Here is a 57,671-nt window from a genome sequence, read left to right as displayed (position 1 = left end):
TCTGGTTTAGGAGACAAATTAGAACAGATTGAAGGAGAAATACAAGGTTTACCTACTACAGAAGTAATTGGGGAAATTCAAAGTGATGTTCAAACAAACACTAAGAATATTACAGTTGTTGATAAAAAAGTGACTTCGTTTGAAAAAACAATCGAAACAATTAGTAAAACAATTGAGACGGTACAATCAAATCTAAAAGCAATAGATAAACGTGTAACTGTATTAGAAGAGACAGGAGGTGTATGATGTGGCTAATATAATCAGCTATGTAAATGAAATTAAAACAGCTTTGTACGGGAAAGATGTCCGTGGATCATTGGCAGATGGGTTACATGCTGTGAATAAGGAAACGGAATCAACAACTGCAGTATCAAATGAGACAAAACAAAGGCAAAATATTTTAGAAACAAGATGGGACAACGTGCTTGCAGGAACTACAAATGGGTCGGAAGTAATTGATTCTCGATATAGTTCCTTGTTAGCACTTAAATTCCCGTTATTAGGCGCACGTTTAGAGTTTATTGAAAAAGATTTAAAAGAAAGAAGTGTAAATGTATCGTGGTTCGGGTTAAAAGGTGATGGAAGTGATGAAACGGTAAGACTTCAAGAAGCAGCAGACTTCGCAAAAAGAAATAAACTAGGAATATTTATTCCTAAAAATATGTTGATTGCTGTTTACGATACGGTGGACTTTAGTGATATTCTCGATGTTTCTTTAGAAGGAACAATTAAGTCTTTTGTAGATCATAAACCAGCAATTCTCATTGGTGGACATAGTTCGAAAACAGAAGCAATTCAGGCGTATATTGCGAGGGTAATAAAAGGAAACACGCTTAATTCTGATGATGTTGGTGTTAAGATTATCGGAGTTAAAAATGCAAAAATAACCATCATGTACGATTTCAATACTCAGTTGTATGCGAATGCAAAAATAGAAGGAATCACTTCTATTTCCTATAGTGATTTCACATTCGGGAAAGTAGATGTACTTGATTTATATGGTGAAGATCAAGATTCTTGGATTACCGATTGCAATTTTTACGGTGGGCGATATAAAGAAATTAAAATTGGAAACCCTTCAGGAACCGGATATGCACATAACAATAATATCTTTTACAAACCTTGTGTGGAACACGGTGTTATTCGTATTTACTCAGGTAATCGAAATATCTTTAATGATGTGAGAACAGAGGGCGAAACAAAATTTTATTTTCACAAAAAAACTCGTGGAAATGTTATTTATGACAACTACGTTCCGAATCCACAATTTGCAAAAGGTGCGGGTGTAGTAGAAAAAGATGATGGTTTCGAAAATTTTGTAATGAGTAGAATCGAACAAAGTTACTATCGTATTCCTATTTTCACTTTAGATGAAGATACATTTTTTCGGCATGGCCAATGTGAACAAAAAATACCAGACAATGAATCACTAACAAAACAAAAGAACGGATACCAAATGCTTTCATGGCGTGAATTTTTCAATCAGACACTTGAAACTCAATATGTTCATAGGATTGGTTATATCACAGATGGAAGTTATTTCAGACCGGAAGTCGCAGCGTATGACAAGTCGGGAAATCTTTTGAATGAATCAGATTCCATATATGCTTCCGGATCTATTTGGGATAGCGAAGATAAGAAACAAAAATTCTTGAATAATATAGGGAGTACGGAATTTGCAGTTACTTCAGCGAACGCATCAACATTTAGATTGATTTTAAAACCAGGAACAGTGTTAGATAGCGATCGATTCAAACGTATTACGATATATATTGAAGTTCGCCGTGAACATATTCACTATGCAACCACGATTAAAAATAAGTTACGTAATTTACAATTTTTAAAGCGAGATAGACCGCCTACTTTGGGTACATGGGAGGCAGGGGATAAAATAGAAAAATTCCCTCCTGTAGCCGGAAAAGAAGAAGGTTGGAAATGTATTGTGGACGGAACGCCAGGTGTATGGAAATCTTATGGTCAAATATCAATTTAAAAAATGAGGAGTGTTTTTATGGGTGTAAAATTAAATAAGACATTAGATATTGGATTAGATGTTGAAGGCGCTTATGGACGAATTGATAGTATTTATGGTTCAAAGCTAGGTTTAAACTTCACACTAAATTATTATGTTTCACGAGAAGCGTTTCTAGCAGGAAAACCGTATTTGGAACAAGATACACATCATTTCGTACCAAGTGTGCTTATCGGTTCTCAAAACTTTATCAAGCAAGCGTATTTATATACCAATACATTAGATGAATTTAAAGGGGCAATCGCTGTATTTGAAGAAGGACAAGCGTAGAATATAAACAAAATTACCCTATATATTTTTTAGAACTTCACTTTTAGGACACCGTTAATACACAATAGCGAGATATTATATGGTAACTAACTTATAAAAAAATAATAGGAGAGTCATTATGGAAAAAGACGTTAATTTCTTTGTAGGGTTATTATGGGGTGGCTTGTTTTCAATTGTTTTATGGATAGCATTTTTTCAATTAGTAGTTTTATTATAAAAAGAAATTAAAAATGAACAAAATACGGCTTTTACAACAAAACGGAGCGTGCTTATAGCAGGCTTTTTTATTTTTAGAAAAGGAGTGAAAAGATGGATCGTATTGATGTATTAATGAAAACATTTGTATTCGCATTCGGAGGCTTTTGCGGATATTTTTTGGGAGGATGGGATATGACGTTGCAGGTCTTAGTCACAATGGCAATTATCGATTACGCTACAGGAATGATTGCCGCCGCTATACTTGGAGAATTAAAAAGTAAAGTTGGTTTCAAAGGCATCGCCAAAAAGGTGGTGCTTTTTCTTTTGGTTGGAGTGGCAACTCAGTTAGATACAGCACTTGGAAGTAATAGTGCCATTCGTGAAGCGACAATCTTTTTCTTTATTGGAAATGAGTTGCTATCACTGTTAGAAAACGCTGGTCGTATGGGAATCCCTTTACCTTCAGCATTAACGAATGCAGTTGAAATTTTAGGTGGTAAACAAAAACAAGAAGATAAAAAGGGAGATGTTCAATAATGGAAATCAGAAAAAAATTAGTTGCCCCAAGTAAATATGGTACAAAGTGTCCGTATACAATGAATCCAGAATTTATCACAGTTCATAATACGTATAATGATGCTACAGCAGAAAATGAAGTATCTTATATGATTCGCAATGATAACCAAGTATCGTTTCATATTGCGGTAGATGATAAAGAAGCTGTACAAGGAATTCCTTTAGAGCGTAATGCTTGGCATTGCGGTGATGGTGGTGGTAACGGAAATCGTAAATCTATTGGAGTTGAAATCTGTTACTCTTTAAGTGGTGGAGATCGATATTATAAAGCGGAAGATAATGCAGCTATCATCGTAGCTCAACTAATGAAACAGTACAATATTCCAATTAGTAAAGTTCGCACACATCAATCATGGAGTGGAAAGTATTGTCCTCATCGTATGTTAGCAGAAGGACGTTGGGATAGCTTTATTGAAAGAGTTCAAAATGCACATAACGGTGGAGGTAATAATGTACCTCCAACACCTATTCCACCTTCAGCTAGTGGGACAGGTGTTGCATATATTGAGGGGAATAATGTTAACCTTCGTAAAGGACCTGGTACTGGATACGGGGTGATTCGTCAATTAGGGAAAGGAGAATGCTACCAAGTATGGGGTGAGTCAAATGGGTGGCTAAACTTAGGTGGCGATCAGTGGGTATATAATGATTCATCATATATTCGTTATACAGGAGAAAATGCACCAGCACCTTCTAAACCTTCAATTGATGGCATTGGTGTAGTGACTATTACAGCTGATGTATTACGCGTTCGTATTGGTCCAGGAACTAACTATGGTGTCGTAAAAAATGTGTACCAAAGTGAAAGATATCAGTCTTGGGGATATAGAGACGGTTGGTATAATGTTGGCGGTGACCAATGGGTTTCTGGTGAATATGTGAAGTTTGAAAAATAAAACATATTACTATACAAAAGAATAGTTTGATTAAAAATTAAAGCCGTCCTATTGGGCGGCTTTTTTTCGTTTATAGTTCGTAAGTACCATTTCTAATTGAAAGAGATAATTCTATATGCTCATCTTCAGAAAGATTATGATATTTTTTCAATCCCTCCTGAACATCATTCAGCTCTTCTTGTGTTCTAATTTCATTTGGATCAAACCCCTTATTAGGGATAATATATTTTTCAAGTACGTATTTTAACTGCCGGTCTTGCAATTTATTTTCTTGTTCTTTATACATTACAATCTTCTCCTTTTATTAAAAATCAGATATCTTTCTAACTTGTTTTTCCTTCTTCCTAAAATTCCTCTTATATTGTTTGAATTCCTGTTTATCCACATAAAACTTCTCACCTGTAGCTACATTCTTTACTAATCGTGTTTTCATGAAAAAGAATTTTGTATAATAGTAAACTAAAAATGCCAATAAAGAAAAAGTAAAGGTGGGAATGAATAGGATAACCGCAACAACAATTAACGCTGTATCCAGAGAAGAATATATTGGCTTTAACACTAAACGTTTCCCAGCTGCAGCTTGAGCTTGTTCTAATTGTTGCATACGTTGTAGCGATGCTACAGTATCATAACTCATGAAATAACCTCCTTGAAGTAATAAGTAAATCATACCAATTTTACGTAATAACTGTAAATGTTACATGTCCGTTAATTCATTGTTAAAATAAAAAAGTGAATCCACTCAAATATGAGAAGACCCACTTTTCATTTTGACCACTGACCACAAAAACGACCACACACTTAAAATAAAATAAATACATTCCACACGCATAAATGACAATTTCTTTCGTTTCTCTTGCGATAGAATGCAAAAGGATAATATAAACAACACTAAGTGATATGATATACTTTATACTACTCATGTGGAGTGTGTGGCTTGGCTTAAGTTGGTATAATAGAAAAGCAGTTGATATAGAAAAAATCTATACCACCTGCTTTTTGGTTTATAAAAATACCATTCAGCAATGATTTTAGTTAAAATAAATATTGCTGATTTTCACAAATTATAAATTGAGAGTTTGAAGTTGTATTCATAGTGAGAGGATTTGAATTTGAAATGATAGATAATTTTTGGCGTGATTTACCACGACCATTTTTCGTACTTGCACCAATGGAAGATGTGACAGACGTTGTTTTCCGTCACGTAGTAAGTGAAGCTGGTCGTCCAGACGTATTCTTCACAGAGTTTACAAACTCGGATAGCTATTGCCATCCAGAAGGTATGAAAAGTGTACGTGGCCGTTTAATTTTTACAGAAGATGAACAGCCAATAGTGGCACATATTTGGGGAGATAATCCTGAATATTTCCGCCAAATGAGTATTGGTATGGCAGAGCTAGGATTTAAAGGTATCGATATTAATATGGGCTGCCCTGTACCGAATGTAGCATCAAGAGGAAAAGGTAGTGGCCTTATTCTACGTCCAGACGTTGCGGCAGAACTTATCCAAGCAGCAAAAGCGGGCGGGCTACCTGTCAGCGTAAAAACACGACTTGGCTTTAAAGAGTTAAGTGAGTGGGAAGATTGGTTAACGCACATTTTAAAACAAGATATTGCGAACCTTTCTATTCACTTACGTACAAGAGAAGAAATGAGCCAAGTAGACGCGCACTGGGAACTAATTCCGGAAATTAAAAAATTACGTGACCGCATTGCACCAAATACGCTAATAACAATCAACGGAGACATTCCTGATCGTCAAACCGGAATGGAACTTGCTGAAAAATACGGTATTGATGGAGTTATGATCGGACGAGGTATCTTCAAAAATCCGTTTGCTTTTGAAAAAGAGCCAAGAGAGCATAGCAGTAAAGAACACCTTGATCTTTTAAGACTGCAGCTTGATCTTCAAGATCAATATGCAGAAGTACTGCCACGTTCAATCACGGGGCTTCATCGCTTTTTCAAAATTTATGTAAAAGGCTTCCCTGGAGCTGCTGAACTAAGAAATCAATTGATGAGTACGAAATCGACGGATGAAGTGCGTGCTTTGTTGGATAAGTTTGAGGATAGTGTTGATAAGGATGGAGATAGTGAAACATTGTAACTTTTGAAAGTTAGAGGGATGGGGTATAGCGATTTAATTAGTGTTTGTTTCATTTTAATTAAGGTGAACCGTATCATAAGTAAGTGATGTATTCTATGTAAAACAAGGGTAAGAAAAGAATACAGGAGAAAATGGCTGGTCTTGATTTTCACTGATATTATCATGTTTATTTTATCCCGCTATTTGCCGGGTAGTAAAACTCCCACCTCAAAATTCAGCTAGTGCAAAGAAGTTAGGTGGGAGTCGTGCTGCCCGTAAAAGCCCGATTGGTGCGGGCTGATTAAAGTTTCACTTTATTATGCCTATAATTGGAGGCCATGTGAATGTTAAGTGATCAGGCGAGATATTCTAGGCTCGCGAATATAACAAAAATAATAAATACAAAATTAGAACTACGTGAAGTATTGCAACGTGTAACAATGGCGATATCGGAGGAGATTGTTAAGTGCAACGCTGTTGGAATTTATTTACCAAAGGAAGATGGAACATTTAGAGGGTTTGCAGGAAAACCAGAGACAATAAATGGCGTAATGCTCGATACTCAGGTAATTGATCCTGAAATAGACTTACTGGCAAAAGAAGTTATTGAAACAAAAAAAACCATTTATATCCCTGATACATCAAAGGATCATCGGCCGGATCCGAGACCAGTTGCTGCGTTCAAAATTAAGTCCTTATTAGCTCTGCCTATCTCATTTGGGCAAGAGTTATTTGGGCTGGTTTTTTTATTTGATTATGGAGTTCCAATGAACTTAACAAATTCAGAAATTCAAAGTGTTGAAGCTTATGTAAATATGGCTGCGGTCGCAATTCAAAACGCAAATAATTTAACACAAAAGGAAAACCTTATTGCCGAGAAGCAGCTGTTACTAAATGTTACCCGTGATTTATCAATGTGTTCCTCGGTACAGGAAAGTTTTGATAAATGTTTTCTTTACTTAGGACAGATTTTAGAGAGTAAAAACATGGCTGCCCACCTTTTAGACCCGCTAGACAAAACAATGATTAAAACAACGAAGTTAAGCAAGGACTGTGATTGGACAGAAGCAGATTGGATGGAGAAAAGCTATGAAGCCAAGATCCAAGAGGTTATTCAAACGAAAAATATAGATAGTAAGGGTCAACTGATGATTCCATTGGTTTCAATGGGAGAAGTATTAGGGGTAATCGTCGTTGGCAAAGAGGGAAAAGCTCACAATTATGATAATTCCCAAATGCAACTGGCAAAATCTATCGTTGATGCCACAGCTCCTACGTTTTCAAACTTGTTATATATGGATCGACTTGAAAGCATGGTGGAAGAGCGAACGAGAGAACTAGCTGTTGCTAATGAAAAAGTTACAAGTGTGATTGAAAGTATTACGGATGGATTCTTTACTTTGAATAATACATGGGAATTTACGTACGTAAATAAGCATCAATATTTTCCACAAAGAAAAACAGCAAAAGATGTATTAGGCAAGAATATATGGGTGATTTTCCCGAGTAGCGTTGACGAAGTTATGTATAAGGAACTTCATCGTGCAATGTCAGAGCGAACTACAGTTTGTTTCGAATTTTTTTCTACCTCTGATGAATATTGGCACGAAGTTATTGCATACCCGTATGATGATGGTATTTGTTGTATTTTTAAAAACATAACGGAAAAAAAGCAATATGAGCAGGAATTGAAAAGGTTATCGAACATAGATTTAATAGGGCAAATGGCAGCAGGCATCAGCCATGAGATTAGAAATCCAATGACAACAGTACGAGGTTTTTTGCAGTTATTAAAAGAAGAGCCTACCTATGAGAAACATAATAAGCACTTTAATTTAATGATTGAAGAACTTGACCGTGCCAATTCTATTATTACTGAATTTCTCTCAATGGGTAATACAAGGAAATCGGATTTGCAGATGTTAGATTTAAATGCAATTATCCACGATATTATTCCATTAATAAAGATTGATACGTATAATCAAAATAAATATATTCAAGTCGGTACAAATGACATTCCGGAATTACTTTTAAATCGTAATGAGATACGGCAATTATTAATAAACCTATACCGTAATGGCTTAGAAGCGATGGACACAGGGAAAGTTCTAACCATTAGCACTTACAAGGAAGGTCAAAATTGTGTGGTGCTTGCAGTGCGGGATCAAGGAAAAGGTATCAGGCCTGAAGTATTACAGAAACTGGGTACTCCATTTTACACGACCAAAGATAATGGAACTGGATTGGGGTTAGGTGTATGTTATGCCATTGCTGCCCGTCATAATGCAAAAATAGAAATTCAAACAGGATCGGAAGGCACTACCTTTTTTGTTAAATTTAATTATGCAAATAATGAATAATAACTTCATTTAGATTAGTTACGGTGAACCGTACCGCAAATAAAAAGTAAAACCTAAGTAAACATAATCAATATATTTCACCTGAATTTTGCGTAACATTCATGTTTGAGTTGCCCACTAAATTAGAGTTGCATAAAAAGAAATGGACTAACCTATATCAGGTTAGTCCATTTTCAAGTGTGTAATTAATAGTAAATCCCCATCCGTAATTTCGTACGATTATCCCATCGCCAACTAAAATACCTTTTACCGTATTTGATTTTAATTCTTCTTTATATAGTTTGATATCTTTTATAAGCGCGAATTCTTCGACCACATAATATGCGGTTATATAGAGCTTGTTATGTATTGTTTTATGAAAGGATAGAAAATCTCCCTTTTGTACTTTTAAGTATCAGATCCTGACTTTCCATATGTATATTCTGTTAGCATTGGGTCCTCATGTCCGAAGTTTCGTTCAGCATCCTTATAACCAATTAGATAATTCAATATTGATTCCCTCCCATATTAACTCTAGTAGCATTATAATTCGATTGGGTTTAAATGGATAATTCAAAGTGCCTAAACAACATATGTTGGTGTTTTAAAATCATCCCCAAAAGTATTAATCCACCCATGACTACAAAACCTCCCCCTAAAATGTTAAAGTAGTAACTTAACGACATTCATTTACACATGCTAAAAGCATTACTATAATCAACATTTCAGGAGGCAAAACAATGGCAATGAGCAACAACGATATATTAAAAAGAGTAAGATATGCTTTAGATATAAAAGATATAGATATGGTGGAAATCTTTAAACTTGGCGGGATGGAAGTAACGAAAGAAGACGTAGTTGATATGCTTACAAAAATAAAGAGAGCGCCGCAACATGAAGCTGAAAATGACGATGTAATCGAAGATGAGTACGTACTAACATGCGATATGATGATGTTAGAGGCATTTTTAAATGGATTTATTACTTTAAAAAGAGGAAAGCAAGATCCGACACCAGGGCAACCGGCTCCTGCACAGAGCAAGGAGAGTGCCAATAACCTTCTTTTAAAGAAAATGAAAATTGCACTTTCATTAACGAGTGAAGATGTACTTGATATATTAGATAGCGTAGGCGTTACGGTAACAAAAGGAGAGTTAGGCGCTCTGTTAAGAAAAAAAGGCCATAAAAATTACAAAGAGTGCGGCGATAGATACGCAAGGAATTTCATTAAGGGATTAGGCGTAAAGTATAGAGGATAATAAGTTCGTTAAAACGGTAAATGATATAATAGGTAGAGTAGGAAGTTTGTATCCTACTCTTTTTTATTTGTAAAAATAATACACTAGGTGATGAAATGGTACATACATATTTAGGTGAGACAATTAATTTTCATATAACTTATAAGAAGAAAAAGTCCGTGCGTCTTTTTGTAGATTCTTACGGAAATGTTGAGGTGCAAGCTCCAAAAGGTACGCCTGTTGAATACTTAGTCCAGTTGTTAGAGGAGAAATGGGATTGGATTCAGAAAACACGTAAGGAAATGCAGGAGCGAGCGCTTGGGCCACAAGAAAAGGATTATGATCAAGGGGAGGGCTTTCTGTATTTAGGCAACACGTATCCGATACAGATTTCCCAAGATGCAAGTATTATGCAAGACAATGCGATTTTTGAAGGGGATAAGTTACATATTTATGTGAAAGAGCTTAAGGACGAGAAAATCCAACAAGCTTTAAAACGATTTTACTATAAGCAGTGCAAGGCGTTAGTAGAGAAGAGTATTAAAGCACATCAAAATAACTTTAAAACAAAACCGCGTTCTATTCGTATTACAGATAGTAGCCGTACGTGGGGAACTTGTGATTCGAACTTGCAGTTAACGTTTAATTGGAAGCTAGCAATGGCACCACAGCAGGTAATTGACTATGTAGTTGTTCATGAAATGTGTCATATGGTCCATTTAAATCATGATCGATCTTTTTGGCGTCTTGTCGGGAAGATAATGCCTGATTATAAGGAAATGGAAAACTGGTTAGCGTTATCGAGTTGGAAGATGACGGTTTAGTAATGGGGATTATATAGGTTGCGATTATTGTCAATCTTTGTCGGTAAGTCGATATATTTCAAAAATCGCTGATATATTTGAAGTTGTGGTCGATCTATTCAAAAAATCGCTCGTATAATTTCATTTACCAAGGTACAGTTCATCAAAAGAGAAGAGGATGTCGCCATTCAAATTTTTGAATAGGTGACATCCTTTTCTTTTTGTATATAAATTATCGTCCAAACTTCACAACGAAATCTCCATCCACTTTCTCCATCTCATATCCACGATACCCCTCCGAAAGTAACGCTTGCTTTTCACTAACATCACTCATCGGAATATCTTTAATATCCGTCCAATTTCTTTCTTTATCCTCACGCAATTCCTTCACAAAAACATACCGCATACTACCGCCATACTTCTCCTTCAGCGCAGCAATTTCCATCCCTTGCGCAAATTTATCCTTTAAACTAGGAATGTTAAAAGGTGCAACGGTGCAGCAAACGTAATCGTATTTGCCATCTTCTTTTTGTAACTTGTCCATGATGACGTTTGCTAATATTTTTTGCATCCCATTTCCTCGGCAGTTCGGATGAACGTTTGAGATTTCTTGATAGATGACGCGGTGTAGTTCACTTTCTGATAGGCCAATATCAAGTCCTAAATGTTCGTCGTCGATAGGAGGGACGAGTAGGGCACGAAATGCGATGAGTTCGTTTTCGATAAAAGCACCGATCATCATGCCGTTTCCTTCTAGAATGTATTGAAATTCTTCTTGTGAAAGTGGTTGTAAACGACCTTTATCTTCTAATGCTTCAACTATAACGTTTTGTAATGATAAAATTTGTTCCATATGTTCTAAAGATAGTAATGTAACGTGAAATGGATCGTTATTTTGTTTTAATGTTCCTTCGTATAGAACTGTCATGTGTTAGTCCTCCTTTAGCGTACAACGTCTTGAAAGACGGTTAGTTCTTGTAATGTATCTTCATTTATTTCAATGCCTAGTCCCGGCTTTTCGTTTAAGCGAATGAATGGTACGTCGTAATGTAAGTTTCCGATATCCTTCGTGAATTTTAACGGACCTGTAAGTTCAACACTTGTAATGATTTTTTTTGAGAAAGCGACGTGGAAACCAGCGGAAGAGGCAACGGATGATTCGACCATTGATCCAACTTGGCATTCAATTCCTGCCATTTCTGCTTGATGAGCGAGTTTTACTGCTGGATATATGCCGCCGCATTTCATCAGTTTTATATTTACTTTATCAGCTGCGTCTAATTTAATAATTTGGCGCATTTCACGAGAACCTTTTAATCCTTCATCAATCATAAGTGGAAGGTCTGCTTTAGAACGAATATGAGCCATTGCGTCAATATCGTCTGCGACCACAGGTTGTTCAATCCAATCGATGTTTAAATGTCCTAATGAACGAAGTGCTGTTAATGTGTTTGCGCTATTTTTCCAGCCTTGGTTTACATCGACGCGAATCGCGATATCATCCCCTACACGTTCACGTACAGCTTCAATTCGTTTTACATCTTCTTTTACATTTGTACCGACTTTCATTTTGAAAGATTGGTAACCTTTCTGAATCATAGAGGCAGCTTCCTCAGCCATGTCTTCAGGATTGGCGATACTTAAAACGTGAGTGACAGGGAACTCTTCATGATAGCGCCCGCCAATTAATTGATATACAGGTTGATTTAATTTTTTGCCCATTATATCAAAACAAGCGATATCAATTGCAGCTTTCGCTGTTGGAACACCGTAAATTGTATTGTCCATCATATCGTGTATTTTTTCGATATTCATTGGATTTTGTCCGATAAGAGTAGGAGCTAGCGTATGTTTTAAAGTATGGAAAGTACTTTCCCATGATTCGCCTGTAACGTGATCATCAGCAACACCTTCACCGTAACCGATAATGCCTTCGTCTGTTTCCATTTTGACGATAATAGAAGGCATATCAGAATAAGAACCATAACTAATAACAAACGGATTGCGAAGTGGTAAACGAATTGCGTAAAGATGAATAGCTGTAATTTTCATTGAATAAAGACCCCTTCCTGTTTACAATAGTTTTGTACATTTGATATAGTTGACGTTAAATAGTCGTTAATTAATAATAAGGAGTTAGAGAAAATGATGATAAAAATTGCAGTTGTCGGTTCAAAAGAGTTTATAAAGAATCTTTTACCTATTGCGCATAAACTAGAAGAAATAGAAATTGATCCATATATTTACCTTCATCCGGCAGAATCTTCTGAACTATTAAAGCGTTTAAAGCCTTGCGATGTCATCTTTTTCTCAGGTGCTTTACCTTATTATATGGCAAAAGAAATAAGAGAACAATTACGAATTCCAAGTACGTACTTGCAGCAAGACGAGACAACTGTCGCATCTTCACTTCTTTCTGTCATGTACCATCAAAGTATTCAGCCACATAAAATTTCAATCGATTTAGTAGACCGCTCGTTTATTACGAATGTGTTCCATGATATCGGTATAAAAGAAAGTCCACAAGTGTTGGATTATGAAAATATGCTGTGGAGTAAAGATGAAATAAATAGAGTCATTGATTTTCATGTAGCTAAATATCAATCTGGAGCAGCTCATTTAGCTTTAACTAGTATTCACGCTGTCTACGACGAACTTCAAAAAATAGGTGTTCCTTCAGAGCGTATGATAGATCCGACACAATCAATTATACAAGGGTTAAAAGGTGCAAAAATAAAAGCTGAGTTAGCAAAAAGCCATTCAGCTACTGTTGGTGCTTGTATTATATCCTTTATAGAGTTACAAGAAAGCTCGCTTGAACAATTAAATGTGATTTCGAAAGAATTACGTGGTTCATTTAAACAAGTTGACGAAATGACATTTATTTTGTATACAACTCGTGGTGATATTGAATCGAGTATAAAAACAAATATGATAGCTCGTTTATTTACGAATATAGAAGGAGCGGTATCTATTGGATTTGGTTACGGAAAAACAGTAAATGAAGCGGAACAAAATGCAAAAATCGCTAAAGGTTTCGCAAAGAATAATCCGATAGAACGCTGTTTTTATATACTAACAAGTGATAAAAAATTATTTGGTCCGTTCCCGAAAGAGCAGAGAGTACAAAGTTTGAAAAATGATAACCCTGAATTAATGAAAATAGCGAAGGAAACGAAGCTTAGTCCTGCAAACTTGTCAAAAATTATTCAATTTAGTCAATCACATCCGTCATTGAAGTTTACAGCGGCAGATCTTTCTGAATACTTACAAGTGACTCGGCGATCAACAGAAAGGTTATTAAAGAAACTAGTTGATTATGGGTATGCTCATATTTGCGGCGAGGAAATGCCCTATCAACAAGGACGTCCTCGCGCAATATATGAGCTGAATTTACCGATGTATTCGTTTCAAAAATTTTAAGCTTCTAGTTGAGCTTTCTGTTTTTTCAGTAGTTCTGCTTTTTCAATGTCTGATAGTTTCGTAATTGTGAGACCCGTTATACCGTAAATGATTGAGATAATAGGTACGATGAAATTCAATATAGCATAAGGAGCATATTCGAATGCGCCAACTCCAAGTGTTGCGAGTATAAATACACCACATGTATTCCAAGGTACGAAAACAGAAGTTAATGTTCCACCATCTTCTAATGCTCTGGATAAGTTTTTAGAATGTAGTCCTTTTTCTGTGTATGCATTTGCATACATTCTTGAAGGAACAACAATCGAAATATATTGTTCAGAGCAAGTAAGGTTTGTTGCAAAGCAAGATGCGATAGTAGAAGCGATAAGTCCTTTTGCTGATGTCGCTAATTTCAAAATTTGATTTACAATTGCACGGAGAATACCAGTATGTTCTAGTACTCCGCCGAACGTCATAGCGACAATGGTCATAGAAACTGTGTTCATCATCGAATCCAAGCCACCGCGGTTAAATAGTTCGTCTACTAGCTTGTTTCCAGTGTCTATGACAAATCCATTTTGGAGTGCGCCGACAGCTGATGAGACAGAACCACCTTGAATAAAGACTTGTGATAAAAATCCTAAAATAATACCGACGAGAATAGCTGGTATAGCAGGAACCTTTTTAGCGACCAATACCATAACGACTACGGGTATGATTAATAGGAAAGGCGAGATAACAAAGTTTTGTTGCAATACTTGTAATGTTTGATCGATGCTTTTTGCATCAATATTGTTATCGCCGAAGTTTCTTCCTAAGAAAGCATAAACGATAAGAGTAATAATTAAACCTGGAATTGTAGTAAATAACATATGACGAATATGTGTGAATAAATCTGTATTTGTTAATCCTGCGGCTAAGTTTGTCGTGTCTGAAAGCGGTGACATTTTATCGCCGAAATAAGAACCGGAAATTATAGCACCGGCAACCATTGGAGCTGGAATTCCCATACTTAGACCAATTCCCATTCCTGCAACACCAATTGTCCCCATTGTAGACCAAGAGCTACCAATAGCTAATGCAACAATAGAACAAATAATTGTAATTGAAACTAAAAATAGTGATGGAGTTAAAAGATTTAAACCGTAATAAATCATTGTTGCGACGATTCCGCCGCCAATCCAAGCACCGATCGTTAAACCTACAAGAATAATGATAACGATAGCGGGTAATGCGAGGCGAATTCCTTTATACATTGCTTCTTCAATGTCGTTCCATTTATAACCGTAACGCCAGGCAACGATAGAAGCAACGGTTGTACCGATAATAAGTGGGACGTGAGGGCTTTGTTTTAATACAACAATTGTAACCATCATAACTGCAACTGTAACGATAACAGGGATCATTGCTACGCCAAAAGGTATTTCTTTTTTCATAAACTGCCTCCTCATTATGCATGTTTGTATTTTTAGAATTGTCGCAAAATAGACGTTATTAAATTATAATAACTAAAAACTGATATGAGCGTCAATAAAAAACAGAAAATAAGGAATGTTCTATCGTTATGAAGTGAGTGGAAATAAGTTGTCGATCGTATTTAAAAATAAACAATTGACTTTTTTCTTAAAATTCAATATGTTCATAAAAACATCTGTTTTTCATAAGTATAATTAACCTGAATGGTTTTGGAATTTGGGAAGGAGAATGTAGCTTTGAAAACATTAGAACTACAAGAGCGTTTAACTGAAATTTTTCAGCATTTACATGAAAACCCTGAAGTGAGTTGGAAAGAGTATGAAACGACAGCGTATATTACTAACTTTTTAAAAGAAGAAGGAATTTCATATAAAATATTTGATGATTGCCCAGGCGTGATTGCTGAAATCGGAAGCGGGAATCCAGTTATTGCGATTCGTGCCGATATGGATGCACTTTGGCAAGAAGTGGACGGAGAGTTTAAAGCGAATCATTCATGTGGTCACGATGCTCATATGACAATTGTGATGGGGCTTATTTTACAATTGAAAAATATGAGATGGGATAGCGGTACTGTTAGATTTATTTTTCAGCCGGCAGAGGAAAAAGGAAATGGTTCTTTAAAGATGGTAGAGAAGGGTGCTGTGGATGATGCGGATTTCCTATTCGGTGTTCATTTAAGGCCGATTGAAGAACTGCCTTTGAAACAAGCCGCCCCATCTATTCGTCACGGAGCAGCAGGATTTTTAGAAGGGGTGATTCACGGAGATGATGCACATGGGGCACGCCCGCATCAAGGGATAAATGCAATTGATGTCATCACGATGATTAATATTGGATTGAAAAATATATGGCTACCACCGCAGACGTCGTATTCTGTTAAGATGACGAGATGTCAAGCTGGTGGTGATAATCTAAATATTATTCCAGGTAACGGCCATTTTAGTTTAGATGTAAGAGCAGAAAATAACATATTACTAAATGAATTAAAGCAAAAAATAGAGCAAGTAATTCAGTCAGCTGAATCAATGGGATCTAAACTTTCTTATGAGTGGATTGATCTTGCACCAGGAGCTGAAGTGTCAGAAGAAGCTGAGCGCTTTATGCGTAAAGGTATTCTTGAAGTGTATGGGGAAGAGGGATGTACTGGACCACTGTATACGACAGGAAGCGATGATTTCCATTACTACACAGTGAAGAGACCACATTTAAAAGCTGTCATGCTTGGACTAGGGGCAAACCTACAACCTGGATTACACCATCCGTATATGAAGTTTGATCATTCTTGCATAATGGATGGAGTAGAAATATTGAAACAAACTGTATTGAAAGTATTAGAAAACAGGGGCTAGAAAGCTCCTGTTTTTTTGTAGGAATTTGTCGTTAAGTCAATATATTCGATTTTGCGACGATATAATTTCACGTACCAATCAATTTGATAAAAATGAGCATTCAGTACGTGGTGTATAATAATAGTAATATTTCTTAATGGGAGCAAACGAATGAACGAACAATATTACGATGCTGTATTAAATATAAAAACTGTCGGTGAGCAAAAAGGGTTTAATAAGTCTATGCATTATCACCGTTATGAACCGACGCCATATAGCGGATTAGATGAGTTACTGAATCAATATGAAATAAAAAGTAGCGATCGAGTTGTAGACTTTGGGTGCGGAAAAGGACGATTAAACTTTTACATGCACCATAAGTGTGGTGCTTCGGCCGTTGGGATTGAAATGAATGAAGAGTTTTATAAAGAAGCAATGGATAATCTAGAGCGCTATGCACGAAAGGTAAGAAACAGTAAGGATAAAATTGGGTTTGAATGTTGTTTAGCGCAGGAATATGAGATTGATCCACGTGATAATCGGTTTTATTTCTTCAATCCATTTTCTGTACAAGTATTTATGAACGTAGTAAATAATATTTTACTTTCGGTAGAAGAGGCGGAGAGAGAAGTCGATATTATTTTATACTATCCTTCTGAAGATTATATTTTCTTCTTAGAGAATCAGACAGCGTTTGAGCTGAAGAGGGAAGTAAGGTTGCCTGGGGCTTATGAGAAGAATGGGAATGAGAGGTTTTTAGTTTATAGATTGGAGTGTTAATGTATGGGGGCTTGGGGAGTAGCGATATTGTCAGATAATATTGCTAAAGATATTCAGTTAATTTATAAGGATTTGTTAGGAAACGAATATTCGAATGAAGAAGCAAGTAGGCTTGTAATTGAGGCATACCAGACTGAACTAGATGATGAAGAGATTATTGTTTTTTGGCTAGCATTTGCTTGCATACAATGGAAGTTAGGAAGACTTCAAGAGAATGTTAAACATGAGGCATTGCAAATAATAGAGAGCGGTGCAGATTTAGCCCGCTGGGAAGATGAACCTACATTACAGAGAAAACGTGAAGTAGTGTTAAATAAACTAAGAGAGCAGTTACATTCTCCGCAGCCACAAGCTAAAAAAGTACCGAAGAGATTTATAGCGAATACTTCTTTAAAAGCAGGTGATGCTGTTAGTTACGAATTAGTATCGGGGAATTATATTATTCTGAAAGTCATTGAGATTATTGAGGAATGGTATGGGGATCGATATCCTCTATTTGAAATATGTGATTGGGAAGGGAAAGAGATTCCTTCAAAAGAACAAATTGAACAATTAGACTTAAAGAAAAGGATTTATGAAGATGGAAAGCAGGAAATAATGAAGCTAGCTATTTATCCTTCAGGAAAAAGAGATAACTCAGCCGAAAGAATACAAGTAGTAGCAGAAGATGTAAATATAGTATTGGATATAGAACCACCGTATGCTTTAATATGTTGGAAGGAATTTGACGACCATTTGCATACAATGTAATAAAAAAGAGGCGCTACCTATTGGTAGCGCCTCTTTTACTCATGTCTATATAATTAGTTACGGATTAAGTAATCAAATGCGCCTAAAGCTGCGTTTGCACCTGAACCCATAGAGATGATGATTTGTTTGTACGGATTATTTGTACAGTCACCTGCAGCAAACACTCCTGGTACGTTTGTAGCGCCGTGCTTGTCTGTTACGATTTCACCGCGAGCGCGTTCAACTGTTTCGCCTAACCAGTCTGTGTTTGGCACAAGACCGATTTGTACGAATACACCTTGTAATTCAACGTGATGAACTTCTTCAGTTTCACGATCGATGTAAGAAATACCGTTTACTTTATCAGTACCAGTGATTTCTTTCGTTTGAACGTTTTTCAGAACAGTTACGTTTGGTAAGCTGTTAAGACGCTCTTGTAATACAGCATCAGCTTTTAATTCTGGCATGAATTCAAGAACAGTTACGTGCTTAACAATACCTGCTAAGTCGATAGCTGCTTCAATACCAGAGTTACCTCCGCCGATAACTGCTACGTCTTTTCCGATGAATAATGGACCGTCACAGTGTGGGCAGTATGCTACACCTTTATTTTTGAACTCAGCTTCACCTGGTACGCCAACGTTACGCCAGCGAGCACCTGTAGAAACGATTACGCTCTTACTTTTCAGAATAGCGCCGTTTTCAAGTTCCACTTCAATAAGTTCTTTTTTCTCTAAACGTTTTGCACGTTGTAGATTCATTACATCGATGTCGTATTCTTTAACGTGCTCTTCAAGACTTGCTACTAGCTTAGGTCCTTCAGTGCGTTTTACGCTGATGAAGTTCTCAATGCCCATAGTATCCATTACTTGACCACCGAAGCGCTCAGCAACGATACCAGTGCGGATGCCTTTACGTGCTGCATAAATTGCTGCACTTGCACCAGCAGGGCCGCCACCAACAACAAGAACATCGTATGGATCTTTATCAGAAAGCTCTGATGCATCTGGACCGTTACCCATTTTAGCTAAAATTTCTTCAAGTGTCATACGACCGCTTCCGAAAGATTCGCCGTTTAGGAAAACTGTTGGTACTGCCATGATGTCTTTACTTTCTACTTCCTCTTTGAATGCAGCGCCATCAATCATAGTATGTGTAATACCAGAGTTTAGAACGCTCATTACGTTAAGAGCTTGTACAACATCAGGACAGTTATGACAACTTAGGCTGATATAAGACTCAAAATGATATTCGCCTTGAATGTTTTTAATTTGATCGATTAATTTTTGTTCAACTTTTGGAGCGCGTCCACTTACTTGTAGTAAAGCTAACACTAATGAAGTAAATTCGTGTCCTAATGGAATACCAGCGAATACGACACCAGTGTCTTCACCAGGGCGGTTTACGCTAAAGCTTGGTGTTCTCTCTAATTCAACTTTTTCTACTGTAATCTTAGATGACATAGTAGCTAATTCGTCTACTAGAGCTAACATATCTTTAGATACGTCGTCGTCTCCAGCGCTTACTTTAAGTAAAATATCGTTCTCCATTAACTGAAGGTATTGGGATAGTTGTGTTTTTATATCTGCATCTAGTATCATTTTGATCGAACTCCTTAGATTTTGCCTACAAGGTCAAGGCTTGGTTTAAGTGTTGCAGAACCCTCTTGCCATTTAGCTGGGCAAACTTCACCTGGGTTGTTACGTACGTATTGAGCAGCTTTAATTTTGTTAACAAGGATGCTTGCGTCACGGCCGATACCGTCAGCATTGATTTCCATAGATTGGATAACGCCGTCTGGATCGATGATGAATGTACCACGAGCAGCAAGACCTTCTTCTTCCATTAAAACGTTGAAGTTTGTAGTGATTGTGCGAGTTGGGTCACCAATCATAATGTATTCGATTTTGCCGATAGTTTCTGAGCTATCATGCCATGCTTTGTGAGTGAAGTGAGTGTCTGTAGATACAGAGTATACTTCAACGCCTAAATCTTTTAGAGTTGCATATTGGTTTTGTAAGTCTTCAAGTTCAGTTGGACAAACGAATGTGAAGTCTGCTGGGTAGAAACAAACTACGCTCCATTTTCCTTTTAAACTTTCGTCAGTAACTTGGATAAATTCTCCATTATGGTAAGCATTAGCTTTAAACGGTTTTACTTCTGTGCCGATTAATAACATATTAAAATTCCTCCTAAAGGTTGGTTTTGAGCATCGGAAATTAGTTTGCTCATAAAATATATTTTTTAATTAACTATAATAATTCTAATTCGATATTAATTATCATATAGAAGTGGTTATTTTGTCAAGAGAATAAACCAACTTTATACCAATTTAATTAATATTTATTCTCAATTAAGGCTGCTAGGGAATTAAAAGGTAATTTTTAAGTCATAAATTTTCAATGAGTGTTTGAAAGAGTAGTGTGTATGTTAGAGATATGGTGTAAGTATAAATTCTTAGGAAGGAAATATTTCTTAGAAGTTGTAGATTTGAAAAGGAACTGCTTACTTCTATTTTACAAAGAATTGTGCAATAAATAAAACAAAATGTATCGGAATCTTTGTGAACAATTATTGTCATCATAAATATATATAATAAGAAGTATATTGCAATGAGAAATAGAAACATTGACGCTCATTTCTAACAAGATATAATAAAAGCGAGATATGTATTGCAATAGAGAAGATATAGTATAGATTGAAAAAATTTCAGTCTATTATTTTTTTATGGATTTTAGAAAACGTTTACATTTAGTATGGAGGGGAAACCATGTCTAAGTTCACGAAGTATTTTTTAATGGAAGCTAAAGATGTGATTGCATATGTGCAAGAGAAATTACCTAAGTTCGAACATGCAAAGGGGCTAAAGTGTAAAGAAATAGGCGATGGTAATTTAAATTATGTATTCCGCGTTTGGGATGAACAGAAGAGCATTTCTGTCATTGTAAAACAAGCTGGGGATACAGCGCGTATTTCAGATGAGTTTAAGTTGTCGACGAATCGAATTCGTATAGAATCAGATGTTTTGCGACTAGAAGGAGAGTTAGCATCAGGACTCGTGCCAAATGTATATTTGTTTGATAGTGTGATGAATTGTTGCGTGATGGAAGATTTATCAGATCACACAATATTGCGTACAGCACTCATAAATCATCAAATGTTTCCGAGGCTTGCTGATGATTTAACTACTTTTATGGTAAACACTCTTCTATTAACATCAGATGTTGTAATGAATCATAAAGAGAAGAAGGAACTCGTGAAGAATTATATAAATCCTGAGTTATGTGAGATTACAGAGGACCTCGTATATTCAGAGCCGTTTACAAATCATAATAAACGCAACGAATTGTTTCAATTAAACGAAGGATGGATTAGAGAGCATATTTATATTGATAAAGAGCTTCGTATGGAAGTAGCAAAACTTAAGTTTTCTTTTATGACGAATGCACAAGCGCTGCTTCACGGTGATTTACATACTGGTTCTGTTTTTGTAAAAAGTGATTCTACAAAGGTTATTGATCCGGAGTTTGCTTTTTATGGACCTATGGGATATGACGTTGGGAATGTAATGGCGAATTTAATATTTGCATGGGTGAATGCAGATGCAGTGATGCAATTTGGTATGGAGAAAGATACATATATGAACTGGCTAGAATCTACCATGATAGATGTAATTGAGTTATTTAAGAAGAAGTTCTTAGATGCTTGGGATATTCATGTGACAGAGGTTATGGCGAAGGAAGAAGGATTTAACCAAGTTTATTTACAATTTGTATTAGAGGATACAGCTGCAGTGACGGGTCTTGAGTTAATTCGCCGTATTGTCGGTCTAGCGAAGGTAAAGGATATTACTTGTATTGAGAATGATGCAGCGCGTGCTAGAGCGGAGCGAATTTGTCTTCAGGCAGCGAAGAAGTTTATTTTACAAGCGAATCGATATAAAACAGGTAGCAGCTTTGTAGAAACGTTAAGAAAACAAATGCATAGTGCGCAGTAAGGGGAGAAGATGATGGCAGAGCAATTAATACCAATTCAGTGGAAAGATGATGCTTTAGTGTTGTTGGATCAAACGGTATTGCCGAACGAAGTAGTCTATGAATCTTTTAAAACGGCTGAGGGTGTTTGGGATGCGATTCAAGTAATGAAAGTACGAGGAGCTCCGGCAATAGGGGTTTCAGCAGCCTATGGTGTGTATTTAGGGGTAAAGGAAGTTGCTGAAAGTTCGGCGGAAGAATTCATAGAAGAAGTAAAAAAGGTATGTGCATATTTAGCAACATCAAGACCGACGGCAGTAAATTTATTTTGGGCACTTGAAAGAATGGAAAGTGTAGCGAAAGAGAATGCTCACTTATCAAATGCGCAGTTGAAAGATAGATTATTAGAAGAAGCAAAAGAGATTCATAGAGAAGATGAAGCAATTAACCGTCAAATTGGAGAACACGCATTAACATTATTCCGTGATGGCATGGGAGTATTAACGCATTGTAATGCAGGGGCGTTAGCAACGACGAAGTACGGTACTGCGACAGCTCCAATGTACTTAGCGAAAGAAAAAGGATGGGACTTAAAAATCTATTCGGATGAAACACGCCCTAGATTACAAGGTTCAACGTTAACAGCATTAGAACTACAGCGAGCGGGAATCGATGTAACGGTCATTACAGATAATATGGCAGCAATGGTCATGTCACAAGGGAAAATTGATGCGGTAATAGTTGGATGTGACCGCGTAGCAGCAAACGGTGATGTAGCAAATAAAATTGGAACATTAGGCGTATCTATTTTAGCTAAATACTACAACATTCCGTTTTATGTAGCAGCACCAACGCCGACAATTGATTTGAAAACATCGACAGGAAAAGAAATTCCAATTGAAGAAAGAGATGCTTCTGAAGTGATCAATCGTTTCGGACAATATTCTGCTCCGAAAGAAAGTAAAGTATATAATCCGGCATTTGATGTTACGCCATATGAAAATGTAACAGCGATTATTACGGAAAAAGGGATTGTGGAAGCACCGTTTACGGAGAACTTAAAAAAGCTATTTTAGTAAGTAGATATATAGTCAGTCATCATAAGCTTCATACTTAGGGGGATGTATATGTTATTACAAAACGAAAGAGAAGAAATTGTAGCGTATGGAAAGAAAATGATCTCTAGTGGTTTAACAAAGGGGACTGGGGGTAATATTAGTATTTTTAATCGTGAACAAGGGCTTGTTGCAATTAGCCCAAGCGGTTTAGATTATTATGAAACGAAGCCTGAAGATGTAGTTATATTGAATTTAGATGGTGAAGTGATAGAAGGAGAGAGAAGACCATCAAGCGAGCTCGATATGCACCTTATTTATTATAGAAATCGTGAAGATATAAATGCGCTTGTGCACACACATTCTCCTTATGCGAAGACAATTGCATCATTAGGATGGGAACTTCCTGCTGTGTCATATTTAATTGCTTTTGCAGGTCCGAATGTTCGCTGTGCACCGTATGAAACATTTGGTACGAAGCAATTAGCAGAGGCAGCTTTTGAAGGAATGATTGATCGTCGTGCAGTATTACTTGCGAATCATGGTTTAATGGCTGGTGCAAATAATATAAAAATGGCGTTTACTATTGCAGAAGAAATTGAGTTTTGTGCTCAAATTTATTATCAAACGAAAAGCGTCGGCGAACCAAAGCTACTGCCAGAAGACGAGATGGAGAATTTGGCGAAGAAGTTTGAAGGGTATGGGCAGCAGTAAAATGAAAACACCCTCAAGAAAAAATCTTGAGGGTGTTTCTTTACGCTTTCTTAAGCAACAAATACATAAAGTAAGGTGCACCAATTAAGGCGACGACAATGCCTGCTGGAATACCGCTAGGTTCGACGATGTTTCGTCCAATTGTGTCTGCTAGTAGTAATAGCCATCCGCCTATTAAAACGGCGATTGGCATGAATATTTGATGTCTTGGTCCGACTAAAGATTTTGCGATGTGAGGAGCCATTAGTCCAATAAAGCTAATTCCTCCTGTTACGGAAACTGCTGCAGCTGCAAGCGCAACGGCTGCAATTAATAAGTATCTTCGTTCTTTTTCAATTTCAATGCCGACACCAATTGCGACAGGTTCGTTTAATGCTAGAATGTTTAATCGATTTGCTTTATAGAAAACAAATGGGATTAATACGATTAACCATGGAAGCATTGCGTAAACGAAGATCCAATCATCTCCCCAAATGTTTCCGGCTATCCATTTTGCAATAAAGTCGACTTTCATACGATCTGCTGATGAAATAAGAACAATCATTGCTCCAGATAGTGCAAATGAAAATCCGATACCGGTTAATGTTAATCGTATTGGCTGAAGTCCTGTGGATTTGCTATATGAAAATACGTAAATTAGAACAGCGGTAAGGAAAGCACCGATAAACCCAACGACTGGTAGTAAGTAAAGAAACGAACCAACGTCAATTGGAAAATATAAAAAGAAGATGGAAACTGCAACACCAGCTCCAGCGTTGATTCCAAGAATACCAGGTTCAGCTAAATCGTTACGTGTAATACCTTGCAGGATAGCACCAGATAAAGCGAGCGCCATACCAGCTAATAATGTAATGACAATTCTAGGTAGTCGTAAAGAATATAAAACAAACTCCTCTTTAAATGTACCTTGTCCCATTAGTGTTGGGAGTAATCGATCATAAGATAAAGATGCTGAACCGAGCCCCATTCCAACTACAATGGTTGTAATGGTCAGTATAAGTAAAGCGAGTATGATAATACGTTGTTTTCTTAGAATAGATTGCATCATGAGAAAGTTCTTCCTCCTTTACGAACGATAAATAGGAAGACCGGTAATCCTACAATAGCGACAATTGCAGCAACTGGCGTTTCGTACGGAGCGTTAATTGTACGCCCAATTGTATCTGCGAGTAGCATAAAGGACGCACCAGCGATTGCTGACATCGGTATGACAAAACGATAGTCTGGTCCAACGATTGGACGAACCATATGAGGTATCATTAAGCCGATAAATGCCATGTTTCCGACAAGCGCTACGGAAGCACCTGCAAGCAAGATAATAATGATAAACAAAATTGTTTTAATAACAATAATTTTTTGACCGAGTCCAACAGCAACTTCTTCACTGAAACTAAGGACTGTCAATTTCCTTGCAAGTAAGATAGCGAGAAATATACTTATTGAAATAACCGGAATAATAATTTTTAATTGGCTCCAAGTAGTTCCAATTACGCCTCCAGCCGTCCAAAGTGATACATCTTGTGAAATTTTAAAGTAAATGCCAACACCTTCTGAGATTGCAAGTAGAAACGCTGAAACTGCAGCACCTGCTAATACAATTCGAAGAGGGGAAAGTCCACCTTTTTTCACCATGCCAATTCCAAATACCATAATTGCTCCTACCGCAGCCCCGATAAAACAAGCTAATGTTAAGTACAGATAGCTTATGGAAGGGTTGAAAGCAAGTGTTAGTGCAAGTGCAGCATTTGCGCCACCAGTTAAGCCTAGTAATCCAGGATCAGCAAGTGGATTTCGAGTTAATCCTTGCATAATTGCCCCAGAAACGGCAAGTCCAGCTCCGACAAATATGGCAGCAACTTCACGTGGCAAACGTATTTCGCGAATAATAGATATTTTGTCTCCTTTAGCGGAGGAAGTGAGTGCTAACCATACGTCTTTTATAGAAGTATCTGCAGCACCTAATACCATTGCAACCATAAAAATAAGAAAGAATGCAATTATGCTCAAAATTAGTTTGTATGTAAAAGCCATGGAACGTGGATTGTTGTGATCTTTCGTCATTTGTTTCACATCTTTTCTTTTCATAGAATAAAGGAAGAGGAATTCTTAAATTAAGAATTCCTCATGTTTGTACTATTGACCAAGAAAGCTCTTCTTGAAGAAGTCTAGTTGGAAATCTAATGTAAGTGGATCATTGAAATAGAATTCCATCATGTTTGCTTCATATACACGATTATTTTTTACTGCTGGAATGTTTTTATATGATTCTGTCTCTTGGAATGAGTTATCAGTATCTTTATTTTTACTTACGATTAAGTAATCACCAGCAAACTCAGGTAATACCTCAGTAGATAATGCGTAGTAACCTTCTTTTAATGCTTTTTCTTTTACTTTTTCAGGCATTTTTAATTTCATTTCTTGGTAAAGAATTTCTGTTCCACGGCCCCAGTTTTCGCCGTATACGTAAAGCTGTTTGTTGAAGTTTTCAACAACAGAAACTGTTGCATCTTCACCAATCTTCGCTTTAATGTCTTTTCCAGCTGTTTGTGCGCGTTTCTTGAAATCATCAACCCAAGTTTTTGCTTCTTTTTCTTTATTTAATAATTTACCGATTTCTAAGTGTTGTGTTAAGTAATCAACTTTTCCGTAAGTGTATGTTACAGTAGGAGCGATTTTCTTTAATTTATCAACATTTTTAATATTGGATAAACCAATGATTAAATCTGGATTTAATTCTGCAATCTTTTCAACATTCTCATCTGATACTTCCGCAAGATTTTTAAGCTTGCTATCGAAACGTGGGTTTTGTTTAGACCATGAATCTACCCCAACAAGATTTACACCTAATGACATTACGTTACCAGCGAATGATGATAGGACAACAACACGTTGTGGATTTGCTGGAACTTCAACTTTACCATTTTCAGATTGGTATGTAATTGTTTCTGATTTCTTACCTTTTGCGTCGTTCTTCTTGTCTGTTGAACCATTGCTACAAGCACTCATAACAAGGACGAACAGAACTGTTAGTGAAATAAATAATTTTTTCATCGTCTTTCTCCTTTTGATAGATGATATGTGATATACAATAAATTGTTTAGCTTTGATCTTTTGAAAAAGTGGTAATACAAAGGTCGTATTAACAATCTTGAACTTGAGATTTTACCATATAGTATTCACCATAGTAATAGAAGAAGATGTAATCTCACAGTTACTAATAATTAACATATTGATAATGATTATCAATATTGATTCTTTAAATAATATAATTTTATATAGGTGTATTGTCAATAGTAATTTTGATTGTAAATTTCTTAAAAACAAGTTATATTTTATTGAGAATGATAATCAATTGTTAATAGCTGAGGAGTGGGCACGAATGAATCGAGAAGAATTATTTGATGTAACTGTGATAGGTGGAGGACCTGCAGGGCTTTATTCGGCTTTTTATAGTGGACTAAGAGAGATGAAAACGAAAATAATAGAATTTCAACCACAGTTAGGTGGTAAAATACATGTTTATCCGGAGAAAATGATCTGGGATATTGGCGGATTATTACCGGTTACTGGCGAGAAATTAATCGAGCAACTTGTACAGCAAGGATTAACATTTCAGCCTGAAGTTGTATTGAATACAAAAATAGAATCAATTATTCGTAATGAAGATGGTATTTTTACGTTGAAAACAAGCAATGGAGAAGAACATTTTTCAAAAACAGTGATCGTCGCAACTGGGAGTGGTATATTGAATCCACAAAAGTTGTCAATTGAAGGTGCGGAGAGATTCGAAGTCTCGAATTTAAATTATACAGTTAAATCGTTAAAACGTTTCAAAGATAAAACGGTAATTATTTCAGGTGGAGGGAACTCTGCAATTGATTGGGCGAATGAATTAGAACCAATCGCGAAAAAAGTTTATTTAACATATAGAAAAGAAGAATTATCTGGTCACGAGGCACAAGTCAAACAACTTATGAATAGTTCAGCAGAATGTTTCTTTAATACATCGATTACAAAATTAATTGCTGGTGATAACCATGAAACGATTGAATATGTAGAATTAACAAATCATGAAACGGGAGAGGTTTCTCAGTTATCTATCGATGAAGTTATTATTAATCATGGATATGAACGTGACATTACATTATTGGAAAATAGTGAGCTAGATGTCGCAATTGTAGATAATTACTTTATTGCAGGGAATGCAAATAGTGAATCCTCGGTAGACGGATTATATGCTGCTGGAGATATTTTAAAGCATGACGGAAAATTACATTTAATTGCAGGGGCATTCCAAGATGCTGGAAATGCTGTGAATAAAGCGAAACAATTTATTCAACCAGATGCAAGTGAGTATGGTATGGTTTCTTCTCATAATGAGGTATTTAAGAAGAGAAATCGAGAATTGATTAAGCAGATGATGAAATAATAAGGTGAACTTTAATCAGCGGGGGATCCATCCCCCCACTGATTATTAGCCATCATCAATCGGGCTTTTACGGGCAGCCCGACTCCCACCTAACTCCCTCGCATTCGCTGGATTTTGAGATGGGAGTCTTACTGCCCACAAATAGCGGGATAAAGGAACAAGTATACCCCCATTCACTTCTCTATTCGTATGGACGAGAGAGGTAAATGGGGGTTTTCCTGTTTATTATATCTGCAATCATTATCATGACACCGGTTTCATTAGTTCATGTGACATGAACGTTTTATTTGTAATCTCTCTAGAAAACAATGAATCTAGGTTTGGTTTATGCTGTCCCTTTTGCCTGTTCATTCGGAAATGGCATATTTAGTATAGAAGCAATGTATTGTTTTCCATGTTTTCGAGCTAGTGATTCTAATATTTGGCGAACGCGTTTTGTAAGATGGCCTTGTTTTTTTATAGCTTCACAATATGCATCATAGAAAACGTATTTCGCCCAAAGGAAATCATCTTGTTGGAATAAGAAATGATTTTTGTACCATTCGCCAATTGTATGATAGCAATTGCTTTCATGTACTGCTGCACTTTGTGAAAGAATACGATCGGATAAAGACTTAGATAGATGAGAAATTGTGTTCTCTGTTTCAACTCGTAATGTTTTTTCTAACATTGTAATGATGTGACGAGTAGCCATATGTTAACTCTCCTTTGTGTAAATGGGTAATACCATTCTATATTTTTAAAAAATACTTACTATATTATTATACAATATATGGAATGCATCTACCTGCTTTTTAATTTGTATTTACAAAATCTTTTTTATTTGTTTACAAAAATAAAGTAAGATACAGTATATATATGAAAAAACTATAAAGGAATGAACACATTGTATATAACGATAGAAGAGGCTGCGGAATATTTGAATTTACCCAAATCGTATGTTGAAGATTTAATTCAGCAAAAGAAAGTTCGTGCACTGTTTGATGGAGAGCAATATTTATTAAACAAGGAACAGTTTAATACACATTTAGAACAAATGGAGAAATATAAGCAATTAGTGGAAGAAATATTAAATGAGCCAATTCCGGAAGATATGGATGTTAAAGACGAAGATTAAATTTATGAAAATCCCCCGTATTAAGATATGCAGAAATGTATCTTAATACGGGGGATTTTTGTATGAAGATATGAAAAAATCACCCAAAATCCTAGAGTTAATTTAAGGGAAAGAAGATTTTATAGGGATTCGTACTATTAGTTAAAAGCATATTTTTTCATAGCGGGGACAAACATAGCGAACATAACCTGTACAGATACATGTACTATCAGTGCAAAAGCTTATAAATTAATGGAAGGGGTTTTCTCGTGAGTTTATTTCATTGTGATTTTTTGCAAGATTTAATTGGATCTTATGTAAGAGTAAACAGAGGTGGACCAGAATCTCAAAAAGGGACAATAGTATCAGTATATTATGAGGAAGTTTTAATTTTAGGGAAAAACTTCAACATGGAAGTTGGTTTTCTTTATCGAATTAATGAGTATACAACAGATTTAATTAGACAGAACTTAGATAATGTAGAAGATTTATGGAACTGGAATCGTAAAGTATTCAATCCAGCGGAAGAAGAGATTGCAGGAGAAGGTCTAGTCGGTGTGTTACTCGTTTATGAAAATAACGAGACATACATGTATAATGTAATGAATAGTAGCCAAGTTTTTCAAAAATATAAAACAAATGCGACATACTTCCAAGTAGGGTGTGGAATTTATGCAGGCTTGTGTAGTTTATTGTTAGATACTTTTGGACAAGGCGCCTATTATGTTGAAGAATTATTATTAAATACTGAAAGTAAGTATGGGGAATATTTAAATTTATATATGAAGGATATTGTAGTAGGACATAATAATTTTACAGATGGATTGCTACACGATAGGGTAAGGTGGATATAAATTGTGATTGAAAAGGAAGGAGCTGTATCTCCTTCCTTTTAGTATTAGAAGGTTATATATTGCTCTGAAAGCAATTTCATACGTATAATTTAAGGGGATAACATGTGAAATGTCATTTTTGTATTGATCAAGAGGAGTTTTTATATGAACAAATACAAGAGCTTGATTTATGAAGAAAGAGAAGCTTTAAAAGTATTTATATTATTATTCTATATTATATTCTTTTTATATGACGCTATATATTATTTTGTATATCCTGCTATGAACATTAATGGAACAGCGGTAGGTTGGCCAAAAGGCAGCCTTGGGATAGGCGTATATATATTTGTAATAGCATTATTTCCTATTTCAATATATCTTCAAAAAAGAGGCTATGTATATTCTATAAAATATTTATTTTTATTTGGGTACATGTTCATTAATCTTATTAATAATTTAATGATTTATTTGCGAACGGATAGAGCTTTTGAACATGGTAGTATGGTAGAAATGTTATTAATTTTATTTGCACCAGTTTTCGTGAACAGAAAATATTTTTATTTAGTTTCCTTTAGTGTAATTGGAAAGTATGTACTTTTTACATTGATATTACAAGATTTAAAAGTTGTGATTCCGCTTGTCTTATGTATATTCTATTTCATTATTTCACATTCTTTGTTAAAACGATTTCAATCTTATGTAAGAACAGTGTTTGAAATGATGAACAATATGAAAGAGACGGAAAATTTAGCTGTAATTGGGACAATGTCTACAACAATTGCGCATGAAATCCGAAATCCATTAACGGCTTTGAAAGGGTTTACGCAAATGCAAAAAGAAAGAAACCCTGAAGATATGATTAGCTATGAAATAATGCTACAAGAGATTGAGAGAATCAACGGTTTTGTTAGCGAATTGATGTTATTAGGAAAACCGAAACCAACAAATTATGAATGGTGTAACATACGGGAAATCCTTTTATATGTTGTGCAGTTAATGGAAAGTTATGCGAGTCAATATAAGGTGAAAGTTTATTTGCAAGGAGATGGAAATTTACCCGTTATAAACGGTGATGATAAACAATTAAAACAAGTGTTGTTAAATATTATTAAAAACGGAATAGAATCAATGCCCGAAGGTGGGGACATTCATATTCGGGCATATGAAAAAACTAAGGGGTATTTGTGTATTTCTGTCGAGGATCAAGGTTTAGGGATAGAGAAGGAGAAGCTAGAGAAGATTGGAAAGGCTTTTTACACAACAAAGGAGAATGGTACAGGACTTGGTTTAATGATTACATATAAAATTATTAAAGAACATCAAGGGAGTATCACCGTTCAAAGTAGTATGGGTGTGGGAACGAAGGTGGAAATTTATTTACCGACAGTGTAGAGAAACAGAAGAAAGTATTTTTCAGAAAAGTGTTCTTGTTGTGTAAATATAAACATTTTATAAAATGTTTCAAGAAGGGTTTTTTTTATAAAATACTTCGTTTATAATGGAGGAAAATATCGACATGAGATTGGTTGCTCATGTAGCGGTTCGGTAGTGTTATGAAAAGAAAAGAAGGGGTGCACGCGCATCCTTTTTTCTATGCGGATATTATGAAAGAGGTGGTATGATGGAATTAACATTAAATTCGACTGTATGTTTACACACGATTCAATTTCGAAAAGAGAAATTGAATTATATTGTAAAAGATACAATTACAGGAGAAACATATGAAATGCCGCCACTTTGGATTGATGCACTAGCAATGATGCGTGACGGTTTTTTATTGGGAGAAATTGAGGAGAAATTAAAAGAAGAGTATCCGACCGAAGAAGTAAATATGGTAGCATTTACGAGGCAATTGTTAGAGCTAGAGCTGGTCGAAATGGTGGATGGAGAAGAGATAGCTTGTACAAAGAAGAAAGATAAAGATTATTTAGCTTGGTTACGCCCAAGAGTGGAACAATTCTTTTTAAACTTAAATAAAAAATATAAAAGCAAAGGTCAAAAATGATCTTTGCTTTTTTTGTAGGCGTGTTTAAAAAATAACAGCGAATGCTCTTGCGAAAGCACCGTCACTATCTTTAATTTTTAAAGGTGCTGCTGAGAAAAAGAAACGTTTCGCTTTAATAGCATCTAGATTTGTTAAGTTTTCAATTAAGTAAATGTTATTCCCTAGTAATATGTGGTGAATCGGTGATGTTTCTGTCGTTACCTCATCAGGAGAAATAAAATCTAAACCGACTGATTTTACTTTTAATTGAACCAGTTCTTCAGCTAATTCTTCGGAAAGATAAAACGCTTCTTTCTCATAAGCTGCTGTATTCCACTTATTAGATAGATTGGAATGGAAAATGACAATATCATCTTCTTTTATATCGGTATTATGCAATACTTCCTTAGGTAACTTTCTCTCTTGGATATGAGTTACATCGATAAGAACGGCCTCACCTACAAATTGTTTTAGGGGTAATTGATCAATGGTGGTTGCACCTGAAATGAAATGCGCAGGGGCATCGCAATGTGTACCTACATGAACGACAGAATGAAAATCTGTAACTTGATAGCCCGTCTCTTCAACGTTTGTAATTGCTTCTAGTTGGATTTTTGGTGTTCCAGGAAATTGAGACATATTGTTTTCAAATGTTTGTGATAGGTCGATTACTTTCATTTTAAATACCTCCAATATATGTTTTAAAATATAAAAAACTCATCTTTCATAATCAAGAAAGATGAGTTTTGCACACAATGGTTAAGTTTTATCTTTCAAAATGCATTGCATTTTGCAGGAATTAGCACCTATTCAGTTTGTATAAACTGAGGTTGCTGGGCTTCAAAGGGCCGGTCCCTCTGCCTCTCTTGATAAAGATATATTCAGTTTTAATATTTCGATTTTTTTAATAATTAAATTGTAATTCATTTCCTTTTTTAGTGCAATACAAAATAGGTATTCACCCAAATAAGGTGGCTCGCATATTGTAGCTTATGTAAATAGAATGCTGCGAAGGAGTGAGTGCAGTGACAGGTAATGTATTGAATTATTATGCTGGTGGAAATACAGCTAGGGGATTTCATAATTTATACGAAGAGAATTTAAAAGGGCTAGACAGGTTGTTTATTTTAAAGGGTGGTCCAGGAACTGGGAAATCTTCTTTAATAAAGGCAATAGGTCGTGAATGGGTTGAAAAGGGATATGATATTGAACTTTTACATTGTTCTTCTGATAATAAGTCAGTTGATGGAGTGATTATCCCAAAATTAAAAGTAGGAATTGTTGATGGAACATCACCGCATGTTATTGAGCCTAAAATGCCAGGGGTTGTGGAAGAGTATATTAATTTAGGAGTTGCTTGGGACTCAGATAAATTAAGAAAGCAGAAGTTAGAAATTGAACGATTTGTATCAGAAGCGAGCAAGGCTTTCCAATCTGCTTACGGATGTTTTCAAGAGGCATTAGTTATACACGATGAGTGGGAGAAAATATATATTAATAATATTGATTTTAACAAAGCAAATGGACTAACAGATCAATTGATTCAGAAATTATTTACAGATAAAAAGGGGAAACAATCGATTGTGAAACATCGGTTTTTAGGAGCTGCTACACCGAAAGGAGCAGTTGATTTCGTTCCTAATTTAACAGAAGGATTACCACATCGTTATTTTATAAAAGGACGCCCTGGCTCTGGAAAATCAACAATGCTCAAAAAGTTAGCGCAGGCAGCAGAAGAAAAAGGGTTTGAAGTTGAAGTATATCATTGCGGATTTGATCCGAATAGTCTTGATATGGTTATTGTAAGAGAATTAGGATTTGCAATTTTTGATAGTACCGCACCACATGAATATTTTCCAAGTCGCGTGGGTGATGAGATTATAGATATGTACGCTCTTATTGTTACACCGGGGACGGATGAAAAATATGCTAAAGAAATTCGTGACGTTTCCATTCAATATAAGGCAAAAATGAATGAGGCGATGTCTTTCTTGGCAAAAGCGAAATCAGTTCGTGATAAATTAGAACGAATTTATATTGCTGCTATGGATTTTTCAAAAGTGGATGCATATAAAGAGGAAATTCAAAAAGAGTTTGAACGAATTACCGCTACTGTAATTGAAAAGAGAAAGTAGGATTTATTGAACTGTCAGAAAATTTCTGACAGTTATTTTAGTATGTAGTAAAATTGGTAATATATTTGTCGAATTTCCAAGGAAATAATCAAAAAATGGGGATGGTATGAAATGAGAGGGAAAATTGAATTAGAGCTAGAAAGAATTGAGCAAGAGAATGATGTGAAAATTTTATTTGCAGTGGAATCAGGGAGTCGTGCTTGGGGATTTCCATCGAAAGATAGTGATTATGATGTTAGGTTTGTTTATATACATCCAGTAGAATGGTATTTATCAATTCATGATAAACGAGATGTAATTGAATATCCGATTAGTGATGATTTAGATATAAGTGGCTGGGATATTAAAAAGGCATTGCAACTATTCGCGAAGTCAAATCCAGCTTTACTTGAGTGGATTCGATCACCAATTTTTTATTCGAAAAACTCTAATTTTCCAGAGCAGCTTCAGCAAATGAGTGAAAAGAATTTTGATCCAAAGGCAACGATATATCATTACTTACATATGGCTTCAAAAAATTATCGTGAATTTTTGCAAGGCGAGAATGTAAAGTTGAAAAAGTACTTTTATGTATTACGTCCTATTTTAGCTTGTCAATGGCTAGAAGAGAAAGGGACATTACCTCCAGTAGAATTTGACCGATTAATTACAGAACTATCTATAGAACGTAGTGTATTGAATGAGATTGAGAAATTGTTAGTAAAGAAAAAAGCAGGTACGGAATTAGATGTTGGATTGAAAATTCAGGTGTTAAATCAATTTTTAGAAGAACAAATTGATTATTATCAGCAATACGTGAAAGGGATTGAAAAGGGGTTAGGGATTGATATTGAGAGTTTGAATACACTATTTAGAAACATGTTGTTTGAAGTATACCAAAAAGAGCACAAATAAATTTATGCTCTTTTCTATCCCACGATTTGTGGGAGCCTACTGCCCGTAAACGCCTAATTGGTGTGGGCTAATAATCAGCTGGGGATGCACCCCACCACTGATTAAAGGTTCACTTTATTTTGTAGGAATAAAGAAAACAGATATAGCTGCGATAAGACCTGCAAAGGAGAATAAGTAAAAATTCCACGCCAAGTCATATTGCATTGTCATAATAATACCGACAAGAATAGGGCCAGCAATCGCACCAACTCGGCCAAGTCCAAGTCCCCATCCTAAGGAGGTAGCTCGTATATGTGATGGGAAGTATTGTGTTACATAAGCATTTAATATTTGAGTAATACCGACTGATCCAATTCCAGCAAGACCAATTAAAAGATAAATGATTGTAACAGATGGTTGAATTGTTAGCAGTCCAATACATATGGCTGCCATAAGATAGGAGATGCTAATAACAATTTTTGCTCCTATACGATCGGCAATTGCCCCGGCAAATAATGCGCCGATAGCTGCAGTAATATTTAGCATAAGTAGAAATGATAAACTAGATCCAAGAGGATATCCTGCCTGGCGCATCATCTGTGGTAGCCAAGTATTTAAACCATAGATTAAAAACATTCCCATTATATAAGTAATCCAAAAAAGTAGCGTTGCTTTTATGTATTCTTTTGAGAATAACGTAAGAAATCCATTTTTCTTTTGTATATTAGATGGTGTTTCAGGAATTTCATCTTTTACATGGAATTCAATTTGAAAGCGATTAAGAATTTTGTTCACTTCTTCTTGTCGATTCCGTGATAATAAAAATTGAATGGACTCAGGTAAATAACGAATAATGAAAGGAATGAGGAGTAGCGGAATCATTCCGATGCCAAACATAATTCTCCATCCGAAATTTTCTAGCATAAACATGGATAAAATAGCACCTAACACGATACCTAAAGGATAGCCGGTAAACATAAGAGCGTAAATAAAAGATTGCCGTTTTTTTGGTGAATATTCAACAGTAAGTGCTGAAGCCGTTGGGATAACACCGCCTAATCCGATTCCTCCGATAAATCGAGATAACCCAAATAATTCAGGAGAAGGAGCAATTGCAGCTAAGCCCATTGTGATAGAAAAAAGAGCTAAACAGCATATAAGTGTCCACTTTCGTCCAATTAAATCTGTAATGGTTCCGACTAGAATAGCGCCAATAAACATCCCAAATAGAGCATAGCTGGCCATTGTTCCAGCTTGAGCTGGTGATAGGGCCCAGCTGTTGTCTTCTAGAAGCTCTGGCAGAACAGCGCCGTAAATACCTAAATCATATCCGTCAGCTAGAATGGCGAGCCAACAAATAAAAACAACAAGTTTTGTAATAGAGCTTGAAAAGATAGTTTCTGTAGATTCTAGATGAGGTGGAGCAGAAGGTTGCATAGTATTCACCCCTTTTATTCGTAGATGAATATATTATTTTATTTAATGTTAATATTCCCCTGCTTGTGTCGAAATTTATATGAAAAGGTGTCATGAAAAACAAAGAAGTTCAACAGGATTCTTGTTGAACTTCTTTGTTTTTTTACTCGTTATCAACTCGTTTTAATGGTTGATCTGCTGGCCCTTCCATAACGTCGCCATCAATTGAAAAACGAGAACCGTGGCAAGGGCAATCCCAAGTACAATCACCATTATTCCATTCAACTTCACAGCCGAGGTGTGTACAAGTCGTGTCGACGATATGTAATTTTCCTTCTTTATCTTTATAGGCACCTGCTCGTTTGCCGTTGACATGTACAACAGATCCCTCACCAACTTCAAGATCTTCTGGTTTACGTAATGCGGTTTCAATTTTCCCTTCAATTAAATGTTTAGCAACATCAATGTTTTGAGAAAGGAATGTTTTTATATCTGGATTTGCATGAAAGCGTGAGGGTGCAAACAGCTCTTTATATGGGCTGTGGATTTTTAGAATGGAATCCTTCAGTAAATGAGCTGCAGCAGTTCCTGTTGTCATTCCCCATTTGCGATATCCAGTTGCAACAAATATATTTGGATTTCTTTCGTTAATATGTCCGATATAAGGGAGCTTATCTAGCGTAATTAAATCTTGCGCTGACCATCTATAGGGAACTTCATCTACTCCAAAAGTTGCTTCAGCAAAAGAATAGAGTGCTTCATAATGAAGCATCGTATTTATTCCCTGTCCCGTTTTATGGCTCTCTCCGCCAATCAAAATCAACTTTTCTCCATTGTTTGTTATATAGCGTAAGGAGCGTTTTGGATCATCAATACTTAAATACATACCACCTAGATAATCTGTTTTTGCTTTTATTGCAAGAGCATAGGAGCGTTCTGCGTACATTCTCGTAAAGAAAAAGCTATTCGCATCATAAAAAGGAAAATGAGAACAAGAGACGACATATTCACAAGTGATGCGATGCCCCTCCTTTGTAATTACTTGTGGATAATCTCCTTTTTCCACATCCATAGCTGTTGTTTGTTCATAAACTTTGCCACCCATCTCCACAAACTTTTCTAAAAGTGTTTTCAAATAAAGGAGGGGATGGAATTGCGCTTGATTTTTCATTACAAGTGCAGATTGTACTGGAATAGGAATCGATAGAGATTGAACATAGTCACAAGGTATATTTAATTTTTGATAAGCTTCATATTCTTTCGATAAATTTCTTAAACCGTTATCAGTAGTTGTATATAAGTATGAATCTTCATTTGAAAAATTACAGTCGATTTTATATGTTTGCACAGTGTCATTTATGAATTGTAGAGCGTGATTATTTGATTCGTAGTAAAGCCTGGCTTTTTCCACACCGAAATGATTTATTAATTCGTCGTAAATAAGATCATGTTGTGCTGTTACTTTTGCTGTTGTATGCCCAGTTGTTCCATTTAAAATAAGACCAGAATCAATTAAAACAACGTCGATGCCTTCTTTTGCAAGTAAATAGGCAGTAGTAATACCTGTAATACCAGCACCGATAACAGCAACTGCTGTCTTTATATTTTCGGATAAATGAGGAAAAGTAGGAATTTGAGTAGATTCAATCCAATAGGATGATGGTAACTGCGGAAACGTGTCATCTATCATTTGTGAAACCTCCTAAATTAGAACAATTTTCCTTTTAATATTTCCATCTTATATGGAATTCATGTATGTTGTTTTAGTAGCGTTCTATTTTATTAAAAGAAAGATAAAATTATTTTAATATAATTATTTTGATGGGGCATTATGAAGAAGTGGGATTTATAGAAAACTAAATTCAAGTGATTCCGTTTGTTGATTACATAGAGAGTTTTTGAATAAGATAGAGTCCATGGCGTTTAAGAAGATGCATATATATAGTGGATAAATCCTTATGAAATCTATACTTTTTCTTTAGTGAAATAAAGTATGATTATAAAAATATAACCAACTTTTATTACTAGGTCATAAAAGTTGTTGACAATATAGAAATTCTATTGTTATGATTCATCATGTGGAAAGGTTGATAGAGAGTAAAAAGAGAAATGTTTTTCATTGATAATAAAAGCGGAAAAATAAGTGACGATAGAGTGAGTATATTTTCCTTATGAATAAATGCTTTTTTGATCACCTAGTAAAATCAATCTGGAAGCAAGAATTGATATATGCAAGTTTGCGCAGGGCGCGGCATAAGAAAGGGGCAAAAGGATGAAGGAGCTTCATACGTTTGGGTGGTATGCAGCGCGTGTATCACCACATTTGCCGAAAAAAGCATTTAAACCAGTTCCTACTCGTTTATTTGGTGGACTGGCTTATTTACTTGTGGCATTGGCTGGTTTAATAACGATCGGTGTATTTGAATTGAATGTGTGGGTAAATCTAGGAATTGCAATTGTTCTTGGATTATGTTTTGCTTCACTTGGATTTTTAGGACATGAAATTTTACACGGAACAGTTGTAAGAAAGGCATGGCTGCGTGATTTTTTAGGTGCGATAGCATTTATGCCATTATCAACTGGTCCAAAACTTTGGAGAAAGTGGCATAATGCAACGCATCATGTTCACACACAGCATGAAGAGAATGATCCAGATGCATGGCCAACACTTGAGAAACTTAAAAAGAGTAAGTTTTTGAGTTGGGTATATCGCATGCCTCTTCATGTACGTTCATTCTTTAGTTTTCTGTCACTAACAATTCAATTTACGTTACATTCGACTCGAATGTTCTTTCATTTTATAAAGGAATTTAAGTCATCCAATCAAAAATCTGTATGGCTACAACTTCTTTTGCCTTGGACAGTTTGGATTAGTTTATTGTTTATTATGGGACCTGCAAAGTGGTTATTTGCATACGTGATTCCGTTGTTAATTGCTAACTTTATTGTAATGGCATATATCGCAACGAATCACCGCTTAAATCCAATTGTTCCAGTAAATGATCCTTTAGCAAACTGTTTATCAGTAACAGTGCCGCGCTGGGTAGATGTTTTGCATTTCAATTTCTCATACCATACGGAACATCATCTGTTTCCTGCTATGAGTTCTAAATACTATCCGTTAGTAAAAGAGAAAATTAAAGAAATGTGGCCGGAACGTTATCACGAAATGCCGATGACAAAAGCATTGGGAGCACTTTGGAATACACCACGTGTGTATTATCAAGGAAGTGAATTAGTTGATCCGCATAGGGAGCATTTCTATGGTTCTTTAGGAAATGGATTGGACCCTCATAATATTTCATATCGTGAGGATCATATAGAGGAAAAAGAGAGTGTTAAAAAAGTAAATCAGTAAAAGTTGATATATTTTGCAGTGAAAAAGCAAGCCATCTCAGGCTTGCTTTTTTTTATAAAGAAACTTCTTTTTTATTCTTTGTATGGACTTGGATAGAATTTGTCTCTTTGCGCTGTAATCGTTTTTCTAAAAGGTTAACAAAGTAAGTAAATAGGAGAACAAGTACGAGATAATATAAACCAACGATTACATAAGTATCTAATTGTTGAAAGTTACCTGCAGCAATGGATAAACTAGATCCCCATAATTCGGACATTCCTACGTAAGCAACAAGTGAGGAATCTTTCAATCCAATAATAAATTGATTACCTAGAGGAGGAAGAGATAGACGAAATGCTTGTGGTAATATAATTCGGCGCATTGCTAAAGGGTAAGGCATGCCTAAAGAGCGAGCAGCTTCTAATTGTCCACGGTCAACGGATTGAATGGATCCACGGAAAATTTCGGTAATATATGCACCGTTATGAATTGCTAAAGCAATTGCTCCTGCCCAAAAAGGGGTGAACACAACAACAGATGTAATACCAAAATAGAGAATTGCGATTTGAACAATTAAAGGTGTACCACGAATAATGGCGATGTAGACATGAGCGATACTATTTAGAATTTTATTGTTAGAGATTCGAAAGAAAGCAAATAGTAATCCAATTAATGAACCGAGTACTAGGGAAGTTAATGTTAATTGTAATGTGACAATAGTAGCTTTTAAGAGTGTGGGGTAGGTAGAGATAAAAATTTCAAACATGCGTTTCACCTCATAGTGTATAGATTTTAGTAGGGAATGAAATACCCCACATAAAAAGTGGGGCATGATCTATGGAATCTTTGAATAGTTAACCTACTTCGTTTTTGCCTCTTCTCCAAGAATATTACGTCCAAACCATTTTTTACTAATTTTTTCGTACGTACCATCTTTAATGATTTCATCTAAAGCTTTATTTACTTTCTCAACCATTTCTTTATCATCTTTGCGAATAGCAATTCCCATTTCATCAAGATTTAATGGTTTTCCAGCTTCTTTTATATTTGATTTACCTTCTTTAATCATTCGAAGACCAACCATTTGATCAGTGATTACTGCGTCAACACGCCCAGGCTCTAAGTCCATAAGAGCGGTAATATCACTATCGTATTCTGTAATTTGATCTGTATGTTTGGCAACAAGGGTTTTAAAGGTACTAGCTTTTACAACACCAATTTTCTTTCCTTTCAAATCTTCTGGAGAAGAGATAGATGTATTCTTTTTAGCTACGAAAATCTGGGCGCCAGAGCGATAATATGGGTTTGAGAAACTAACAGCTTTTAATCGTTCTTCTGTAATAGCCATACTTCCTAATATCACATCATATTTTTTTGATTGTAGACCTTGAATTAGCGTTTCCCATGGATTTGTAATAGGAGCGGGTTTCATTCCCATCTTTTTCGCGAGCGCCTCACCTATTTCTACATCAAATCCGGCAAGTTTTCCGTCATTTTCTTTATAGTTAAAAGGTTTGTATAATCCACTCATCGCATAACGAAATTCCTTTTCACCATTTGATGAAGTAGTCGAGCTTTCCTTACTACAGGCTCCTAGTATGAAGGATGTACATAGTGTAATACTCGCAACAATGGTTAATAGTTTTCTTTTCATAAAACCCCTCCTATATATTGATCATACGGATGGTTTTAAGTATGTTATCGAGATATTTTATTTGGACAATTAGTTGTGCACCGTATGAATGTATTTCTTTACGTTTGAAATAGAAGTTACATTATAAAACGTTACGTAAAAATTGCTTTGCTCGTTCATGTGATGGAGCTGAAAAGAATTGCGCTGGCGGAGCATCCTCTACAATTTTCCCGTCATCCATAAAGATGACGCGATCAGCTACATCTCTTGCGAAATTCATTTCATGAGTAACAATAACCATTGTCATTCCTTCTTCAGCAAGTTCTTTCATAACTTGCAATACTTCTCCAACGAGTTCAGGGTCTAAGGCTGAGGTAGGTTCATCAAATAGCATAATTTTAGGATTCATAGCAAGAGCTCGCGCAATCGCAACGCGTTGTTTTTGACCACCTGAAAGTAGGTGAGGAGTTACATCCGCCTTATCTTGTAGGCCGACTTTTTGTAGGAGTTGATTACCAACATCCTTCGCGTCTGCTGTCTCCAATTTTTTTACGTGAATAGGTGCTTCTATGATGTTTTCTAGTGAGGTCATATGAGGAAAGAGGTTAAAGTGCTGAAAAACCATACCGACATTTTCACGGACTTTGTTTAAATTTGAATGCTTTGGATCAATTCGTTCACCTTGTAAATGAATTTCACCTTCATCGTACATTTCTAAAAAGTTAAGACAGCGAAGTAATGTACTTTTGCCGGAACCACTGGCACCGATTAAAACAACAACTTCTTTTTCTTTTACTTCTAAATCAATTCCTTTTAAAACATCAAGTGAACCAAATGATTTTACTAGATTTCGAACTTGAATCATACAACCCCCCCAGTCAAAAATATATTTACAAATGTTGCCCCTTATTTCTGTTATTAGTCATAAATTGTCAGAATCCTTTATTTTTTTGGCGAAATTTGATATTCAAGGAAATTATGATTTTTAAAATTTTTATATCTTTCTATAGCGAAAATATGGATAACATAGGTATTACTTATATTGCTTAAAATAAGGGGGAAAGAAGAGATGGAAAAAGAAAGGAAAACATTTTCCTTTGATTTACGTATACAGCTTATGCTATTTACGACAGTTTTAGCTTTCATCACATATTCAACAAGCTTATTTTTTATTTACGTTATATATGATTATTTTTAAATTTATGTAAGTCTAACTGTTTATAATATTATCGTTATGTTATTAGGTATGGTCTGGAATTTTAGCATATGGAGCAGCGATCTTTTTAATTAAACCACTTCGGAAGTTGGAAGAAGCTGCAAGGAAAGCGGCTGAGGGTGATATTCGGGAAGATGTCACATTGCAAAAAACGGAAGATGAAATTAAGTCATTAAGTGTTTCATTTAATAGGATGCTAGGAAATGTAAGAGGTATGGTAAAAAATATTGATACTACATTTCCGTATACAAATAATCAAGTTCAGCAAATTAGAAAACAAACAGGAGAAGTGACGAAGCAAGCGCAAGGTGTATCTGAGACACTTGCAGAAATTTCTTCCGGCGCTGAGCAATCGGCAGCATCGATTCATGCCATTGTTTCTACTTTAGATACAACGACTTCTATTGCGAGTGAAGTAGAAGAAAAAGCAAAGCGGTCTGACGGATTGTCTTCAGAAATGGTTCAAGCTTTAGGTCAAAGTACACGTGTCTTTACTTCTTTAATTCAAGGTATTCAAACATTGGCGAGAGAAAATGAAGATTCGATGGAAAATGTACAGAAATTAGAAGGGCGAATGAAACAAGTTGAACACATCGTTTCTGTTGTGAGTGAGATTGCTAGCCAAACAAATTTATTAGCACTCAACGCTTCTATTGAGGTAGCTCGAGCAGGAGAGCATGGAAGGGGTTTTGCGGTTGTAGCAGAAGAAGTAGGTAAACTTGCTGATGAAAGTGATCATTCTGCGAGAAACATATCGCAGTTATTACGGAATATGCAAGATGAAGTACAGCATACAGCAAGTCGCATTGAAAATGACAGAGCAGGTGAAGACAGCTAAAGAAGAGGTAAAACGCGGAGAAGCTACAGAATTAATTTTAAAAGAAATGTCATCAAGTGTTATGGAAGTAGCCGATGCAACTAAGCAAATTAGTAGTTACATGAATGAACAAGTGAATCACATTTATCAAACAGGAGCACAAACAAAGGCTGTAGCAGCAATTGCGGAAGAAACGTCAGCTGGTTCACAAGAAGTGGCACGTGTGATGGGGCAATAGTCTAAAAATATGATAGCAATCGATCAATTATTAAAAGATTTAGAGAAGCAATTAGCGGATTTAAAACAAACAATTGAACGGTTTTCAATGTAAAAGAGAAGAACAGAATGCTGTTCTTCTCTTTTTTTAGCTAGATTTAATATCTACAGTTAAAAAGGATAAACTATGAACGTTTCCGCAACATTCTTTTCTGTCCCTTTCGGATGAAAATTATAGCGAGCTATAATATTAAAAGGGGTGCCTTTTATGAAAAAAGAAAAAAGACAACGATTAATTAAACAATTTGTAAAGGAGTATGAAATAGAGAAGCAAGAAAGATTAGTAGAATTGTTAGCAAAAAAAGATGTATTAGTAACACAAGCTACAGTTTCTCGAGATATTCGTGAGTTGAATTTAACGAAGGTACCTTCTCAAGAAGGATTAATGATATATAAATTTTTCTCAGAAGAGCATTTACAAACCGATATAAAGTTAAAGAAAAAATTACGAGAGGTTGTTGTAAAAATTGATTGTGTAGATCAATTAATGGTTATTAAAACATTACCTGGTAATGCACATGTTATTGGTGTTTTGTTTGATGAGCTAGATTGGAAAGAAAAAATAGGATGTATATGTGGAAATGATACATGCCTTATAATTTCTCAGTCGAAATCAGATAGGGAGATTTTAGAAGAAAGGTTAAATTTAATTATGTATATAAGTTGAATTAAAAGATTACAATCGAATGCATAATCGATCGATCACTTTTTCAGGTGTGCGATTTAATTCCTGAATAAAAGCCTGTACATTTTTTTGAATTTCATAAATCGATGAATAAAAAACATTATGAATGATGTCTGATTTGAGCCATTTCCATACCCCTTCAATTAAATTTAAATCGGGACTGTAGGGAGGTAAAAACACTAATTCTAAGCGATGACAGTGTTTCCTTAAAAGTGGTTGGATGAGCTTCGCATGATGAATACGCGCATTATCTAGAATAAGAGCTATTTTCCCGTTGGGATACAGTTCAAGTACATGCTGAAGAAAACGAAGAAATGCTTCGGCATCATACCGCTCCTCTTCTACACAAACTAACTCACCTGTTTCATAATTAAGTGTACCAATAAGTTTAACACCTTGGTGTTTCCCATAAGTAGGAATACTGCGTTGTTTTCCTTTTAAAAACCATGTATGCTGCAGTGCTTGGTAATCGCGGATCATGGACTCATCTTGAAACAGAAGATGGTCAATCTCCTCGTTTAAAAGTTTTTTTTTTATAGGCGGGGAAGGTAACTTCCCTAAACTCTTGTTGTTTCACCGGGTCTGCTTTCGCTAATGTATACGTCGGTTTTGTGTAACTAAGCCCTAAATCATGTAAAAGTCGAGACACCCCGCGAAGTGTGTAACTTACGTTCCATTCTCTTTTAATGAAAGAAGCGATAATGGATAAAGTCCAATTATGTTTAGCTGGAAATCCAACATCAACGGGTAGATGAGATGCAATCACTTGAACTAACTCCTGTTCTTGTTCAGGGGCTAATTTACGTGGTGCTCCTGTTGATTGTCCCATGAGTAAGCCATGCAATCCTTTTTCTTTGTAAGCATTCACATAATTATAGATTGTTTTTTCAGAACGACCAATCATGTTCATTATTTCTTTTATAGAAAAGCCTTGTACATAGAAATAGATCGTTTGATAACGTTCATACATTCGTTTCGTTTTAGTCGTTTTCATTGCTACAAGTAGGCTTTCTTTTTCGTTTTGGTGTACATGTGTCATTTTGCTCCGCTCCATTTGTCAATATATGTTACTTATTATATTTCGACAAACAGTAGCTGTAACCTTTTAATTCAACTTATATAGATGCAAAATCCTGTTTTTAATAAAAATTAAAAACAGGATTTTTGTTTAAATACGGAAGTTAAATATTCAACATATATGCGTAATATATGTATTTTTTATTGAAAAATCGGGATGAAGTGTTATAAAAATACAAATTCATATGATTTTAAAAAAATAACTTGTTTAATATTTCACAATGATAATGTGGATGCTTTCACAAAGATAAAAGCGTGTAGCATTTATTATGTACTTGTAAGACATCAAACATATTTAAAAGGAGGTACAACAAATGAAGCATCCGATACATGTTACTTCAGAAATTGGGGAATTACAAACGGTTTTATTAAAACGACCTGGTAAAGAAGTGGAAAACTTAACGCCAGATTATTTGCAACAATTATTATTTGACGATATTCCATACTTACCAATTATTCAAAAAGAGCATGATTATTTTGCACAAACTTTACGCAATCGGGGTGTTGAAGTTCTTTATTTAGAAAAACTAGCTGCTGAGGCGTTAGTAGATAAAAAACTTCGAGAAGAATTTGTTGATCGTATTTTACAAGAAGGACAGGCTGACGTAAATGTAGCACATCAAACTTTAAAAGAATATTTACTTTCCTTTTCAAATGAAGAATTAATTCAAAAAATTATGGGTGGTGTACGGAAAAACGAAATTGAAACAAGTAAGAAAACACATTTATACGAGTTAATGGAAGATCACTATCCATTTTACTTAGACCCAATGCCTAATTTATATTTTACTCGTGATCCAGCAGCTGCCATGAGTGATGGCTTAACGATAAATAAGATGAGAGAACCGGCACGTAGACGTGAATCATTGTTCATGGAGTACATTATTAAATATCATCCAAGATTTGCAAATCACAATGTGCCAATTTGGCTAGATCGTGATTATAAGTTTCCAATTGAAGGTGGCGACGAGCTAATTTTAAATGAGGAAACAATTGCAATTGGAGTATCTGCCCGCACTTCAGCTAAAGCAATTGAACGTTTAGCTAAAAATCTCTTTAGTCGACAAAATAAAATTAAGAAAGTGTTAGCAATAGAAATTCCAAAATGCCGAGCATTTATGCATTTAGATACAGTATTTACAATGGTCGATTATGACAAATTTACAATTCATCCGGCCATTCAAGGACCGAAAGGAAATATGAATATTTATATTTTAGAAAAAGGCTCAGATGAAGAAACTCTTAAAATTACACATCGTACTTCTTTAATGGAAGCATTAAAAGAGGTATTAGGCTTAAGTGAATTAGTTCTTATCCCTTGTGGAGGAGGAGATGTAATTGCTTCTGCTCGTGAACAATGGAATGATGGCTCGAATACATTAGCGATTGCGCCGGGAGTAGTTGTTACATATGATCGCAACTATGTATCCAATGCTTTATTACGGGAACATGGTATAGAAGTTATTGAGGTGCTAAGTTCGGAATTGTCTCGTGGTCGTGGGGGTCCACGTTGCATGAGTATGCCGATTGTTCGTAAAGATATTTAGTATAAATAACGGAGAAAGCAGGGATGAATTATGTTAACGACTAGACCTAATTTAAAAGGAAGAAGTTTTCTAGCTGAAAAAGATTTTACACAAGAAGAATTATTATATTTTCTAGATTTAGCAGCAGAATTAAAAGAGAAAAAGAAAAATGGTATCCCACATCGTTATTTAGAAGGAAAAAATGTAGCGCTCTTATTTGAAAAAACTTCAACTCGTACACGATGTGCATTTACAGTAGCATGTACAGATTTAGGCGCAAACCCTGAATATTTAGGGAAAGGTGATATTCAGCTTGGGAAGAAAGAATCTGTAGAAGATACAGCAAAAGTATTAGGGCGCATGTTTGACGGAATTGAGTTCCGCGGATTTACTCATGAAACTGTAGAATCTTTAGCAGAAAATTCTGGTGTGCCAGTGTGGAATGGTTTAACAGATATGTGGCATCCAACACAAACACTCGCAGATTTATTAACTATTAGAGAACATGTAGGAAAGTTAAAAAATGTAAAGCTTGTTTATGTTGGAGATGGACGAAATAATGTCGCTAATAGCTTACTAGTTGGTGGAGCAATTATTGGAATGGAAGTACGTATTTGTACACCAGAATCTTTATGGCCAGAACAGGAAGTAATTGATTTAGCAAAAAAATATAACGAACGGGTAATGGTAACAAGTAATGTTAAAGAAGCTGTTGAGGGTGCGGATGTAATCTATACAGATGTATGGGTATCTATGGGGGAAGAAGAAAAATTTGCTGAACGTGTTGAGTTATTGAAACCTTATCAAGTAAATATGCAAATGATTAAAGAAACAGGAAATGAAAATATGATTTTCTTACATTGTTTACCTGCATTCCATGATGTTGAAACGATGTATGGTGAGGAAGTTTATGAAAAGTATGGGTTGAAAGAAATGGAGGTAACTGACGAAGTATTCCGCAGTAAACATTCAAAAGTATTTGATCAGGCTGAAAATAGAATGCATACAATTAAAGCTGTTATGGCAGCTACTTTAGGAAACATGGAGTAGAGAAGAAAGGGGATTTTCCTTTCTTCTTTCCCCTCCTTTAGGCACTATCATTCACTATTGCGTTAGTATTGTTATTGCAATTAAAGAGAGGTGAGTGGAATGGGTGAAGATAAGAAATTAGGATTGTTTACTTTAACGGCTCTTGTAGTTGGTTCTATGATCGGTGGTGGGGCATTTAATTTAGCAAGTGATATGGCAAAAGGTGCTGGTGCCGGAGCGATTATTATTGGTTGGATTATAACAGGAATTGGAATGATTGCGCTTGGATTATCTTTTCAAAATCTAACTGTAAAACGGCCAGATTTAGATGGTGGTATTTTTAGTTATGCAAAAGCAGGATTTGGTAATTTCATGGGGTTTAATAGTGCGTGGGGATATTGGCTATCTGCTTGGCTTGGTAATGTAGCTTACGGCACATTATTGTTTTCTTCATTAGGGTATTTCTTCCCAATTTTTGAAGGCGGTCAAAATGTAGCATCAATTATTGGTGCAAGCGTATTATTATGGTGTGTTCACATGTTAATTTTACGTGGAGTTCAATCAGCAGCACTTGTGAATTTAGTAACTACAATCGCAAAATTAGTACCTGTATTTGTATTTATTGTTATAGGAATCTTTGCGTTTCATATTGATACGTTCCTAGATGGATTTTGGGGACAAGCTGGTTCTTTTTCATGGGGGGCGGTTGGCAGTCAAGTTAAAAGTACAATGCTTGTAACTCTGTGGGTGTTCATTGGGGTAGAAGGAGCTGTTGTTTTATCTAGTCGTGCAAAAAGTAGAAGTGATGTAGGAAAAGCGACGGTTATTGGCTTAATTGGTACACTCATCATTTACATTTTAATTACATTATTGTCTCTTGGACTTATGCAACAAGCAGATATTGCTAATTTGAAAAGTCCAGCTATGGCTTATTTATTTGAAAGCGTTGTTGGAAAATGGGGTGCTATCTTTATTAATTTAGGTTTAGTCATATCTGTATTAGGTGCTTGGTTAGGATGGACTTTACTTGCTTCTGAAATTCCGTATTTAGCTGCTAAAGACGGAGTATTTCCAAAATGGTTTGCAAAAGAAAATAAAAATAAGGCGCCCGTAAATTCATTATGGATAACAAATGGTTTGATTCAAATGTTCTTATTGACATTCGTTGTTTCCGATCAAGCTTATAATTTTGCATTTTCTCTAGCATCCTCTGCTATTTTAATCCCATATGCTTTTTCAGCATTTTATCAACTGAAGCATAGCTTAAAGTCTGAAGAAGCAGATCGAAATAAAAATATAATAATTGGTTTGATAGCAAGTATTTATGGCGTGTGGTTAGTTTATGCAGCTGGTTTAGATTATTTATTACTAACAATGACTTTATATGCACCAGGTATTTTTATTTTCTACAATGTTCAAAAGCAAAAGAGTTCGAAGCAAATATTTACTCGAGTGGAATTAGCATCGTCGGTAGCGATTGGTGCTTTAGCATTCTTTGCCATTTATGGATTGATTACAGGAAGTATTACTTTATAAAGCGCTGTGAAAATGAAATCAATTGGAGGGTTGAAATATGGCACGAAGAAAAATTGTAGTTGCACTAGGGGGAAATGCGATACAGTCTGGAAAAGCTACTGCGGGAGCACAGCAAGAAGCGTTAGAAAAAACAGCGGAACAACTTGTGAAAATAATGGAAAATGATGTAGATATAGTAATTGCGCATGGAAATGGCCCACAAGTGGGGAATATTTTATTACAGCAAAAAGCTGCAGAAACGGAAAAAACACCTGCAATGCCATTAGATACTTGTGGTGCAATGAGCCAAGGGATGATTGGATATTGGATGGAAAATGCGATTGAAAAGGCATTGAAAAAACGGAATATAAAAAAAGATGTAGCAACGGTTATAACACGCGTTGTCGTGGATGAAAAAGATGAGGCATTTAAAAATCCAACTAAACCAATTGGTCCTTTTTATACAGAAGAAGAGGCAAGAAGATTAATGGAAGAAACAAAAGCAGTGTTTAAAGAGGATGCTGGCAGAGGGTGGAGACGTGTTGTTCCATCACCGAAGCCTGTAAGTATTCATGAGCATAAAGTAATTAATTCTTTAGTTGAGGATGGAAATATAGTGATAGCTGTTGGTGGCGGTGGAATTCCAGTAATTGATTCCGAAGAAGGATTAAAAGGAACTGAAGCGGTTATCGATAAAGATTTCGCTGCGCAGAAATTAGCTGAATTAGTAGATGCCGATACGCTCGTAATTTTAACTGCAGTTGATCATGTGTATGTAAATTATAATCAACTGAATCAAAAGAAATTAGAGAATGTCACAGTGAATCAATTAGAAGAATACATGGAAGAACAGCAATTTGCTGCGGGAAGTATGCTTCCAAAAATTGAAGCTGCTATTAATTTTGTTAATACAAATCCAAAAAGAAAAACAATTATTACGTCTTTAGAAAAAGTATATGAAGCACTAGAAGAAAAATCTGGTACTATTATTTCTAAACAGAATGTATGCATGTATGTTTAAATAATTATGTACGCTATTTATTAGTAAAAAAAGAATGGAGTTAGTAACTTCATTCTTTTTATTTATTAATATTTTTTGTACTCATTGTTCATAAAGTTTTCATGATGAAATCTGAATATATGAGTTAGTTATGATAAAATTTAATTTGAATACGCTTTCTTGATTTTTCGCTCCAACATACAGCAAGAGAGAGGGAATCTTATGAATAGACGGAACGTAGTTAAAGATTTAAAGCAGTTTGAATTATTTGCTCATTTAACAGAAAAGAAATTGAAAGGTTTAACGGAGTTTGTCTATTGGCGAACTTATAAAAAGGGTCAATTTTTATTTTTAGAAGGGGATTCAAGAGAAAGAATTTACTTCATGTTAGATGGTTTTGTAAAGTTAGAGCGGGTAAATCAAAGTGGAAATTTATTATATGATGACTATGTAAAGCGGTATTCTATTTTTCCTTATGGTGGTATGTTTACAGACAGAGGATATAATTATACGGCAGAAGCGATGACAGATGTAGAGGTATATTATATTCCGACAGTAATTTTTGAAGATATGGTAAAATCTAGTAAGACGCAATTGATGTACGTTGTTCAGCAATTATCATCAATATTAAAACTAAACGAAAATCGAGTGCAAAATATTACGATTCCTAATGCACAAGATCGGGTCATTCAAACATTAAATTATTTAATGCAAGATTTAGGAGAACAGAGTGGCGAAACGATTGTAATTTCATGCCCACTTACAACAATTGAAATATCAAAAATATCTGGTACGTCTCGAGAGACGGTTAGCGGCGTATTAAAACAATTAAAAAACGATAGTATTGTTACAATTCTGGATAAAAAAATTACAATACATAATCCAACATATTTTGAGGAAATCTCTATGTGAAAATTTTATATGGATTTTCTAATTCATATTGTATATTAATAAAGTTCTTTATATATTTATAAGGAGCTTTTTTACGTTACCCTCTATAAAAAGATTGTAAAGTATGGTAATAATAGCTAAAATCGATAATAAAAAAGTAGGGGGAAGGAGAGAAAGAATGGTCCGAATTGAGTATGATCGATTAGTAGCTATTTGTTACAGTATAGGGGTTTTGTTATTATTAAAAATTCCAAACGATAATGAATTAATTGGGGAAAAACTATTCAATTTCTATAAGGTTCCGGTACATACATATATTTATATGGATTATAAAGTCTCAAATATATTAATCGTTTCTTTCGTACTACATGTAATCGCATTTATATTATTTGTAAAATGGCTAGTAAAAAAGAAATCTAGTACATTTAGAACAATGAATAAGATAAAAGTAGTAGGCATTAGTATTTTGATTTTAATGATGCCGTTTATGCTAAATAACATCCTTCAGACATTGAATAAAACGTGGTACTACGCAGGAAAAACAGGGGTAGAGGCGATAGAATATAAAAAAGAAGATAGTCAGTGTAGAATAGAGAAAAATGGAGAGGATATTGAACAAAAGTGTATTGTTACTTTAAAAAATTATCGTAATCATTCACAAGCATTAAAAGTTGTTTTATATGATAATGCAAAAGAGAATTCCAAAAGTTATCCAGTACCGAAACCAGTCTATTTACAAAAACATGAGACAAAGCAATTCGAATTTCAAATTCCTGTTGCTTATAATAGCGGTATTGAAAAAGATAAAGTACCAAATATTAAATTACATTCATTGCATAAAAATGATGAGAAATACAATTAATCCGTAACTGAAAGTTTATGAGTAGGAGCAATAATTTGAAACGATATAGAAAATCAACTTGAATCATCCAACATGCTGCGAGGTAACGGCATATTGGATGATTTTTTATTTTATCCCCTTTTTTACGTATGAAAGGGTGGGATACTTTGTTGAAAACGAAAAACATTGCAAGGATCATATATGGTTTTCACTTTACGTAATCTGTGAAAGTTAGATCCATAATAACTAGTTTGCCAATTTTTAATGTCGATATCGGGCCAATTGACATAATCACCTAGCGTATAAGGATCTAAGCTTTCTCTTAAATCTTTAACCCAGCGTATATTTTGATTTTCTTCATCATCGCATTTCCAAGAAGTAATGTATTCTTGTACAATAATTGCTTTGCGATGGAAATAAGCTGTTTCAGTAGGCGAAATATTTTCCACAGCACCTACGAGCGATTGGTGCCAAATGCTCGCATCTTTATTTGGTGCATGAGAAAGAAAATATTGCATGATTTGAATGCCTTTAAGAGGGATAGGTTTATATACATAGGAACCGGACCGCTTGAAGTTTTCAGGGATGTTACCACTGTTAAAAAATTCAACAGCCTTTATATAAGGAACTTCATCTATAAAGAGAGAGGGGGTACCAGTTTCAAGAAGAGGAGATAATAGGGAATGGAGTTCAGAGGGAGAGCCAACAAATTCACCTTTCACCTCAATCTTATTTCTTTGTTTGGAGAATAATTCGATAGATGAAGTGAGACGTTCATCTATATAAGGGGCCCAGTTTTGCCAAGCTTGAAATGCAGCAATAAAGTCTTTCCATTCCCATGTAAGTGAGAATATCGACACGTTTTGTATAGGATGTACTCGAAACGTTAAGGAAGTAACAATCCCAAAATTTCCACCGCCACCACCCTGGCATGCCCAAAACAGGTTAGGGTTTTCCTTTTCATTTGCACGAATGGTTTTTGCACCAAACTTTCCACATGCTTGTACCATTTCAACTTCTACTAATTGATCACATGTTAACCCAAATAAGCGTGAAAGCATACCGATGCCACCGCCAAGTGTTAATCCAACAATTCCAACGCTTGCACTTGTACCAGCCGGTATTGTAACGCCATGTTTCCAAAGCTTCTTATAAACGGTGCCTAGATTTGCACCAGCCTCAATTGTTGCTGTCAATTTCTCTGTATGAACAGTAATTCTATTCATTTCACTTACATCAATAATAAGTCCGCCATTTAAAAGGGAGAAATTTTCGTAACTATGACGTCCGCTTCTTAAGCGAAATGGTATATGACGTTCACGTGCCCATTTTAAGGCGTTATACACATCCTTTTTATTTTGGCAAAAAACAATAATACAAGGGAGTTTTGGAATACTTAAATTTAAATTTATTCGAGCTACGTCGTAGTCAGGATCTGAGGGAACAACGATACGACCTGTTAATTTTGTCTGCTTCATAGTATGGCTCCTTTTTTATAGAAGATTATTTTTACTATAATATATATATGAAAAAATTATTTAAGGGTGTTTGAATTGTATGCTAAGTGTAATGTAAAAGAGATAGAGCAATAATGTATATGTAGCATAGCTTTATATTGAGAAGGAGCATTGTTATTTTAAATTTTAGAAGTATGATGTATGCTGGTTTATTGGAAGTTTTTTTGAGGATTATTATGTGAAATAAAAAAATATAGTGGATAAATTTTTATTTTTTTTATAGAATAGTAATATTGGAATATCTTGGCACACTATTTGAAAGAATAGGTCGCAAAGCTTTGAGTCTAAGGTAATAAATCTTATTACTAGGATTGTCGGGTTGCAAATACAATTTGCAACCCGACAATCCTTTTTTATTTGCCAAATTATCAGATAATAAGATGTTTTGTTTTAAGATGGCACACTTTATTGTTCTTAAGCTGAAAGCGGATGGTATTCGAAAAAATAGCGAAGCTCCTTGTTGTTAAGGAGATTAATAGAGAGGTGTGAGTATGAAGAGTAAACAGATTAGTATATTTGTCATTTGTTTAATGGTAATGCAAATTCTTGTACAGCCATTTATACATATTGTAGCAGCAGAAACATATGACAAAGAAGCGAATGTCAGTTTAAAGCTTTCGGTTGAGGGCGGAGATGGCTCGCAAAAAGATGTAGATAAAGATTTTGTATATCAACTTGATTTAAGTACATTTGGTTTAGAAGGTGGGCATAAAGATGCAAAAGTCATTGTCAAACTACCACCTGAAGTTGAGTACGTAAGACATGGGAAAATTAGTGGTACGGATGCAGTATACGATAAAGAAACGCATTCAGTTATTTATACCTTTAAAGAGCCCCTTCCCAATGGAGATTCTAAAGCAGTCCCTATTACAGTGAAGTTTCCTAAAGGAACAAAAAATGGAACGAAAGCTACAGCTGTAGCGGATTTTGTATCTGATCAAGGAGGCAAAACTTCTAATGAAGTAACGGTTGTAGCATATGAAAAAGAAGTTCCGCCTGAACCACCTAAGAAACCAGAGTGGGAAATGCGTAAAACTCCTAATAAGTGGACGATTAAGCCAGGAGAAGAAGTCGAATACACGATTCGTGCTCAACATGTTAGTGGGCCTACTACACTTGATTCGCTTTCAATAAAAGACATACTACCGAAAGAAGCGCAGTTTATTTCAGCTAGTGATAACGGGAAATATGATGCAAATTCACATACAGTCGTATGGGATTTGAAAAATGTAGAAGGCGAGAAAGTTGTTAAAGTTAAGGTTAAGTTCCCTGAGGGGAATTTTGGTGAAGATCAAAATCAACAAGTTCTAAATAGAGTTGAGGCAAAACTAAAGCCAAAAGGGGAAGAAGAATTAACAAAGCAAACACATGCGTATGTTGAAGTATCAAATAAAAAACCTCCTGTTATTCCTCCAGAGCAAGCTTTTTCAGAGCTGAGGAAGGCTGCCCAAAAGTCTGAGTACAGTAAAGAAGAAGAAATTGCTTTTTCAATATCTAATATTCAGAATCAATATTCTAAGGAAATTGATAATTTTGTGCTTCAAGATGACCGTTTTGATGAGCAACTACATTTTACGAGAATGCATACAGGTGCATTTTCAGGTGTAAGTGAATATAAGATTTTATACAAAACGAAGAATAATCCAGAGTGGAAAGAATGGAAAATGATTCGTGGTAATACGAACGGAGAATGGTTAGATGTTTCTTCTTTATCATTAGTTGAAGGTGACAAAGTAACCGGAATCCGATATGAATTTGGTAAAGTGCCTGCAGATTTTAAAATGAGTTATGGAGCATGGTTAATGTTTAAAGTGGATGATCCGAACTTTAAAGAAGGTATTTTGAAAAATACAGCACATATTTCATATGATATTGATGGAAAAAACTATATAAAAGAAGCAACAGCGCAAGTAAAAGTAAAAGAAAATCCCGAATCAAAGGTTACTTTTAAGAAAAAGGCGTTAACGAAGCCTGGAGAAAAGTATATCAAGGGGGAAGAAGTGGAATTTGAATTAACTGGTAAAGTTGATTGGAGTTCTACGCCTTTAAAGCAGCCAATAATTGTAGATTGGTTGCCAAAGGGATTAGAATATGTTCCAGGCTCGGAGACATTTAGTATCGTTAAAGATGAATGGGATAGAAAACCTTATGATGCAAAAAAAGTAAAGGTGGAAGCCATTCCAGATTATAAAGAAAAAGGGAGAACCCTTTTACGATGGACTTTCTCTGAATTAGACGTTTCACCGAGAGACGCTGTGACTGTTAAGTTTAAAGTAAAGGTTAATAACTTTGCGATGGCAGGAAAGTACTATAATAAGGCAGGCTTAATGTCTAATATCTCAACAATTACATCTGCAGATAAGTGGGGACAGCCAACAAGAAAAGATGAAAATGATCTTGATGGTGATGGTGATATAAATGACCCAATTATTGAAAGTCAAGATGCTATTGAGATTGAAGAAGAGCAATCTTTAAAATCAATTAAATATGTAAAAGGTGAACTAGACGATAGCTGGAAGGGTTCACCAGAAGTAGCAACGACAGTACCAGGTGGAGAAGTGAAGTATCGTTTGAAAATCGAGAATGGTGGGACTGTAGCGGTTAGGAATGGTGTTTTAATTGATATATTCCCTGCAGAGGGTGACCAGTCAGTTTTACAAACGAAGAATCATTCACAAGAGCGTGGTAGTAAATGGACTCCATACTTAACATCGCCAATTCAACTTACTGACGGTGACTTTATTAAGATTTATTATACGACTGTTTCAAAACCTAAGCGTGATGATTTAATTCAAGGAAATGATGCTTTTGTGAACCCGGATGGTGCAAATGATCCGAATTGGTCTTTAGAGCCACCGGCGGATTTAACAAAGGTAACGGCAGTTAAATTTGAATTTGATAAGAATAAGCTTGTATATCCAGGCGAAGCAGCGACACTAGAATGGTCAATGCGTGCACCTGTTGATCTAGATGCTTCGGCGGGAATTGCATGGAATTCATTTGGATATAGTGCGATAAATGATGTAACAGGAAATTGGATTCAGCCAGCAGAGCCAAACAGAGTGGGTGTACAGTTACATGCCTCGAAAAAGAGTTCGTTAGGAGATTACGTCTGGCTAGATAAAAACAAAGATGGTATTCAAAACGACGGAAACACTGGTGTGAATGGTGTAATCGTAGAATTGTTAGATAAAGATGGAAAAGTTATTAGTATGACGAGAACTGGTAATGACAAAAAAGGAAATCCTGGTTATTACAAGTTTGTAAATTTAGATCCGGGTGAATACCAAGTGAGATTTAAGTTGCCAGATGGTTACAAATGGACAAACAAAAACGTTGGTAACGATGAAAGAATTGATTCGAATGTTGATAAAGATGGATATTCAGAAATGATCAAACTTGGTGAAGATGAACATAATATGACAATTGATGCTGGACTAGTTGAAGATATAGTTGGTGCTGGAGAGTTAGAAGTTACGAAAGTAGAAAAAGGCAGCAACATTCCATTAAAAGGTGCTGTTTTCGAAGTCCGAGATAAAGATAATCATGTCATTCAAACAATTACATCGGGTGAAGATGGAAAAGCTAAGGCAATGGATTTACCAATTGGTGAATATAAGCTAGTTGAAGTCGAAGCTCCAGA

The 57,671-nt window shown here is 35.4% G+C and carries 49 protein-coding genes, 3 pseudogenes and 2 riboswitches (2 of these 54 running past the window's edge); of the genes and pseudogenes, 33 read left to right on the top strand and 19 right to left on the bottom strand.

What is annotated here, in order from left to right:
• The 5 genes from ACP6L7_RS26250 to ACP6L7_RS26230 form a co-directional block, all read left to right on the top strand.
• Nucleotides 1-246, top strand: partial view of a phage tail spike protein gene (locus ACP6L7_RS26250; protein ID WP_430529495.1) — the end only. It extends 1,281 nt beyond the left edge of the window; 246 of the gene's 1,527 nt are visible here — the last part of the coding sequence; its start codon lies beyond the left edge, outside the window; it ends in the stop codon at nucleotides 244-246.
• Between the two features lies 1 nt (nucleotide 247).
• Nucleotides 248-1,993 carry a hypothetical protein gene (locus ACP6L7_RS26245; protein WP_430529494.1) on the top strand — a complete coding sequence of 582 codons (1,746 nt, stop codon included), beginning with the start codon at nucleotides 248-250 and terminating at the stop codon, nucleotides 1,991-1,993.
• Nucleotides 1,994-2,011: 18 nt separating this feature from the next.
• The gene (locus ACP6L7_RS26240) at nucleotides 2,012-2,302 is read left to right on the top strand and encodes a hypothetical protein (RefSeq protein ID WP_430529493.1); all 291 of its coding nucleotides are present in this window, start codon (nucleotides 2,012-2,014) and stop codon (nucleotides 2,300-2,302) included.
• A 309-nt stretch (nucleotides 2,303-2,611) separates the two neighbouring features.
• On the top strand, nucleotides 2,612-3,037 hold the full coding sequence (locus ACP6L7_RS26235; protein ID WP_430529492.1) for a phage holin family protein: 426 nt from the start codon (nucleotides 2,612-2,614) through the stop codon (nucleotides 3,035-3,037).
• A complete protein-coding gene (locus ACP6L7_RS26230; RefSeq protein ID WP_430529491.1) occupies nucleotides 3,037-3,972 on the top strand; it encodes an N-acetylmuramoyl-L-alanine amidase in 936 nt (311 codons plus the stop codon). Before ACP6L7_RS26235 ends, ACP6L7_RS26230 begins: the two co-directional genes overlap by 1 nt.
• A 70-nt stretch (nucleotides 3,973-4,042) precedes the next feature.
• On the opposite strand, the gene ACP6L7_RS26225 is transcribed toward ACP6L7_RS26230, so the two are convergent.
• Nucleotides 4,043-4,258 (bottom strand): hypothetical protein, encoded by a 216-nt coding sequence (locus ACP6L7_RS26225; protein ID WP_430529490.1) that lies wholly within the window; start codon nucleotides 4,256-4,258, stop codon nucleotides 4,043-4,045.
• A gap of 18 nt (nucleotides 4,259-4,276) precedes the next feature.
• On the bottom strand, nucleotides 4,277-4,609 hold the full coding sequence (locus ACP6L7_RS26220; RefSeq protein WP_430529489.1) for a hypothetical protein: 333 nt from the start codon (nucleotides 4,607-4,609) through the stop codon (nucleotides 4,277-4,279).
• Nucleotides 4,610-5,089: 480 nt separating this feature from the next.
• On the opposite strand from ACP6L7_RS26220, the gene ACP6L7_RS26215 reads away from it, so the two are divergent.
• The 4 genes from ACP6L7_RS26215 to ACP6L7_RS26200 all read left to right on the top strand — a co-directional run bounded on the left by ACP6L7_RS26215 (nucleotide 5,090) and on the right by ACP6L7_RS26200 (nucleotide 10,459).
• Nucleotides 5,090-6,079 (top strand): tRNA dihydrouridine synthase, encoded by a 990-nt coding sequence (locus ACP6L7_RS26215; RefSeq protein ID WP_097828983.1) that lies wholly within the window; start codon nucleotides 5,090-5,092, stop codon nucleotides 6,077-6,079.
• 323 nt (nucleotides 6,080-6,402) lie between these two features.
• Entirely contained in the window at nucleotides 6,403-8,418 is a 2,016-nt protein-coding gene (locus ACP6L7_RS26210; RefSeq protein WP_097828982.1) for a GAF domain-containing sensor histidine kinase, read from the top strand.
• 719 nt (nucleotides 8,419-9,137) lie between these two features.
• Nucleotides 9,138-9,656 (top strand): YehS family protein, encoded by a 519-nt coding sequence (locus ACP6L7_RS26205; RefSeq protein WP_097828981.1) that lies wholly within the window; start codon nucleotides 9,138-9,140, stop codon nucleotides 9,654-9,656.
• Nucleotides 9,657-9,751: 95 nt separating this feature from the next.
• Nucleotides 9,752-10,459: a M48 family metallopeptidase gene (locus tag ACP6L7_RS26200; protein WP_097828980.1), complete on the top strand. Its 708-nt coding sequence runs from the start codon at nucleotides 9,752-9,754 to the stop codon at nucleotides 10,457-10,459.
• A gap of 211 nt (nucleotides 10,460-10,670) precedes the next feature.
• On the opposite strand, the gene ACP6L7_RS26195 is transcribed toward ACP6L7_RS26200, so the two are convergent.
• On the bottom strand, nucleotides 10,671-11,366 hold the full coding sequence (locus tag ACP6L7_RS26195; RefSeq protein ID WP_097828979.1) for an N-acetyltransferase: 696 nt from the start codon (nucleotides 11,364-11,366) through the stop codon (nucleotides 10,671-10,673).
• A gap of 14 nt (nucleotides 11,367-11,380) precedes the next feature.
• On the bottom strand, nucleotides 11,381-12,490 hold the full coding sequence (locus ACP6L7_RS26190) for a mandelate racemase/muconate lactonizing enzyme family protein (RefSeq protein ID WP_097828978.1): 1,110 nt from the start codon (nucleotides 12,488-12,490) through the stop codon (nucleotides 11,381-11,383).
• A gap of 93 nt (nucleotides 12,491-12,583) precedes the next feature.
• On the opposite strand from ACP6L7_RS26190, the gene ACP6L7_RS26185 reads away from it, so the two are divergent.
• A complete protein-coding gene (locus ACP6L7_RS26185) occupies nucleotides 12,584-13,861 on the top strand; it encodes a transcriptional regulator (protein ID WP_097828977.1) in 1,278 nt (425 codons plus the stop codon).
• On the opposite strand, the gene nhaC is transcribed toward ACP6L7_RS26185, so the two are convergent.
• On the bottom strand, nucleotides 13,858-15,279 hold the full coding sequence (gene nhaC, locus ACP6L7_RS26180; protein WP_097828976.1) for a Na+/H+ antiporter NhaC: 1,422 nt from the start codon (nucleotides 15,277-15,279) through the stop codon (nucleotides 13,858-13,860). The genes ACP6L7_RS26185 and nhaC overlap by 4 nt on opposite strands.
• A 276-nt stretch (nucleotides 15,280-15,555) precedes the next feature.
• On the opposite strand from nhaC, the gene ACP6L7_RS26175 reads away from it, so the two are divergent.
• From ACP6L7_RS26175 to ACP6L7_RS26165, 3 genes are all read left to right on the top strand, one after another.
• Entirely contained in the window at nucleotides 15,556-16,671 is a 1,116-nt protein-coding gene (locus ACP6L7_RS26175; RefSeq protein ID WP_070140683.1) for a M20 peptidase aminoacylase family protein, read from the top strand.
• A 150-nt stretch (nucleotides 16,672-16,821) separates the two neighbouring features.
• Entirely contained in the window at nucleotides 16,822-17,430 is a 609-nt protein-coding gene (locus ACP6L7_RS26170) for an SAM-dependent methyltransferase (RefSeq protein WP_097828975.1), read from the top strand.
• Between the two features lie 3 nt (nucleotides 17,431-17,433).
• Nucleotides 17,434-18,180 carry a hypothetical protein gene (locus ACP6L7_RS26165; RefSeq protein WP_097828974.1) on the top strand — a complete coding sequence of 249 codons (747 nt, stop codon included), beginning with the start codon at nucleotides 17,434-17,436 and terminating at the stop codon, nucleotides 18,178-18,180.
• A gap of 53 nt (nucleotides 18,181-18,233) precedes the next feature.
• Here ACP6L7_RS26165 and ahpF read toward each other — a convergent pair whose 3' ends face one another.
• Complete coding sequence (ahpF, locus tag ACP6L7_RS26160) at nucleotides 18,234-19,760, bottom strand: alkyl hydroperoxide reductase subunit F (protein WP_000599491.1); 1,527 nt, start codon at nucleotides 19,758-19,760, stop codon at nucleotides 18,234-18,236.
• 14 nt (nucleotides 19,761-19,774) lie between these two features.
• Nucleotides 19,775-20,338, bottom strand: a complete 564-nt coding sequence (ahpC, locus tag ACP6L7_RS26155; RefSeq protein WP_000924420.1) for an alkyl hydroperoxide reductase subunit C — start codon at nucleotides 20,336-20,338, stop codon at nucleotides 19,775-19,777.
• Between the two features lie 591 nt (nucleotides 20,339-20,929).
• Between ahpC and mtnK the strand changes: the two genes are divergently transcribed.
• The 3 genes from mtnK to ACP6L7_RS26140 are packed head-to-tail and all read left to right on the top strand — an operon-like array spanning nucleotide 20,930 to nucleotide 23,902.
• Complete coding sequence (gene mtnK, locus ACP6L7_RS26150; protein WP_097828973.1) at nucleotides 20,930-22,156, top strand: S-methyl-5-thioribose kinase; 1,227 nt, start codon at nucleotides 20,930-20,932, stop codon at nucleotides 22,154-22,156.
• Between the two features lie 12 nt (nucleotides 22,157-22,168).
• Nucleotides 22,169-23,209, top strand: coding sequence for an S-methyl-5-thioribose-1-phosphate isomerase (mtnA, locus tag ACP6L7_RS26145; protein WP_141533369.1), 1,041 nt, complete (start codon nucleotides 22,169-22,171; stop codon nucleotides 23,207-23,209).
• 51 nt (nucleotides 23,210-23,260) lie between these two features.
• Entirely contained in the window at nucleotides 23,261-23,902 is a 642-nt protein-coding gene (locus ACP6L7_RS26140) for an L-fuculose-phosphate aldolase (RefSeq protein ID WP_097828971.1), read from the top strand.
• A gap of 40 nt (nucleotides 23,903-23,942) precedes the next feature.
• Here the strand turns inward: ACP6L7_RS26140 and ACP6L7_RS26135 are convergent, their stop codons facing one another.
• The 3 genes from ACP6L7_RS26135 to ACP6L7_RS26125 are packed head-to-tail and all read right to left on the bottom strand — an operon-like array spanning nucleotide 23,943 to nucleotide 26,953.
• Nucleotides 23,943-24,950 (bottom strand): FecCD family ABC transporter permease, encoded by a 1,008-nt coding sequence (locus tag ACP6L7_RS26135; RefSeq protein WP_098361705.1) that lies wholly within the window; start codon nucleotides 24,948-24,950, stop codon nucleotides 23,943-23,945.
• Nucleotides 24,947-25,987 carry a FecCD family ABC transporter permease gene (locus tag ACP6L7_RS26130; protein WP_141533368.1) on the bottom strand — a complete coding sequence of 347 codons (1,041 nt, stop codon included), beginning with the start codon at nucleotides 25,985-25,987 and terminating at the stop codon, nucleotides 24,947-24,949. Before ACP6L7_RS26130 ends, ACP6L7_RS26135 begins: the two co-directional genes overlap by 4 nt.
• Before the next feature lie 48 nt (nucleotides 25,988-26,035).
• Nucleotides 26,036-26,953, bottom strand: a complete 918-nt coding sequence (locus ACP6L7_RS26125; RefSeq protein ID WP_430529488.1) for an iron-hydroxamate ABC transporter substrate-binding protein — start codon at nucleotides 26,951-26,953, stop codon at nucleotides 26,036-26,038.
• Between the two features lie 328 nt (nucleotides 26,954-27,281).
• On the opposite strand from ACP6L7_RS26125, the gene ACP6L7_RS26120 reads away from it, so the two are divergent.
• Nucleotides 27,282-28,331, top strand: coding sequence for an NAD(P)/FAD-dependent oxidoreductase (locus ACP6L7_RS26120; RefSeq protein ID WP_097829018.1), 1,050 nt, complete (start codon nucleotides 27,282-27,284; stop codon nucleotides 28,329-28,331).
• 325 nt (nucleotides 28,332-28,656) lie between these two features.
• Here ACP6L7_RS26120 and ACP6L7_RS26115 read toward each other — a convergent pair whose 3' ends face one another.
• On the bottom strand, nucleotides 28,657-29,025 hold the full coding sequence (locus tag ACP6L7_RS26115; RefSeq protein ID WP_071747242.1) for a hypothetical protein: 369 nt from the start codon (nucleotides 29,023-29,025) through the stop codon (nucleotides 28,657-28,659).
• 183 nt (nucleotides 29,026-29,208) lie between these two features.
• On the opposite strand from ACP6L7_RS26115, the gene ACP6L7_RS26110 reads away from it, so the two are divergent.
• From ACP6L7_RS26110 to ACP6L7_RS26095, 4 genes and pseudogenes are all read left to right on the top strand, one after another.
• Entirely contained in the window at nucleotides 29,209-29,448 is a 240-nt protein-coding gene (locus ACP6L7_RS26110) for a helix-turn-helix domain-containing protein (RefSeq protein WP_080018159.1), read from the top strand.
• Between the two features lie 353 nt (nucleotides 29,449-29,801).
• A pseudogene (locus ACP6L7_RS26105) lies at nucleotides 29,802-30,281 on the top strand (S-adenosylmethionine decarboxylase related protein); the annotation flags it as partial.
• Between the two features lie 144 nt (nucleotides 30,282-30,425).
• Entirely contained in the window at nucleotides 30,426-31,652 is a 1,227-nt protein-coding gene (locus tag ACP6L7_RS26100; protein ID WP_097828968.1) for an ATP-binding protein, read from the top strand.
• 229 nt (nucleotides 31,653-31,881) lie between these two features.
• Nucleotides 31,882-32,265: a hypothetical protein gene (locus ACP6L7_RS26095; RefSeq protein ID WP_097828967.1), complete on the top strand. Its 384-nt coding sequence runs from the start codon at nucleotides 31,882-31,884 to the stop codon at nucleotides 32,263-32,265.
• A gap of 24 nt (nucleotides 32,266-32,289) precedes the next feature.
• Here the strand turns inward: ACP6L7_RS26095 and ACP6L7_RS26090 are convergent, their stop codons facing one another.
• Nucleotides 32,290-32,922: a cyclase family protein gene (locus ACP6L7_RS26090; RefSeq protein ID WP_071735259.1), complete on the bottom strand. Its 633-nt coding sequence runs from the start codon at nucleotides 32,920-32,922 to the stop codon at nucleotides 32,290-32,292.
• A gap of 85 nt (nucleotides 32,923-33,007) precedes the next feature.
• Nucleotides 33,008-33,120: riboswitch (SAM riboswitch) on the bottom strand.
• 149 nt (nucleotides 33,121-33,269) lie between these two features.
• Here ACP6L7_RS26090 and ACP6L7_RS26085 point away from each other — a divergent pair.
• Both ACP6L7_RS26085 and ACP6L7_RS26080 read left to right on the top strand, forming a co-directional pair.
• Nucleotides 33,270-34,379, top strand: a complete 1,110-nt coding sequence (locus ACP6L7_RS26085; RefSeq protein ID WP_097828966.1) for a PRK06851 family protein — start codon at nucleotides 33,270-33,272, stop codon at nucleotides 34,377-34,379.
• A gap of 111 nt (nucleotides 34,380-34,490) precedes the next feature.
• The gene (locus ACP6L7_RS26080) at nucleotides 34,491-35,273 is read left to right on the top strand and encodes a nucleotidyltransferase domain-containing protein (RefSeq protein ID WP_097828965.1); all 783 of its coding nucleotides are present in this window, start codon (nucleotides 34,491-34,493) and stop codon (nucleotides 35,271-35,273) included.
• A gap of 114 nt (nucleotides 35,274-35,387) precedes the next feature.
• Here ACP6L7_RS26080 and ACP6L7_RS26075 read toward each other — a convergent pair whose 3' ends face one another.
• Both ACP6L7_RS26075 and ACP6L7_RS26070 read right to left on the bottom strand, forming a co-directional pair.
• Nucleotides 35,388-36,689 carry an MFS transporter gene (locus tag ACP6L7_RS26075; RefSeq protein WP_097828964.1) on the bottom strand — a complete coding sequence of 434 codons (1,302 nt, stop codon included), beginning with the start codon at nucleotides 36,687-36,689 and terminating at the stop codon, nucleotides 35,388-35,390.
• A 142-nt stretch (nucleotides 36,690-36,831) separates the two neighbouring features.
• The gene (locus tag ACP6L7_RS26070; protein ID WP_097828963.1) at nucleotides 36,832-38,358 is read right to left on the bottom strand and encodes an FAD-dependent oxidoreductase; all 1,527 of its coding nucleotides are present in this window, start codon (nucleotides 38,356-38,358) and stop codon (nucleotides 36,832-36,834) included.
• Between the two features lie 582 nt (nucleotides 38,359-38,940).
• Here ACP6L7_RS26070 and desB point away from each other — a divergent pair.
• Nucleotides 38,941-40,026 (top strand): Delta(10) desaturase DesB, encoded by a 1,086-nt coding sequence (desB, locus tag ACP6L7_RS26065; RefSeq protein WP_097828962.1) that lies wholly within the window; start codon nucleotides 38,941-38,943, stop codon nucleotides 40,024-40,026.
• Nucleotides 40,027-40,078: 52 nt separating this feature from the next.
• Here desB and ACP6L7_RS26060 read toward each other — a convergent pair whose 3' ends face one another.
• The 3 genes from ACP6L7_RS26060 to ACP6L7_RS26050 all read right to left on the bottom strand — a co-directional run bounded on the left by ACP6L7_RS26060 (nucleotide 40,079) and on the right by ACP6L7_RS26050 (nucleotide 42,503).
• Nucleotides 40,079-40,771 carry an amino acid ABC transporter permease gene (locus ACP6L7_RS26060; protein WP_097828961.1) on the bottom strand — a complete coding sequence of 231 codons (693 nt, stop codon included), beginning with the start codon at nucleotides 40,769-40,771 and terminating at the stop codon, nucleotides 40,079-40,081.
• A 93-nt stretch (nucleotides 40,772-40,864) separates the two neighbouring features.
• Entirely contained in the window at nucleotides 40,865-41,659 is a 795-nt protein-coding gene (locus ACP6L7_RS26055) for an ABC transporter substrate-binding protein (protein ID WP_097828960.1), read from the bottom strand.
• A gap of 121 nt (nucleotides 41,660-41,780) precedes the next feature.
• Nucleotides 41,781-42,503: an amino acid ABC transporter ATP-binding protein gene (locus ACP6L7_RS26050; protein ID WP_000616929.1), complete on the bottom strand. Its 723-nt coding sequence runs from the start codon at nucleotides 42,501-42,503 to the stop codon at nucleotides 41,781-41,783.
• A 204-nt stretch (nucleotides 42,504-42,707) separates the two neighbouring features.
• Here ACP6L7_RS26050 and ACP6L7_RS26045 point away from each other — a divergent pair.
• Both ACP6L7_RS26045 and argR read left to right on the top strand, forming a co-directional pair.
• A pseudogene (locus ACP6L7_RS26045) lies at nucleotides 42,708-44,002 on the top strand (methyl-accepting chemotaxis protein).
• Between the two features lie 153 nt (nucleotides 44,003-44,155).
• On the top strand, nucleotides 44,156-44,614 hold the full coding sequence (gene argR, locus ACP6L7_RS26040; protein WP_430529487.1) for an arginine repressor: 459 nt from the start codon (nucleotides 44,156-44,158) through the stop codon (nucleotides 44,612-44,614).
• Between the two features lie 9 nt (nucleotides 44,615-44,623).
• Here the strand turns inward: argR and ACP6L7_RS26035 are convergent.
• A pseudogene (locus ACP6L7_RS26035) lies at nucleotides 44,624-45,671 on the bottom strand (IS630 family transposase).
• A gap of 352 nt (nucleotides 45,672-46,023) precedes the next feature.
• Between ACP6L7_RS26035 and arcA the strand changes: the two are divergent.
• From arcA to ACP6L7_RS26005, 6 genes are all read left to right on the top strand, one after another.
• Nucleotides 46,024-47,256 carry an arginine deiminase gene (gene arcA, locus ACP6L7_RS26030; RefSeq protein WP_071772383.1) on the top strand — a complete coding sequence of 411 codons (1,233 nt, stop codon included), beginning with the start codon at nucleotides 46,024-46,026 and terminating at the stop codon, nucleotides 47,254-47,256.
• A 30-nt stretch (nucleotides 47,257-47,286) separates the two neighbouring features.
• Entirely contained in the window at nucleotides 47,287-48,285 is a 999-nt protein-coding gene (argF, locus tag ACP6L7_RS26025) for an ornithine carbamoyltransferase (protein ID WP_098361704.1), read from the top strand.
• 99 nt (nucleotides 48,286-48,384) lie between these two features.
• On the top strand, nucleotides 48,385-49,800 hold the full coding sequence (gene arcD, locus ACP6L7_RS26020; protein WP_097828958.1) for an arginine-ornithine antiporter: 1,416 nt from the start codon (nucleotides 48,385-48,387) through the stop codon (nucleotides 49,798-49,800).
• Between the two features lie 37 nt (nucleotides 49,801-49,837).
• Nucleotides 49,838-50,800, top strand: coding sequence for a carbamate kinase (gene arcC, locus ACP6L7_RS26015; protein ID WP_097828957.1), 963 nt, complete (start codon nucleotides 49,838-49,840; stop codon nucleotides 50,798-50,800).
• 201 nt (nucleotides 50,801-51,001) lie between these two features.
• Nucleotides 51,002-51,691 (top strand): Crp/Fnr family transcriptional regulator, encoded by a 690-nt coding sequence (locus ACP6L7_RS26010; protein ID WP_097828956.1) that lies wholly within the window; start codon nucleotides 51,002-51,004, stop codon nucleotides 51,689-51,691.
• 157 nt (nucleotides 51,692-51,848) lie between these two features.
• Nucleotides 51,849-52,532: an ABC transporter permease gene (locus ACP6L7_RS26005; protein WP_097828955.1), complete on the top strand. Its 684-nt coding sequence runs from the start codon at nucleotides 51,849-51,851 to the stop codon at nucleotides 52,530-52,532.
• A 122-nt stretch (nucleotides 52,533-52,654) separates the two neighbouring features.
• On the opposite strand, the gene ACP6L7_RS26000 is transcribed toward ACP6L7_RS26005, so the two are convergent.
• On the bottom strand, nucleotides 52,655-53,989 hold the full coding sequence (locus tag ACP6L7_RS26000; protein WP_097828954.1) for an FAD-binding oxidoreductase: 1,335 nt from the start codon (nucleotides 53,987-53,989) through the stop codon (nucleotides 52,655-52,657).
• A 274-nt stretch (nucleotides 53,990-54,263) separates the two neighbouring features.
• A riboswitch (cyclic di-GMP riboswitch) is annotated at nucleotides 54,264-54,355 on the top strand.
• Nucleotides 54,356-54,519: 164 nt separating this feature from the next.
• Here ACP6L7_RS26000 and ACP6L7_RS25995 point away from each other — a divergent pair.
• Nucleotides 54,520-57,671, top strand: partial view of a SpaA isopeptide-forming pilin-related protein gene (locus ACP6L7_RS25995; protein WP_097828953.1) — the 5' portion only. 478 nt of this gene lie beyond the right edge of the window; the window shows 3,152 of its 3,630 coding nt (coding positions 1-3,152); the start codon lies at nucleotides 54,520-54,522; its stop codon lies beyond the right edge, outside the window.

Source organism: Bacillus silvicola (genome assembly GCF_050524305.1).
Lineage (GTDB): Bacteria > Bacillota > Bacilli > Bacillales > Bacillaceae_G > Bacillus_A > Bacillus_A cereus_AT.
Note: the sequence above shows the minus strand (reverse complement) of the source record. Positions and strands in the feature narration are given on the sequence as shown.

What these genes read in the sequence shown, in the direction of transcription:
- ACP6L7_RS26050 (WP_000616929.1), bottom strand. Translation starts at nt 42,503, where the DNA reads ATGATTCAAGTTCGAAATCTAGTAAAATCATTTGGTTCACTTGATGTT.
- ahpC (WP_000924420.1), bottom strand. Translation starts at nt 20,338, where the DNA reads ATGTTATTAATCGGCACAGAAGTAAAACCGTTTAAAGCTAATGCTTAC.
- ahpF (WP_000599491.1), bottom strand. Translation starts at nt 19,760, where the DNA reads ATGATACTAGATGCAGATATAAAAACACAACTATCCCAATACCTTCAG.
- ACP6L7_RS26215 (WP_097828983.1), top strand. Translation starts at nt 5,090, where the DNA reads ATGATAGATAATTTTTGGCGTGATTTACCACGACCATTTTTCGTACTT.
- ACP6L7_RS26170 (WP_097828975.1), top strand. Translation starts at nt 16,822, where the DNA reads ATGAACGAACAATATTACGATGCTGTATTAAATATAAAAACTGTCGGT.
- ACP6L7_RS26190 (WP_097828978.1), bottom strand. Translation starts at nt 12,490, where the DNA reads ATGAAAATTACAGCTATTCATCTTTACGCAATTCGTTTACCACTTCGC.
- ACP6L7_RS26005 (WP_097828955.1), top strand. Translation starts at nt 51,849, where the DNA reads ATGGTCCGAATTGAGTATGATCGATTAGTAGCTATTTGTTACAGTATA.
- arcD (WP_097828958.1), top strand. Translation starts at nt 48,385, where the DNA reads ATGGGTGAAGATAAGAAATTAGGATTGTTTACTTTAACGGCTCTTGTA.
- ACP6L7_RS26120 (WP_097829018.1), top strand. Translation starts at nt 27,282, where the DNA reads ATGAATCGAGAAGAATTATTTGATGTAACTGTGATAGGTGGAGGACCT.
- argR (WP_430529487.1), top strand. Translation starts at nt 44,156, where the DNA reads ATGAAAAAAGAAAAAAGACAACGATTAATTAAACAATTTGTAAAGGAG.
- ACP6L7_RS26230 (WP_430529491.1), top strand. Translation starts at nt 3,037, where the DNA reads ATGGAAATCAGAAAAAAATTAGTTGCCCCAAGTAAATATGGTACAAAG.
- ACP6L7_RS26165 (WP_097828974.1), top strand. Translation starts at nt 17,434, where the DNA reads ATGGGGGCTTGGGGAGTAGCGATATTGTCAGATAATATTGCTAAAGAT.
- ACP6L7_RS26185 (WP_097828977.1), top strand. Translation starts at nt 12,584, where the DNA reads ATGATGATAAAAATTGCAGTTGTCGGTTCAAAAGAGTTTATAAAGAAT.
- arcC (WP_097828957.1), top strand. Translation starts at nt 49,838, where the DNA reads ATGGCACGAAGAAAAATTGTAGTTGCACTAGGGGGAAATGCGATACAG.
- mtnK (WP_097828973.1), top strand. Translation starts at nt 20,930, where the DNA reads ATGTCTAAGTTCACGAAGTATTTTTTAATGGAAGCTAAAGATGTGATT.
- ACP6L7_RS26235 (WP_430529492.1), top strand. Translation starts at nt 2,612, where the DNA reads ATGGATCGTATTGATGTATTAATGAAAACATTTGTATTCGCATTCGGA.
- ACP6L7_RS26140 (WP_097828971.1), top strand. Translation starts at nt 23,261, where the DNA reads ATGTTATTACAAAACGAAAGAGAAGAAATTGTAGCGTATGGAAAGAAA.
- ACP6L7_RS26130 (WP_141533368.1), bottom strand. Translation starts at nt 25,987, where the DNA reads ATGAAAAGAAAAGATGTGAAACAAATGACGAAAGATCACAACAATCCA.
- ACP6L7_RS26055 (WP_097828960.1), bottom strand. Translation starts at nt 41,659, where the DNA reads ATGAAAAGAAAACTATTAACCATTGTTGCGAGTATTACACTATGTACA.
- ACP6L7_RS26095 (WP_097828967.1), top strand. Translation starts at nt 31,882, where the DNA reads ATGGAATTAACATTAAATTCGACTGTATGTTTACACACGATTCAATTT.
- mtnA (WP_141533369.1), top strand. Translation starts at nt 22,169, where the DNA reads ATGGCAGAGCAATTAATACCAATTCAGTGGAAAGATGATGCTTTAGTG.
- ACP6L7_RS26075 (WP_097828964.1), bottom strand. Translation starts at nt 36,689, where the DNA reads ATGCAACCTTCTGCTCCACCTCATCTAGAATCTACAGAAACTATCTTT.
- ACP6L7_RS26240 (WP_430529493.1), top strand. Translation starts at nt 2,012, where the DNA reads ATGGGTGTAAAATTAAATAAGACATTAGATATTGGATTAGATGTTGAA.
- ACP6L7_RS26210 (WP_097828982.1), top strand. Translation starts at nt 6,403, where the DNA reads ATGTTAAGTGATCAGGCGAGATATTCTAGGCTCGCGAATATAACAAAA.
- ACP6L7_RS26000 (WP_097828954.1), bottom strand. Translation starts at nt 53,989, where the DNA reads ATGAAGCAGACAAAATTAACAGGTCGTATCGTTGTTCCCTCAGATCCT.
- ACP6L7_RS26110 (WP_080018159.1), top strand. Translation starts at nt 29,209, where the DNA reads ATGAACACATTGTATATAACGATAGAAGAGGCTGCGGAATATTTGAAT.
- ACP6L7_RS26125 (WP_430529488.1), bottom strand. Translation starts at nt 26,953, where the DNA reads ATGAAAAAATTATTTATTTCACTAACAGTTCTGTTCGTCCTTGTTATG.
- argF (WP_098361704.1), top strand. Translation starts at nt 47,287, where the DNA reads ATGTTAACGACTAGACCTAATTTAAAAGGAAGAAGTTTTCTAGCTGAA.
- ACP6L7_RS26135 (WP_098361705.1), bottom strand. Translation starts at nt 24,950, where the DNA reads ATGATGCAATCTATTCTAAGAAAACAACGTATTATCATACTCGCTTTA.
- desB (WP_097828962.1), top strand. Translation starts at nt 38,941, where the DNA reads ATGAAGGAGCTTCATACGTTTGGGTGGTATGCAGCGCGTGTATCACCA.
- ACP6L7_RS26090 (WP_071735259.1), bottom strand. Translation starts at nt 32,922, where the DNA reads ATGAAAGTAATCGACCTATCACAAACATTTGAAAACAATATGTCTCAA.
- ACP6L7_RS26195 (WP_097828979.1), bottom strand. Translation starts at nt 11,366, where the DNA reads ATGACAGTTCTATACGAAGGAACATTAAAACAAAATAACGATCCATTT.
- arcA (WP_071772383.1), top strand. Translation starts at nt 46,024, where the DNA reads ATGAAGCATCCGATACATGTTACTTCAGAAATTGGGGAATTACAAACG.
- ACP6L7_RS26200 (WP_097828980.1), top strand. Translation starts at nt 9,752, where the DNA reads ATGGTACATACATATTTAGGTGAGACAATTAATTTTCATATAACTTAT.
- ACP6L7_RS26115 (WP_071747242.1), bottom strand. Translation starts at nt 29,025, where the DNA reads ATGGCTACTCGTCACATCATTACAATGTTAGAAAAAACATTACGAGTT.
- ACP6L7_RS26205 (WP_097828981.1), top strand. Translation starts at nt 9,138, where the DNA reads ATGGCAATGAGCAACAACGATATATTAAAAAGAGTAAGATATGCTTTA.
- ACP6L7_RS26060 (WP_097828961.1), bottom strand. Translation starts at nt 40,771, where the DNA reads ATGTTTGAAATTTTTATCTCTACCTACCCCACACTCTTAAAAGCTACT.
- ACP6L7_RS26070 (WP_097828963.1), bottom strand. Translation starts at nt 38,358, where the DNA reads ATGATAGATGACACGTTTCCGCAGTTACCATCATCCTATTGGATTGAA.
- nhaC (WP_097828976.1), bottom strand. Translation starts at nt 15,279, where the DNA reads ATGAAAAAAGAAATACCTTTTGGCGTAGCAATGATCCCTGTTATCGTT.
- ACP6L7_RS26220 (WP_430529489.1), bottom strand. Translation starts at nt 4,609, where the DNA reads ATGAGTTATGATACTGTAGCATCGCTACAACGTATGCAACAATTAGAA.
- ACP6L7_RS26225 (WP_430529490.1), bottom strand. Translation starts at nt 4,258, where the DNA reads ATGTATAAAGAACAAGAAAATAAATTGCAAGACCGGCAGTTAAAATAC.
- ACP6L7_RS26100 (WP_097828968.1), top strand. Translation starts at nt 30,426, where the DNA reads ATGAACAAATACAAGAGCTTGATTTATGAAGAAAGAGAAGCTTTAAAA.
- ACP6L7_RS26010 (WP_097828956.1), top strand. Translation starts at nt 51,002, where the DNA reads ATGAATAGACGGAACGTAGTTAAAGATTTAAAGCAGTTTGAATTATTT.
- ACP6L7_RS26080 (WP_097828965.1), top strand. Translation starts at nt 34,491, where the DNA reads ATGAGAGGGAAAATTGAATTAGAGCTAGAAAGAATTGAGCAAGAGAAT.